This window comes from Rhizobium sp. NXC14 (assembly GCF_002117485.1).
GTDB lineage: Bacteria > Pseudomonadota > Alphaproteobacteria > Rhizobiales > Rhizobiaceae > Rhizobium.
This window is the reverse complement of the sequence record NZ_CP021030.1, coordinates 3,818,304-3,874,797: the sequence shown is the minus strand read 5'-3', so window position 1 is coordinate 3,874,797 and position 56,494 is coordinate 3,818,304. Positions and strand designations below refer to the sequence as shown.

At 58.7% G+C, this 56,494-nt stretch carries 48 protein-coding genes, 1 tRNA gene and 5 pseudogenes (2 of these 54 only partly in view); 23 read left to right on the top strand and 31 right to left on the bottom strand.

Features of this window, described 5'->3' with window-relative positions:
- Positions 1 to 237, top strand: the 3' portion of a protein-coding gene (locus tag NXC14_RS18985) for a hypothetical protein (protein ID WP_085779450.1). The gene continues 105 nt to the left of window position 1, outside the view; the window shows 237 of its 342 coding nt (coding positions 106-342); its start codon lies beyond the left edge, outside the window; the stop codon is at positions 235 to 237.
- Positions 234 to 1,370, top strand: coding sequence for a hypothetical protein (locus NXC14_RS18980; protein WP_085779449.1), 1,137 nt, complete (start codon positions 234 to 236; stop codon positions 1,368 to 1,370). The genes NXC14_RS18985 and NXC14_RS18980 overlap by 4 nt, the downstream gene beginning before the upstream one ends.
- Positions 1,371 to 1,430: 60 nt before the next feature.
- On the opposite strand, the gene NXC14_RS18975 is transcribed toward NXC14_RS18980, so the two are convergent.
- The 3 genes and pseudogenes from NXC14_RS18975 to NXC14_RS18965 form a co-directional block, all read right to left on the bottom strand.
- A complete protein-coding gene (locus NXC14_RS18975; protein WP_157131431.1) occupies positions 1,431 to 2,090 on the bottom strand; it encodes a hypothetical protein in 660 nt (219 codons plus the stop codon).
- A gap of 103 nt (positions 2,091 to 2,193) precedes the next feature.
- A pseudogene (locus tag NXC14_RS33960) lies at positions 2,194 to 2,490 on the bottom strand (CopG family transcriptional regulator).
- A gap of 26 nt (positions 2,491 to 2,516) precedes the next feature.
- Entirely contained in the window at positions 2,517 to 2,996 is a 480-nt protein-coding gene (locus tag NXC14_RS18965) for a hypothetical protein (RefSeq protein WP_085779447.1), read from the bottom strand.
- A 754-nt stretch (positions 2,997 to 3,750) separates the two neighbouring features.
- Here NXC14_RS18965 and NXC14_RS18955 point away from each other — a divergent pair.
- A pseudogene (locus NXC14_RS18955) lies at positions 3,751 to 3,945 on the top strand (ATP-dependent DNA ligase); the annotation flags it as partial.
- 980 nt (positions 3,946 to 4,925) lie between these two features.
- Here NXC14_RS18955 and NXC14_RS18945 read toward each other — a convergent pair.
- The 7 genes from NXC14_RS18945 to NXC14_RS18905 all read right to left on the bottom strand — a co-directional run bounded on the left by NXC14_RS18945 (position 4,926) and on the right by NXC14_RS18905 (position 9,652).
- Complete coding sequence (locus NXC14_RS18945; RefSeq protein WP_157131430.1) at positions 4,926 to 5,123, bottom strand: hypothetical protein; 198 nt, start codon at positions 5,121 to 5,123, stop codon at positions 4,926 to 4,928.
- Positions 5,124 to 6,391: 1,268 nt separating this feature from the next.
- Positions 6,392 to 6,694 carry a CopG family transcriptional regulator gene (locus NXC14_RS18930; protein WP_085779442.1) on the bottom strand — a complete coding sequence of 101 codons (303 nt, stop codon included), beginning with the start codon at positions 6,692 to 6,694 and terminating at the stop codon, positions 6,392 to 6,394.
- Positions 6,691 to 7,740, bottom strand: a complete 1,050-nt coding sequence (locus NXC14_RS18925; protein WP_085779441.1) for an SOS response-associated peptidase family protein — start codon at positions 7,738 to 7,740, stop codon at positions 6,691 to 6,693. Before NXC14_RS18925 ends, NXC14_RS18930 begins: the two co-directional genes overlap by 4 nt.
- A gap of 1 nt (position 7,741) precedes the next feature.
- Entirely contained in the window at positions 7,742 to 8,062 is a 321-nt protein-coding gene (locus NXC14_RS18920; RefSeq protein WP_085779440.1) for a hypothetical protein, read from the bottom strand.
- 2 nt (positions 8,063 to 8,064) lie between these two features.
- Positions 8,065 to 8,262: a hypothetical protein gene (locus tag NXC14_RS18915; RefSeq protein ID WP_085779439.1), complete on the bottom strand. Its 198-nt coding sequence runs from the start codon at positions 8,260 to 8,262 to the stop codon at positions 8,065 to 8,067.
- 8 nt (positions 8,263 to 8,270) lie between these two features.
- Positions 8,271 to 8,666 (bottom strand): hypothetical protein, encoded by a 396-nt coding sequence (locus NXC14_RS18910; protein ID WP_085779438.1) that lies wholly within the window; start codon positions 8,664 to 8,666, stop codon positions 8,271 to 8,273.
- 40 nt (positions 8,667 to 8,706) lie between these two features.
- Positions 8,707 to 9,652 (bottom strand): IS630 family transposase gene (locus tag NXC14_RS18905; protein ID WP_198175470.1). Its coding sequence is split into 2 segments (ribosomal slippage): positions 8,707 to 9,312 and positions 9,314 to 9,652, totalling 945 coding nucleotides; the frame shifts between segments, so codons are not numbered across the junction.
- A gap of 199 nt (positions 9,653 to 9,851) precedes the next feature.
- Here NXC14_RS18905 and ligD point away from each other — a divergent pair.
- A complete protein-coding gene (gene ligD, locus NXC14_RS18900) occupies positions 9,852 to 10,901 on the top strand; it encodes a non-homologous end-joining DNA ligase (protein ID WP_085779437.1) in 1,050 nt (349 codons plus the stop codon).
- A gap of 64 nt (positions 10,902 to 10,965) precedes the next feature.
- Complete coding sequence (locus NXC14_RS18895) at positions 10,966 to 11,436, top strand: hypothetical protein (RefSeq protein WP_198175469.1); 471 nt, start codon at positions 10,966 to 10,968, stop codon at positions 11,434 to 11,436.
- A gap of 158 nt (positions 11,437 to 11,594) precedes the next feature.
- On the opposite strand, the gene NXC14_RS18890 is transcribed toward NXC14_RS18895, so the two are convergent.
- On the bottom strand, positions 11,595 to 12,149 hold the full coding sequence (locus NXC14_RS18890; protein ID WP_085779436.1) for a hypothetical protein: 555 nt from the start codon (positions 12,147 to 12,149) through the stop codon (positions 11,595 to 11,597).
- Positions 12,150 to 12,258: 109 nt separating this feature from the next.
- Positions 12,259 to 12,549, bottom strand: coding sequence for a CopG family transcriptional regulator (locus NXC14_RS18885; protein WP_085779435.1), 291 nt, complete (start codon positions 12,547 to 12,549; stop codon positions 12,259 to 12,261).
- 207 nt (positions 12,550 to 12,756) lie between these two features.
- Here NXC14_RS18885 and NXC14_RS33445 point away from each other — a divergent pair.
- A pseudogene (locus tag NXC14_RS33445) lies at positions 12,757 to 12,846 on the top strand (ATP-dependent DNA ligase); the annotation flags it as partial.
- Between the two features lie 570 nt (positions 12,847 to 13,416).
- Here the strand turns inward: NXC14_RS33445 and NXC14_RS18870 are convergent.
- Both NXC14_RS18870 and NXC14_RS18865 read right to left on the bottom strand, forming a co-directional pair.
- Positions 13,417 to 13,708, bottom strand: a pseudogene (locus NXC14_RS18870) (CopG family transcriptional regulator).
- A gap of 18 nt (positions 13,709 to 13,726) precedes the next feature.
- The gene (locus tag NXC14_RS18865; RefSeq protein WP_157131429.1) at positions 13,727 to 14,374 is read right to left on the bottom strand and encodes a hypothetical protein; all 648 of its coding nucleotides are present in this window, start codon (positions 14,372 to 14,374) and stop codon (positions 13,727 to 13,729) included.
- Positions 14,375 to 15,187: 813 nt separating this feature from the next.
- Between NXC14_RS18865 and NXC14_RS18860 the strand changes: the two genes are divergently transcribed.
- On the top strand, positions 15,188 to 15,739 hold the full coding sequence (locus tag NXC14_RS18860; RefSeq protein WP_085779431.1) for a recombinase family protein: 552 nt from the start codon (positions 15,188 to 15,190) through the stop codon (positions 15,737 to 15,739).
- 328 nt (positions 15,740 to 16,067) lie between these two features.
- Here the strand turns inward: NXC14_RS18860 and NXC14_RS32510 are convergent, their stop codons facing one another.
- The gene (locus NXC14_RS32510) at positions 16,068 to 16,820 is read right to left on the bottom strand and encodes a hypothetical protein (protein ID WP_157131428.1); all 753 of its coding nucleotides are present in this window, start codon (positions 16,818 to 16,820) and stop codon (positions 16,068 to 16,070) included.
- A 389-nt stretch (positions 16,821 to 17,209) separates the two neighbouring features.
- On the opposite strand from NXC14_RS32510, the pseudogene NXC14_RS33435 reads away from it, so the two are divergent.
- Positions 17,210 to 17,359: pseudogene (locus NXC14_RS33435) on the top strand (recombinase family protein); the annotation flags it as partial.
- 364 nt (positions 17,360 to 17,723) lie between these two features.
- Positions 17,724 to 18,656: a DUF4238 domain-containing protein gene (locus tag NXC14_RS18840; protein ID WP_085779427.1), complete on the top strand. Its 933-nt coding sequence runs from the start codon at positions 17,724 to 17,726 to the stop codon at positions 18,654 to 18,656.
- Between the two features lie 424 nt (positions 18,657 to 19,080).
- On the opposite strand, the gene NXC14_RS18835 is transcribed toward NXC14_RS18840, so the two are convergent.
- Genes NXC14_RS18835 through NXC14_RS18820 form a run of 4 tightly spaced genes read right to left on the bottom strand, consistent with a single transcriptional unit; the run spans position 19,081 to position 25,552 of the window.
- Positions 19,081 to 21,033 carry a hypothetical protein gene (locus NXC14_RS18835; RefSeq protein WP_085779426.1) on the bottom strand — a complete coding sequence of 651 codons (1,953 nt, stop codon included), beginning with the start codon at positions 21,031 to 21,033 and terminating at the stop codon, positions 19,081 to 19,083.
- Positions 21,030 to 21,638 (bottom strand): hypothetical protein, encoded by a 609-nt coding sequence (locus NXC14_RS18830; RefSeq protein ID WP_085779425.1) that lies wholly within the window; start codon positions 21,636 to 21,638, stop codon positions 21,030 to 21,032. Before NXC14_RS18830 ends, NXC14_RS18835 begins: the two co-directional genes overlap by 4 nt.
- Positions 21,635 to 22,912 (bottom strand): dsDNA nuclease domain-containing protein, encoded by a 1,278-nt coding sequence (locus tag NXC14_RS18825; protein WP_085779424.1) that lies wholly within the window; start codon positions 22,910 to 22,912, stop codon positions 21,635 to 21,637. The genes NXC14_RS18830 and NXC14_RS18825 overlap by 4 nt, the downstream gene beginning before the upstream one ends.
- A 60-nt stretch (positions 22,913 to 22,972) precedes the next feature.
- Positions 22,973 to 25,552, bottom strand: a complete 2,580-nt coding sequence (locus NXC14_RS18820) for a DEAD/DEAH box helicase (RefSeq protein ID WP_085779423.1) — start codon at positions 25,550 to 25,552, stop codon at positions 22,973 to 22,975.
- A gap of 722 nt (positions 25,553 to 26,274) precedes the next feature.
- On the opposite strand from NXC14_RS18820, the gene NXC14_RS33065 reads away from it, so the two are divergent.
- The 5 genes from NXC14_RS33065 (at position 26,275) to NXC14_RS18795 (ending at position 30,364) form a co-directional block, all read left to right on the top strand.
- A complete protein-coding gene (locus NXC14_RS33065; RefSeq protein WP_198175468.1) occupies positions 26,275 to 26,436 on the top strand; it encodes a hypothetical protein in 162 nt (53 codons plus the stop codon).
- A gap of 138 nt (positions 26,437 to 26,574) precedes the next feature.
- Complete coding sequence (locus NXC14_RS18810) at positions 26,575 to 27,363, top strand: hypothetical protein (RefSeq protein WP_085779421.1); 789 nt, start codon at positions 26,575 to 26,577, stop codon at positions 27,361 to 27,363.
- Positions 27,353 to 27,697, top strand: coding sequence for a helix-turn-helix domain-containing protein (locus tag NXC14_RS18805; protein ID WP_085779420.1), 345 nt, complete (start codon positions 27,353 to 27,355; stop codon positions 27,695 to 27,697). Before NXC14_RS18810 ends, NXC14_RS18805 begins: the two co-directional genes overlap by 11 nt.
- Positions 27,690 to 28,592 carry a hypothetical protein gene (locus NXC14_RS18800; RefSeq protein ID WP_085779419.1) on the top strand — a complete coding sequence of 301 codons (903 nt, stop codon included), beginning with the start codon at positions 27,690 to 27,692 and terminating at the stop codon, positions 28,590 to 28,592. The genes NXC14_RS18805 and NXC14_RS18800 overlap by 8 nt, the downstream gene beginning before the upstream one ends.
- Before the next feature lie 116 nt (positions 28,593 to 28,708).
- On the top strand, positions 28,709 to 30,364 hold the full coding sequence (locus NXC14_RS18795; protein WP_085779418.1) for a DUF927 domain-containing protein: 1,656 nt from the start codon (positions 28,709 to 28,711) through the stop codon (positions 30,362 to 30,364).
- 81 nt (positions 30,365 to 30,445) lie between these two features.
- On the opposite strand, the gene NXC14_RS18790 is transcribed toward NXC14_RS18795, so the two are convergent.
- Positions 30,446 to 30,520, bottom strand: a tRNA-Val gene (locus NXC14_RS18790).
- A gap of 84 nt (positions 30,521 to 30,604) precedes the next feature.
- Positions 30,605 to 30,967, bottom strand: a complete 363-nt coding sequence (gene cpdR1 / locus NXC14_RS18785) for a response regulator CpdR1 (RefSeq protein WP_003542883.1) — start codon at positions 30,965 to 30,967, stop codon at positions 30,605 to 30,607.
- Positions 30,968 to 31,155: 188 nt separating this feature from the next.
- Here cpdR1 and NXC14_RS18780 point away from each other — a divergent pair, with 188 nt between their 5' ends.
- Both NXC14_RS18780 and hisN read left to right on the top strand, forming a co-directional pair.
- Complete coding sequence (locus NXC14_RS18780; RefSeq protein WP_085779417.1) at positions 31,156 to 32,037, top strand: N-formylglutamate amidohydrolase; 882 nt, start codon at positions 31,156 to 31,158, stop codon at positions 32,035 to 32,037.
- 267 nt (positions 32,038 to 32,304) lie between these two features.
- Positions 32,305 to 33,078 carry a histidinol-phosphatase gene (gene hisN, locus NXC14_RS18775; RefSeq protein ID WP_085780191.1) on the top strand — a complete coding sequence of 258 codons (774 nt, stop codon included), beginning with the start codon at positions 32,305 to 32,307 and terminating at the stop codon, positions 33,076 to 33,078.
- 68 nt (positions 33,079 to 33,146) lie between these two features.
- Here the strand turns inward: hisN and NXC14_RS18770 are convergent, their stop codons facing one another.
- On the bottom strand, positions 33,147 to 34,121 hold the full coding sequence (locus NXC14_RS18770) for an alpha/beta hydrolase (protein ID WP_085779416.1): 975 nt from the start codon (positions 34,119 to 34,121) through the stop codon (positions 33,147 to 33,149).
- A gap of 398 nt (positions 34,122 to 34,519) precedes the next feature.
- On the opposite strand from NXC14_RS18770, the gene NXC14_RS18765 reads away from it, so the two are divergent.
- Positions 34,520 to 34,990, top strand: a complete 471-nt coding sequence (locus tag NXC14_RS18765) for an Hsp20 family protein (RefSeq protein WP_085779415.1) — start codon at positions 34,520 to 34,522, stop codon at positions 34,988 to 34,990.
- 74 nt (positions 34,991 to 35,064) lie between these two features.
- Here the strand turns inward: NXC14_RS18765 and NXC14_RS18760 are convergent, their stop codons facing one another.
- Positions 35,065 to 36,069, bottom strand: a complete 1,005-nt coding sequence (locus NXC14_RS18760) for a bile acid:sodium symporter family protein (protein WP_085779414.1) — start codon at positions 36,067 to 36,069, stop codon at positions 35,065 to 35,067.
- A 92-nt stretch (positions 36,070 to 36,161) separates the two neighbouring features.
- Here NXC14_RS18760 and NXC14_RS18755 point away from each other — a divergent pair, with 92 nt between their 5' ends.
- Positions 36,162 to 37,016, top strand: coding sequence for a LysR substrate-binding domain-containing protein (locus tag NXC14_RS18755; protein ID WP_085779413.1), 855 nt, complete (start codon positions 36,162 to 36,164; stop codon positions 37,014 to 37,016).
- A 49-nt stretch (positions 37,017 to 37,065) separates the two neighbouring features.
- Here NXC14_RS18755 and NXC14_RS18750 read toward each other — a convergent pair whose 3' ends face one another.
- Positions 37,066 to 38,118, bottom strand: a complete 1,053-nt coding sequence (locus NXC14_RS18750; protein WP_085779412.1) for a low specificity L-threonine aldolase — start codon at positions 38,116 to 38,118, stop codon at positions 37,066 to 37,068.
- Between the two features lie 541 nt (positions 38,119 to 38,659).
- On the opposite strand from NXC14_RS18750, the gene gltB reads away from it, so the two are divergent.
- The 3 genes from gltB to NXC14_RS18735 all read left to right on the top strand — a co-directional run bounded on the left by gltB (position 38,660) and on the right by NXC14_RS18735 (position 45,897).
- Positions 38,660 to 43,381 (top strand): glutamate synthase large subunit, encoded by a 4,722-nt coding sequence (gltB, locus tag NXC14_RS18745; RefSeq protein WP_085779411.1) that lies wholly within the window; start codon positions 38,660 to 38,662, stop codon positions 43,379 to 43,381.
- Positions 43,382 to 43,601: 220 nt separating this feature from the next.
- Complete coding sequence (locus tag NXC14_RS18740; RefSeq protein WP_085779410.1) at positions 43,602 to 45,056, top strand: glutamate synthase subunit beta; 1,455 nt, start codon at positions 43,602 to 43,604, stop codon at positions 45,054 to 45,056.
- 214 nt (positions 45,057 to 45,270) lie between these two features.
- Positions 45,271 to 45,897: a hypothetical protein gene (locus NXC14_RS18735; protein ID WP_085779409.1), complete on the top strand. Its 627-nt coding sequence runs from the start codon at positions 45,271 to 45,273 to the stop codon at positions 45,895 to 45,897.
- A 21-nt stretch (positions 45,898 to 45,918) separates the two neighbouring features.
- On the opposite strand, the gene NXC14_RS18730 is transcribed toward NXC14_RS18735, so the two are convergent.
- Positions 45,919 to 47,136, bottom strand: a complete 1,218-nt coding sequence (locus NXC14_RS18730; RefSeq protein ID WP_085779408.1) for a DUF459 domain-containing protein — start codon at positions 47,134 to 47,136, stop codon at positions 45,919 to 45,921.
- A gap of 64 nt (positions 47,137 to 47,200) precedes the next feature.
- The gene (locus tag NXC14_RS18725; RefSeq protein ID WP_085779407.1) at positions 47,201 to 48,424 is read right to left on the bottom strand and encodes a lytic murein transglycosylase; all 1,224 of its coding nucleotides are present in this window, start codon (positions 48,422 to 48,424) and stop codon (positions 47,201 to 47,203) included.
- 204 nt (positions 48,425 to 48,628) lie between these two features.
- On the opposite strand from NXC14_RS18725, the gene galU reads away from it, so the two are divergent.
- Positions 48,629 to 49,516, top strand: a complete 888-nt coding sequence (galU, locus tag NXC14_RS18720) for a UTP--glucose-1-phosphate uridylyltransferase GalU (RefSeq protein ID WP_085779406.1) — start codon at positions 48,629 to 48,631, stop codon at positions 49,514 to 49,516.
- Positions 49,517 to 49,572: 56 nt separating this feature from the next.
- On the opposite strand, the gene NXC14_RS18715 is transcribed toward galU, so the two are convergent.
- Positions 49,573 to 51,105 carry an outer membrane beta-barrel protein gene (locus tag NXC14_RS18715; RefSeq protein ID WP_085779405.1) on the bottom strand — a complete coding sequence of 511 codons (1,533 nt, stop codon included), beginning with the start codon at positions 51,103 to 51,105 and terminating at the stop codon, positions 49,573 to 49,575.
- A gap of 140 nt (positions 51,106 to 51,245) precedes the next feature.
- Between NXC14_RS18715 and NXC14_RS18710 the strand changes: the two genes are divergently transcribed.
- Positions 51,246 to 52,241 (top strand): KpsF/GutQ family sugar-phosphate isomerase, encoded by a 996-nt coding sequence (locus NXC14_RS18710; RefSeq protein ID WP_085779404.1) that lies wholly within the window; start codon positions 51,246 to 51,248, stop codon positions 52,239 to 52,241.
- Here NXC14_RS18710 and NXC14_RS18705 read toward each other — a convergent pair whose 3' ends face one another.
- The 4 genes from NXC14_RS18705 to NXC14_RS18690 all read right to left on the bottom strand — a co-directional run.
- Positions 52,242 to 52,697, bottom strand: a complete 456-nt coding sequence (locus tag NXC14_RS18705; RefSeq protein WP_085779403.1) for an NfeD family protein — start codon at positions 52,695 to 52,697, stop codon at positions 52,242 to 52,244. It abuts the gene before it with no gap.
- 3 nt (positions 52,698 to 52,700) lie between these two features.
- Positions 52,701 to 53,732 carry an SPFH domain-containing protein gene (locus NXC14_RS18700; RefSeq protein WP_085779402.1) on the bottom strand — a complete coding sequence of 344 codons (1,032 nt, stop codon included), beginning with the start codon at positions 53,730 to 53,732 and terminating at the stop codon, positions 52,701 to 52,703.
- Positions 53,733 to 53,916: 184 nt separating this feature from the next.
- On the bottom strand, positions 53,917 to 54,951 hold the full coding sequence (gene hemH, locus NXC14_RS18695) for a ferrochelatase (RefSeq protein WP_085779401.1): 1,035 nt from the start codon (positions 54,949 to 54,951) through the stop codon (positions 53,917 to 53,919).
- Positions 54,952 to 55,074: 123 nt separating this feature from the next.
- Positions 55,075 to 56,494, bottom strand: the 3' portion of a protein-coding gene (locus tag NXC14_RS18690; protein ID WP_085779400.1) for a 5'-nucleotidase C-terminal domain-containing protein. Its footprint extends 578 nt past the window's final position; the window shows 1,420 of its 1,998 coding nt (coding positions 579-1,998); its start codon lies beyond the right edge, outside the window; it ends in the stop codon at positions 55,075 to 55,077.

Below are 56,494 nucleotides of genomic sequence, written 5' to 3'. Positions count from 1 at the left end.
GGAGGTGCCGGCGCCATCGGCATGCTGGTCGGCCTGCTGTTCTTCATCGCGGGCGCATTCTCATTCGCCCTGCCGCTGGTCGGCACGATCATGTTCGGGCTGGCGGCAGCGTTCGCATTCATCGCATCAACATCGGGCAGCTTCACCGACATTACGATCTGGGGCTTCATAGCCGTAGTGCTGGCCGTGATGTCGTTCTTCACGTGGCGCTCTGGCAAGAAGAAGCAGATCGCATGACCAAGTTCGGAACAGCCGCGAAAGCGGGCTGGCTGGTGCTGGGCGCCTGCTTCATCAGCGGCCCGGCATTTGCTCAAGTGAAGAGATACTATCAGGGAACGTCGTGGGCGATCCAAATGGTGCAACCGGACGCGGGCGGCGGGTCTGATGGCCGTCCCTATTGTGAACTGAAAACCACATCATTCGAGCCCAGATCCGTCGCGCTGCAACTTGCCGCATCCACGCAAGAAGCGGGCACGTATCGGACGGTCATCAAGCTTCGAAAGTCGGGATGGCAACTCCCAATCGGCGCCGCTGTTAAGGTCAAGGTGGGCAATCCAGTTAAGATCGGTAGCGGCAATCAGGTGATCGAAGGTCCTCCTATGGTGTTCAAGGTGGAAACCACGGACACGATGGCGGCGCTTGTCGCCGACTATGACTCGAATTGGCTGCCAGAAATGACCAACGAGCTGCTGAATGGGGTATTTGGCCGAACGAAGTATGGCTCAACTTTATGGTTTCAGTTCATCGATGGCGATGAACCGCCGTGGTTTCCGGCATCGTTTGAGCGGTTCGAAAAGAAGATAGCTTTCAACGAATATCAACAGTGCCTATCCGATCTGAGCCAGATGGCAGCGGATCCTGCGCAAGGGGGCTTCCCGCCACTCAGCGGCACGTCACCACTGAAGCCGAAAGCTTCGACCGGCGCCGGTTCCTCCTTGCAGCCGCCGATCGCCAACCAACAGCGGACTGTTCAGGCGGAAGCGGCTGCTCCCTCAGAGGTATGGCGTTTCAGCACCAATGAGGAAGATTGGGGCGAGACTTGCTTCGTTGAAACGCACAAGGGCGACATCAAGATCGGGTTCATGGCCTCGCCCGGCGAGCAGCTCTTCGGTTTCGTTGATGGTCTCTTCAAGGGCGATACCAGAGCGACGTGGCATGTAGACGGCCAACCCGCTTACGTGTCAGACGGTGGCCAGAACGACTATTTCGGTTGGTATGAATTCGATCAGCTGCCGGTGGACTTACTCGCCCAACTGACGCAGAGCCACGAAATGGCTATCACCGGTGCAAAGGGTGAACGCGTTGTTGTCGGCCTCAATGGGGCCGCTGAAGCAGTTCCCAAATTCAAGGCATGCCTCGCGAAACACTGACGGCTTCCGCAGGCGGCGCGACCTACGTTAATATGAGATACGAAGACCAAGCCTAAAACGTTAGAAAAACAGCATCACAAGCTCAACCTCCGCTGTCAGGACGCGCGGAGCAAGCTTTTCCCCATGGAGCTGCCCATGACAAAACACTCTCGTATGGTATCGGGCGAGTCCATTCTCATCGACTGAATTGGGATCTCCTTCCGGCTCAAAAAAGCAAGTGATGACAGCCGTCGATGCGCCTTTTCCGTCTTCCTTCCCGGGCAAAAGACAGTTGGTTACCAGTCCCTCATGGCCGAAAGCATCGTGGTATCGATCGCTTTCGTCTACCTTCACGGAATGCGGAAAGAGCTTTACCCGATCGGGAGTGTACGCATCGAGGAAGTGGACGCTGAATGGACGCCTGTTTCGGTTGATGATCGTGATCTGCGCGACCGGTGAATGATCTTCGCCAACTGTGCAGCGCACGTACATATCGGGCTCAACGTTACCCAGTTGGTGGTCAATCTGCTTCTCCTGAGCCGTAATCTGCCGCCTAAGCGCGAACAGGGTAACGAACGCTGCAAAAGCGGCCACCCATCCGCTGGTGGCGGACAGCCATTCGCGTAAGCAAACTTCATCTGCCTCGCAGACGAGAGCTCGCGTCGGCTCGAAACCGGAGATCACGATTAACAGAATGACGATCATGACTGCGCCAGCAACCGCAGCGCCCCAGTCTTCCAAGAGTTTCACCTTTGCAGCCCCTCTTCCCGGTTCCTCACCTCTGAAGCCGTGCAAAATCTTGCAGGACTTTGCGCACCGTGTCCCTCAAGCTCAGCGGTCGTTATCAAGCCGTTCCATCAACATCGCCGTCTTCATCCAATTCGTGGACTGGCAGATAGGCGTTTTTCTCTATCGACTCCCGAACAATGAATCTGATCGTATCATTGCGCGTCAAGCCGAACTCCCCGGACAAGTCGCGCCTCGACATCATCTGCCATCGTGATTGCCGCAGAGTTTCGCTGCCGGAGTGCTGCCCTCGGAGCATGGTCTGGAGATCCGGTAGCGAGATATCCGCGACTCGGTTGGCGGCGTCTTCCAGAGTGGTGGCCGCGTACCTCCGGGCAGTGAAAAACGGCTGCAACGAGCGTTCAGCCGCCAGCGCAAAAATTAGACTGTCAGGCTAGGGATGAACGACCACTCCTCGGCCATGAACTCAAGCGTCTCGTCGCGAAAATAATAGAGGAAATGCCGAGAGTTGGCGGTGTCTTCCTGGATTGTTTCCCATGGCACGGCATCGCGGATCGGGTCGTGGCCAACTAACTCATAGAACTCGCCCCATCGCGGAGCTATGCCACTATAGCGACCATGGCCATCTACCTTATGCCATTCATGATCGTTGGTGTCGTCCCAGCGCCACCGGCTGCAGCCAATGAAGCTTAGAGTGCCCCATGCCTCATCGAACTTCGGACCGGCCTTCGAGAATCGGTTAAAGGCTCTGAGAATACCCGACGGTTTTTTATGTTGCACGCGCCTATATGAGCGGAAACAGACGTTTACCTTGGAGCCCGCGACTGAAACTTCAGGCTCCGGCGCATTTGGCTCGGCAACCCAACCTTGGCCGAGCTGTAGTTCTACAAACTTAAGCATGTACTACGACTAGCTGAATTCAATGACGGTTTCCACTGAACGCTGTCTTCAAGCACACATGGGTTGACGGGCAGTTCCGCTTTTTTGTTTCTTCTGGCATTGCTAGAACTCAGTGCGTGAGAATAATCACGCGAATAAGATTGCATCATTGACTACGCGGATCGGTTGACCGTCCAATTGCCGGAACGGCTTATCTCAAGTACGAGAATTACATTGCGAAACGGATACTGAAATTGATTCTTTCACAATGGCATTTCCCACCAGTGCCGGTACTTTTCATCGTTGCAAGCCTATGGGTGCTGTTCTGCAAGCCGAGAACACCGTTCACGGGGTTGGCGGTTCTTCCAAGCTTAGCCTTCGCTTACGCGAACGTTGTCCCAATTTACTTTGAGCGATCAGGGGCCTCCATCTTCTCGACGGTCGCTGCGACAAGCCTACCTTGCGTATGTTTGTTCATCGCATTCCAAAGACTGTTAGGTGTCAAGTTGGCAGACAGAGAGCAGTACTCGAATGCAAAAGCTCTTAAAGATGGACTTATTACAGCCGCTGTGACGGCACTCATCACCGTTATTGGAGCCTATGTTCCCCATAACTGCGTTACCGCGAAATGCAGGCTCGGTAAGAGTTTATTTGGACCTAGCCCATTCTCCGATTTCTGGTTCGCCGGATTTGTCGGCGGGTTTACGGCGTTAGGCCCCCTCCTCGCGTTCTACATTGTTTTCAGCCGGCTCCGGGAATTCGGCACCGATAGATAGAGCAGATCGACAAGCTGATGATCAACAAGCCCGCGGTCGATACCGGACGAAAGCGAAATGCGGTCTTCGCTGATCAGAAACTCGTCGCCGAGATCGAATACCGGGCCTGGACGCATGACGGGAAGCTGCGCCATCCCTCATATAAGGGGCTGAGGGAGGAGCAGGATCATGCCGCGGTTTACGAACTGGAATAAACTGCCAGTTACCGACCGCGATCCGCAGGCGGCTTCTCGCTCACTAAGCGCGCCAAAAGTAAGAACCCCACCCGGCGCCGACAACGAAGTCGACTACAATCGTCAGAGCGGGTGGAGTCGCTAGATAGGTCTGCCGTGCAACGGCGCTGGCTTAGTGCACTTGGCCGCTGCCGGCTGGAGTGCCGGCTGGACCTCCCGCACCGTTACCGGCTGGTCCCGAGCCGCTCGGCGGGCTTGTGTGGGTCGCCGAGCTAGGTTGGCTCGGTGCGTTTCCAGCACTGCTCGACGAGCCGCCTTTGTGCGAAAGAAACTTGTCGCTCGGCGCAAGGGTTTGGGTGTTCCGTGTGTCATCGCATCCCTGAAGGATGCTCGCGGCGCCTAGAATAGCCGCCGAAATTACAAAAAAATATCGAATTTGTCTTACTTGGGTTGGCATGCGAGTGTTGTCCCCGGCTAGATCGCGCGACTTGAGTCAATGCGGCATAGAAATTCACAACCAGCTGTTGCGATTTCTCGTTACCAAATGGAATCCCGGGAGTCTAGGGCGAGTCTCGCCATGGCTTGGTTGGACGTCCGAGCAATAAGGCCAAGGACTTACACCGTCGCCGCACAAATCACGCCCGCGATCCTATAGACGAGGGTAGCTGCTTCTACGCTCTAGGAAACGCGAATTACCTCGTTGGATAAGAGGAGCAGGAAACTGCCATCTTCCAGGCGCTCCGCGATTTCTCCGTCGTCAGTGACGTAGTCGATCCTTGGGCTTACCGACTGCTGAGACGTCCGTATTTGTTCGATGACAGTGTAATTTCGACCTGCAGCGTTTGAACAGTGGAAACGCTTTGTTTCTACATAGTTCGTCATGTTCATTAGCCTCGGGAAAGGACTGCACCTTAGATATTTGGCGACCAAGGCGGAGAGTCAAGAACATCGATCGCCGCCTTCTGCCGGTTATTATTTCCCGAGCAGCTGAGGGTCGCCTTTCAAGTATCGTCGTCTTCCATGTCGGCGATGTCTTCGGCCAACGCCACTGCGTGCTCGGACAAAATGGCAGCGACATTGTCGAGAAGCGTCGCCAGGTCAGGGTCGCTTTCGAAAAGCTGCTCCTGCTTGGCTTTCAACTTTTCGATATAGAAATTGTGGATGTGCAGCGAACCGGTCATCTGCGCCAAGCTAGGCATGGTGATGCTCCATTTCGTTTCGAGAGCGAGCGGCCACAAAGAGTAGTGCGGCTCAGGCACGGTGGGAATAGTGCGGCAACGGTTATGATCCGTTAGTTTTGTTGAACAGAAAGGTGTTGGGAATGGGAGAGGGGTTTCGACTTCGTCTGCTTACCATATTTGGCATGGTGGTCGGTGTGTTCTCAACCGTAACAGTCGCTGTTTTGACTCGGCCATTCGGACTAGCTCCGATCTTCCAATGGCTGTTTACGCTGGTCGCCGCCCCAGCGCTCGCGCTTCTAATCCATATGGTCGTCGGGAAGTTGTACTTCTCGGCGAAAGGCGAAGGGCCCTATGGTCCGCCGCCGCCCAGATCGCGAATTCCTAAATACCATGAGCCAAAGCGCATTTTTCCTTGGGTTCCTTACATTAACCTACTTACCGTCTTCATGACTTTTTGCATCTTGCTCATGTCGGGCATGCGGTTGCGAGTCTGAGCAAACACCCAGCTACCGACCGCAATCCGCACAATGTTTGACGATTCCTAGCAAACCCAAAGTGAGCGCCAACGTCAAAAAGGAGCTTATTGCTACCGTGAAAGGCATAATCACGTAAAACTTCGCTTTCGGCGGCGCCAAGAAGCCCCCTACGCGGACTTCTGGCCCGAAATCTTTGCTGAAATCGAATCCATTCCTGCGGTAGAAAACGATCGATCTGATGCACCAATACCAACTGCAAGCGCAAAGGCTGGCCAAGAAAAGGAAACCCATAAATTAAATTGCTTTTCACTCAATCAAGCTTCCCCATCAACATCTCCATCTTCGTCGAGCACGTGCACCTGCAGATAGGTGTTCTTCTCCAAGCACCCACAGCCGTGGCTGGGGCATGAGTTAGTGGTGCATACCTATTCGATACCAGACGGCATGGCCATTTCGTACGACTGCGATACCCCTATTCCCTACGAGGGCTGTTGGCTCAAAGCGCCGCGACCTCGCAAGCCAGAGTTCATCTCCTGGCAACATCCGCGCGAGTAGAGTCTTCAGTTCCTCCTCAGGGGCAGGCATGCGGTCCCGAAATTCGGCGGGCAGAGTCTCAATGCCACCCGTGAGGGCAATGAGCCACTCGCGATATCTTTGCGGCGTGGTTCGCTCTAACAGTACAACTTCATCTCCAGCAACTGGGCGGTCAATCTCGACTGGCATTCATTGATCCAATCGTCTGTGCGCAGGTTGGCATGCTGATGCTCCATTTCGGGTTCGCACGTAGGTGCCCACCAAGAATAGCGCGGCTCAGGCAACTCCATCAACATCACCGTCTTCGCCCAGCTCGTGCACCGGCAGATAAGTGTTCTTCTCCATCCATTCCCGGACGATGAACCTGACGATATCTTTGCGCGCCTTGCCGAACTCGCCGGACAAATCCCGGAGCGCTTCTTCAATGTCGTCGTCGAATGCGATCGATCCGGAGTTTCGTAACAGGAGCGCCGCGCGGCGAAGCATGACCTGCAAATCAGCTCGCGAAATATCTGCGATCCGGCTGGCGGCGTCTTCCAGAATGGCCGCGGTGTCTGTTGAATGGCTCGTGTTGCTCATGCCGGCACCTGCTCCGGCGCCAGAAGGACTAGCTCATCATCTGGCAATGGCCGTTGCAGTTTGCGGGCCTCCTCCCACGGAGCGGTCAACCACATCTCAACCTCATCGGTGCTCGTCAGAATAACGGGCATCGCCTTCTGGTGGACCGGCTCGACGACGCTGTTCGGCTCAGTGGTCAGGAACCCATAGAGGTCATTGACGGTCAGTCCTTCTTTGACCTTTCTGACACTCTCCCATTGCGGCACCCAAATTCCAGCGAAAAACATCAGCGGGCAGCTTGGGTCCGCGGCAAACCACGCGTTGGGCGTTCTGCCGCCTTCGGGCTTGTTCGCGGGGTCCGGCTCAGCAAAGGAGGTGAACGGCACCACGCACCGAAACTCGACCCCATGCCAGCGCTTCCAGTGTTTGCTCTCAACATTGCGGACGTTCGTGGTGCCGCCATCCGGCTCCATCTTTAGGAGCTGTTGGAAATCCACCTCCTTGCCCTTCTTCCGGATTCCGTCTGCTCGCTTCGTAGCGGCCTGATAAATCGCCTGAGACGAACTCGGCAGACCCCACCGCACATAGGCAAGCTCTCGGCCGGCTGCCGTGTTGCGGACGATCGGCGCCCGGTAGTCTGGCCAGAATTCAGTAATGGGCTCCATATTGCCGGTGCTGTCGATCATCGCCCGCGTAATCGAGCGGATGGCATCCTGGTTGCTCTGCATCCGGTAGAGATTGCACACATTTCCCTCCCTCGGCGTCCATGCGCCCTTTCGATCTACTTCGTCCGTGTCGATGAACTGGCCGTTCCAGCGATCCCTAAATTGCTTCGCAGCATCGCGGCTTCCGAAGCAAAAAACAACGTATTGGTCCCACTCCTCGGAAGCAAAGTAGGATCTTGAAGCTCGATCACAGTCCAGCGCGGAAGTGATGATTTCGCCTCTCAAACGAAAGTCATGGGCATGTTCGCCCGAATTATAGTTGCCCCAATAGATGATCACGTGATGGGGAAGATAGGTATTGAGGCGCCAGCGGGCGTTAGGATTGTCTCGCCGGGAGGCCATCTCAAAGCACACCGTCTTCCCAAATCGGCTTCCTGACCGGCGTCACTTTGACCAGACGGCGCACCGAAAGCTTGCCATGTTCCGAGCCCCAAATCTGCACGACCTTCAGGTTGATGTATTCCCGCCGGTCGCAGACCTGACATCGGAACCGGCCGGCCAAGCGATCGAGACTCACGTCCTTTGTCAGCTTCAGCAGGTCTCGCGGAAAAAACCGGTAAGTCCTTCGACAGAGCTGGCACGTCATCTCCAGCAATTGGCCCACGTCGGCAGCGTCGCTCAGGCTCCAACCGCGCAACTTCTTGTTATAGTTCATCTCAGGCATTGTCAGTCTCGGTCGTAGGACGGCCGCCAGCCCCGCGTCATGCCGCTGCTCATAGCGCCCTCGGCCAACACAAGTTGGTGGCGCAGATGCCGGATATCCTCAAGCAGAGTGACTATAGCGGCCCGCATGTCGCCATTGTGAAAGGCAACGACCTCGTCAAGTTCGCTGGCGCACGGGCATGAAAGAGCTTCAGTTTCCATGGCTGCGCTCAAGGAATTATGCCTGCTAATCGCATGTTCTCGCAAAGGATGGATATAGCTTCGTCGAAGCCGCCGCTGCAGGGAAATTTGAAAGGCCTTGTGGCCTCGTCTACCAGAACTGGATCTCCGGTTGCTGCATCCACATCCGCAACATGCGTGGTCAGGTAAATGCCGCAAGCCTCGCCTGCGGTTTCATCGATCGCCATCTGAACTGCTCCCAAGGTGGCATCACTCGGAACGTCGATAAGTTTGGTCGTGAAAAATCTTACGCCCCGACTGCCCGCCACGGCCTTGGCGAGGCTCGCGTGCACGTCAGAGACTTCGATCTCTGTCTCCGGTGGCCACATCACGCCGGTTAGATCCCCGTCATCATCCACGGCTTCGCCGATCGGCTGCTCTCGCATACCCGTTCTCCAAATCTTCAATTTTTAGAGTCTGTCAGGTTTATGTTGAAACATATCCTGCATGCCTGAGATAGGCGGCGCATTCGCGCGGGCTGAATGCTTTGAGGACTTCACCGACGCGCCGCCATGTCGCTTCGACGCTACGCTCGTCGGCCTTGCGCAGCAAAGTCTTGAGTTTGGCGAACATCATCTCGATCGGATTGAGATCAGGGCTGTAGGGCGGCAAGAAGAACAGGTGGGCGCCGGCATTGCGGATGGCGTTGCGCGCCGGCTTGCCCTTGTGGCTGCCGAGATTGTCGAGGATGACGATATCGCCGCGATTGAGGGTTGGTGCCAGGCATTGCTCGACCCAGGCGGTGAAAGCGGTGCCGTTGATCGGGCCATCGAGCACGAAAGGCGCGACGATGCGGTCGTGGCGCAGCCCGGCGAGGAAGGTCAGCGTTTTCCAATGGCCATGCGGTATTCCGGCGATCAGCGGCTGCCCACGCTGACACCAGCCGCGGGTGCGCGTCATGTTGGTTTTGACCCAGGTTTCGTCAACGAACACCAGGCGGTCCGGATCAAGTCGATGTTGATGGGTCTTCCAGCGGCTCCGGAACCGCGCCACCTTCGGCCTGTCCTGCTCGCTGGCGATCAGCGTTTTTTTTAAATGTCTTGCCTTCACGGCGCAAGAAACGCCAAACCGTGTCATGAGAGACATGGATGCCTGCCACCTTCAGATCGACGGCAAGCGCCCGCACCGTCCAATCGGCTTTGGCCGCCAGGCGGCGGTGAACCTCATCGGCCGCCGCGCCACACAGCATGGGTTTGACATGCCCACCCATCTTGGCCGGCGCCAAACCACGCCCGGATCGGTCAAGCTGACCGATCCGCACTGCCGTCGCCGCCGATACCCCAAAGCGCAAGGCGGCCGCCCGCACCGTCATGCCCTCGGCAAGTGCGTCGGCAATGCGCTTGCGTAAATCCACGGAAAGAGGTCGCGCCATCGTTGCTGGCCTCCCCACCAGCAATGATGTTGAATCACAACCGAAGCAAAAAGGGAATCCCGTTGCGATTCAGCTTAAAGCTGACCGACTCTAGATTGGCGGCCGCTCGCCGATGTTCTTATTATGTTCTCATTGGCGGACGAGTCAATAATCAATCTAGGCCAATTGCGTTTTAAGTCGTGGCTGATGAACTGTCCGCATGACAAAGCCGCCACGCAAGCCTTCCCGTCCACTGCTCGGAGACGCCGAAGCACCTCTCCGCGGCCGGCCGCGCCGGCGGCGTGATCCCGCCCAATCTCAACTGCTTCTCAACCCGATGCCGGTGCGAATCGACCCGTGTCTTGCCCTGTTGAAGCCGCGCCCACCGAAAGGCCGGCAATGGGCGTTCGAGGTGAAATGGGACGGTTACCGGCTTGCGATTCACATTGAGCCGAAGAGTGTTAGGATCCTGACCAGCGGCGGTCATGACTGGACCGACCGTTTTCCTGCCATTGCCGCCGCGGCAAAACGCCTTCCTGTTTCAACAGCGATATTGGACGGCGAGGCCGTCGTGTTTGACGAGCTGGGCCGGTCGGATTTCGGCAGGCTTCAGCAGTCGCTCGGCGGCCGCGGCGGAAAGCGAACATCATGGGAATCGGTCCTGATGGTCTTTGACCTCCTCTACCTCGATGGTCATGACCTTACCGGGGCGGAGTTCACGGCTCGGCGCCATCTCCTCGAGGGGATCGTGCCGGCCGGCGGTGAGGAGGCTATTCGTCTCTCCGAAGAGATCGAAGCGGATGGCGAAACGCTTCTGCGCATCGCCTGCGAGCATGGGCTTGAGGGCATCATTGCGAAAGACCGGAACGGCACCTATCGCAGCGGCCGGCTTGGCGACTGGATTAAGATCAAGTGCGTTCAGAGCGACGGCTTTATGATCGTTGGATATGAGAAGTCCACCTCGTCCTTCGGGGGCATCGGGCGGCTTCTGCTCGCCGCTCGGAAGGGAGGAGAGCTCGTCTATGTCGGGGGTGTGGGAACCGGCTTCAATGAGCGTTCCGCGGCCGAGCTTCGCACGCAGATGGATAAGCTCATTATCGGCAAGTCCCCGGTCGATACCGGTAGGAAGCGGAATGCGGTCTTCGTCCGACCGGAGCTTATTGCCGAAATCGAATATCGAGCCTGGACGCGTGACGGGAAGCTGCGCCACCCCTCATACAAGGGGTTGCGTGAGGTGCAGGATAACGCCGCGGTTTATCAGTTGGAATGAGGAACCGCGTTCAGCCCCACACAATCGAGGCGACATAGGCATCGCTGTGCGAAAGGATACAACGATGCGACGAGCGATTCTGAACACAGTTATGCACCTCTGCTTCAAGGCAATTTGGCTCCTGGCAGTTATTGGCGTCGAGCCGGCGGCCGCTACGCCTAAATGTCCTCCCCAGAACGAATTGCTGGCTAAGGCGAAGGTCGTGGTTGAGGCTCGTGTGAAGTCGCTGTCGATCGGAGAATCGGGTTTGCTACCGGCGGATACCAACATTCCGACACGGATGATACGGGTCGATTTGGAAATCACGAGGGTTATCAAAGGCAAATACCCACGCAAGGAAGCAACCGTGTACGGCGTCGCCTTTCCCCCAGTCCCCTTCATGGAACTGGCCAAGATGGCGTTGATTACCGGCCTTGATAGTGGCGACACGTTCGAATGGGAACTTTCACGGAACGAATTAGGTCCTGGTTTGGAGCTCTATTCGATGAACAACTGCAGCTATTACAAGTTCCGGGATGATTTATTTTCCCGCTAATCGTCGGGTTCGTCACTTCGATATTTATGCTGTCCCATCAACATCGCCATCCTCGTCCAGCTCGTGCACCGGCAAATAGGTGTTCTTCTCCATCCACTCCCGGACGATTAACTAATGGCGTCCTCGCGCGTCAGCACAAGCTCGCTGCATCTCCACCATCACTTCGAAAAGTGGTCGCGCCCAATTTTTCGAAATGCGTAATATAGAATAGAAAATATCCCCATAAGCAGCATAACTCCCCACAATGTCTCCAGGTACAGCCTTGAAAAAATATGATCTTTTCTACCCAGAGCCCATTCGTAAACAGAGCATTTCGCAATCGTGCATCTGTCGGAGCCGGGAAACAGCCAGAAAAGTAAATTAGAGACAATGTATGAAGTCAGCAAAATCACGAAAGATTTAACAGCCCTTTGCAACGTTTCCTTTGACGTGAGATCCGGTGTTGCGCGCATGCCACTCGCATGCATGACAATAAAAAAGAATGCGCTGGAGACGAATTGATTGCCGATTAACAGAGCAGTGAAGTTCCGCTGTGAAAGAAATAACTGACATGCGATCGAGGTAAGGCCGCCCGGAAGAAGAAATGCGGCTAAAAATGCCTCCCCAGTGGTTGGCCTTTGCTTTACCACAGCGATGCCGCAAGCGTACGCAGCCCAGACTGTCAGAATAATTGGAACTGGGCCAATGACCCAAGGCGCGGCCGGAAACGGCATCTATCCCCCAAAGCTATGCAGGTCCATTTTCAAACGGGACGTGCAACTTTCGCATTCGTCCACCAGTGCTAGGGAGCCGCACCGGTGTCAATAAGGTTCCGTAGCTCCCTTAGGCACTCCCATCAACATCGCCATCTTCGTCCAGCTCGTGCACTGGCAGGCAAGTATTCTTCTCCATCCACTCTCGGACGATGAACCTGATGGTGTCATTGCGCGTCTTGCCGAACTCGCCGGATAGATCCCGGAGAGCTTCTTCAATGTCGTCGTCGAACACGATTGATCCGGAGTTCCGCAGCAGCAGCGCCGCACGGCGAAGCATGATCTGAAGATCCGCTCGGAAGATATCGGCGATCCGATCGGCGGCGTCTTCGAGGAGGGCGGCGGTATCAGACTTGGTCATGGTGTCATTCCCAGAGCTGGTTCCTTAGCGGGCTCCGCGCACCTGAATGTGTCACCGATCGAGACCGTTCTTTCAGTCGGGCAATCATCCAAATTGCGTTGGAGTGGAAAAGCGCAGCCGCCGAGGAGCCCACTTGCGAGAAATATGCAAATAAGGCGGATCATCATTTCATTGTGTACAACCGCCGTCGCGATTTGCCAATGCTGGGCCTGGACGCATGACGGGAAGCTCCGGCACCCGTCATATAAGGGACTGAGGGAGCAGCAGGACAACGCGGAGATCTATGAGCTGGAGTAGTGCGGCAACTGTTACGATCCGCAACCGACACTAAAGCCTGAGAAGAGCCAAGAGCAGCGCAGAATTCACAGCCACAACAACGGGCCACCCGATCAGAAACTTTTCTCTCGGCTTGGCTCGATCGAGGTCGTCATGGAACTCGGACCAGAACATACTAGGGCCGAAGTCCACGCTGAAATCGAAGCCATTTTTAAGGTAAAAGATGACCGACCTGATGTACCAATACCAACTGTAGGCGCAACTGGCCCCCACAAAAATGACGAGCACTACCCACAGCGCAATTTGATCTCCACTCAATCAAGCTTCCCCATCAATTCTGTTCGGCCTTTTGATTCTCTTGGCCAGCAAAACGGTCGCCGAGATCCCACCGCTCAGCATCTTTAGAAAAAGTATATTCAAAATCGTGAGAGAATACGCATTTGTGGTTCGCCCTAACAGTACAACTTCATCTCCAGCAACTGGGCGGTCAATCTCGACTGGCATTCATTGATCCAATCGTCTGTGCGCAGGTTGGCATGCTGATGCTCCATTTCGGGTTCGCACGTAGGTGCCAACCAAGAATAGCGCGGCTCAGGCACTCCCATCAACATCGCCGTCTTCGTCCAGCTCGTGCACCGGCAGACAGGTGTTCTTCTCCATGCACGCCCGGACGATCAGCCTGACGGTATCGTTGCGCGTCTTGCCAAGTTCGCCCGACAAATCCCGAACGGCTTCTTCCATGTCGTGCTCGAAGGCGATCGATCTTGCATTGCGCAGCACGAGCGCTGCACGGCGAAAGCATGATCTGCAGGCCCGGTCGGGAGATGTCCGCTATCCGACTGGCGGCATCTTCGTGGAGATGCGCGACGGCAGCAATATTCAGCAGCTCGTCCCAAGCCGGTCAATGGACGGTGATTGGACTCGGAGAGGTGAGATCGATGCAGATGGCCGGCGGGGTCTCCAGATCAAGGGCCCAACAGGGTGGGATTATTGGTTTCATTGCGTGGACTCTGTCATAATCCATAATTTCGAGAGCCACTGGAAATGGCAGATCTCCTGTACCCTGATCGTAGCGCCTGATTGTCTTGATGAATTTTCCGGAGGTCTTCGATATCCAGATTTCTATCGCCGCGCTCGATCCGTAGCGGTGCCAGTACGCGGAATAGTGAAAAGCAAGACCCCCCTCGGTCTGCGCGTTGTCGAGCTCTTTACAAGACGTGAACACTGGCTGTCCCGAATTTGCGTCGAGTGGGGTAAGAATAGGCCGCCTCCCTTCACCCCAGCCGCCATTTTCGATTCGGTAATAGATGAGATTGTCTATCGCTCGCGTCTCCATGTAAGGCCTGAGATGACCATCTTCTTGCAACTCCGATAAAGTATAGCTATAGCGCCCGCTGTTACGCGTATTTTCGTATGCGCGGTTGACGGCATAGCAGGATTTATCCTCCCCATTGAACGCCAGATGAGAAGAGCGACTATCTTCCGCGCCGTAAACAGTTGCGATATTGGTCAGAGTTAAACAAAAAGCGGCTGCCGCAATAACACGCATGGGAACCTGCGAACGAAACAATGAAACGACGGATAGAGAAGATTTATTCGTGGCATTGGTCTGTGCAATTTCTTGCTCAGCGATTTCAATGAGATCTTGTGAGCTGACAGGGTTGTCAAGAAGGTTTTGAGGCGTCGGTTAATACGCCTGCGCTGTCTCGTAGTTTTGTTGAACAGAAAGGTGTCAGAGATGGGTGAGGGATTTCGACTGCGTCTCCTTACGATATTTGGCATGGTGGTCGGGTTGTCCTCAACCGTGGCAAGCTATGTTTTGACTCGGCCCTTCGGACTCGCTCCGATCGTTCAATGGCTGCTCATACTGGTCGGCGCCCCGGTGCTCGCGCTTCTCATCCATATGGACGTTGGGAAGTTGTACTTCTCGGCGAGAGGCGAAGGGCCGTATGGTCCGCCACCACCCAAATCGCGAGCTTACAAGTATCACGAACCAAAGCGCATTTCCCTTGGGTTCCTTACACAAACCTATTCACCGTCTTTATGACGTTTTGCATCTTGCTCATGTGTGGCATCCGCTAGGGACTGGGACAAGATATCCTTCCTCCGCGCCCCCTTCAGTAACCCCACTGCACACTCGCATGCTGATCGTGAGCGAGGTTCCGGCTAGGCCCGTTGTTTGCCCTCCTTTCTAACCTCGTCAGCCGTGGATGCAGAGGCTTTTATCGGCCGACGATAGCTTCGTAACATGCGAGTATAACCTGAAGGTGCGTGTCGCCTAAAACGCAATCCTGCGTAACATCGATCTTGACTTCGCCTATTCGTGACAGGGTAGCCTCAGGCCTAAAGCTTGAGGTGACACATGACAAAAATCGGCTACGCACGCGTCAGTACAATCGACCAGGACTTCGAGATTCAGCAGCAACGCCTGAAAGCTGAGGGTTGCGTTATCGTTCGCGCCGAAAAGGTTTCTGGCGCCAGCCGCGAGGGACGAACAGAACTCGCAACCATCATCGAGTTTTTGCGTGAAGGTGACGAGTTAATCGTCACCCGACTTGATCGCTTAGGCCGTGATACTCGAGATGTTCTCAATATCGTACACGATTGCGAGCAACGCGGCGCATTTGTCACGGTTCTCGATCCTCACGTCTCCACTCGGGGAGACATGGGGCACGTCATCCTGACGGTGTTAGGAATGGTTGCTCAGATGGAGCGTCGCTTCATAAGAGAGCGTCAGCACGAAGGCATCTTACGAGCAAAGGCAGCAGGCATCTACAAAGGTGGCAAGGCGCGAATTGACCACTCCCTCATTCGCCGCCTTCACCGTGAGGGCCTGGGCGTCTCGGCAATTGCGACGGCCGCAAATTGTTCGAGAATGCAAGTTTATAGAATCCTAGGCAAATTGTCGCCTTAATCCCCTTTGCTCACGCGCGACACTATCGACCTCGGCCACGCGGCTGGCGAAGTTAATTCGCCGCCGCTCAGGCAACCGCTTTCAAGAAAATCACTGACTCTCCGCTAGCTCGTGAATCGCTCTCGAACAAGTCGCCGCCGAATCAAAAGAATATATTGATGTCGTCTACTATGACGCCGGTCACGTTGCCCTTGTCTCCTTCAATGCCGGCGTTGCCATTCCCCAAATGAGCGGGGTTTGGCACGTCGCCGGTTGCACCAGGGCTGCCCGCCTGACACCAACCGTTGCTTGGGCCGCCCCGACCGCCGCGACCTGCGTTGCCTGGTTGTCAGCCCATCCCGTAGGCGCCCGCAAGTCCACCGCGATCGTTGACCCGTGCATAGCTGAGAACCTGCATTCCATCTGCCAAGGTAACGTAAACTATATTGGCGCCGTTACCTCCGTTGCCGGCGTCGCCTCCACGTCCCCCTCGTCCACCGTCGCCACCACGACCGCCCCGACCCGGGCCCTCCTTGCAGTCAAAGAGACTAGAAGCACCTTCCTTGCCGCGAGCACCTGGGCCCCCAGCTCCACCGGTTCCACCTCGCGCCCCGTCGCCACCATTAATTCCGGCGACCGATATTCCAAAATTGAGGAACCCAGGTATGGCTCCGCCGGGATCTAAAATTTCTCCCGCTATGATGTATATCGTGGGCAATTGCTGCGTCGCCCCTGGCTCTCCAGCGGTTCCATCTTGCCCGGCTAACCCAGGGTTGCCTTGCCTGTTGACTTCACCGGTGCCGTCCAGGCCCTTCGATCCTGTCGTTCCCGCATTTCCGTCTGCCGCGGATACGACAGCAGGATCCCGCATGATAAAAGAAAATTGTGAGGGATCGGAAAAGCGCAATTGCTTCGTCACCACTGCAATCCATGGATAGTTCAATCCTTTCAGAACCATCCGCGAGCCAGGTGCAAATACAATTTGATCCGCTTTGATCACTTGTTGGCCGAACGACTCTTCACTGTTGATTGGTATAACTGAAATGACGGACGCGTTTTTGATTGCGTCGAGCACCTCACCAGGTATGTCAACGGCAAGCATCCCTGCGTGAGGGCCTTTGCTGGCACCAGCTCGGCTATCAACGATCCTTACATCTGGAATATTCGACGCAGCGAACGTCTGGACCGGGCCTGCCAAAACTAAGCACGTGCAAGCAGCAAGTATCGATCTTCGTCATATCACCCTCCCTCAGATACAGGTTGAGTGTAATTCCTGAATGAACGCGAGTACAGGTTGCTTTTTGGATTAGCAAGAACGATGTATAATTAAGTGGGCCGAAGGGCGATATTGAGAGAGAATAAACCAGACGGTACTGCGAGAGGTACTCAAGAAGGGTCACGACAGTCGCATATTGATCGAAGCGGTCTTTGTGGATCGCGCTCACCGGGTGCCCTGGCGCGATCTACCGGATGTGCTTGGCGGATGGAACCCTGAGGGTTGAGGGTCACCAGCTTGTCCGCGCAGCCACGGTTTCAGGAGCACGGGAGGGGCGGTCGGAACTCGCAACGATCGAGTTCTTGCGTGAAGGTGACGAGTTAGTCGTGACGCGGTTGGATCGTCATGGCCGCGACACGCTGGACCGGAGGACGGCTCGGATTTACATGTAGTCAATCCGAGAACTGTCCGCGTAGCGCGTAGGCGTAACCGCAATCGAGGAAATTGGTTGCTCGCGAATGCAGGTTTACCGGGTTCTTAAAGCGGCTAGCTCGTGACTGCCTTGTGCTTTCATATCGGCCGTACGGTTATTCCTGCGCCTCTGCCGAAAGCGGACGCGATGCGGATTGGGTGTGCGGATAGTCCTCTGTGGAGAGCACGACTGGTGCAATCGCTAGCCTCCTTAGGCGGTGATGGCCAGCGTCATGGTGCCGAACGATGCTATTTGTCCCGCTGCGGGAATAGTTACGCATCTAGCGATTTTGGTCGGCACGGTTCAACAATATCGGGATGATGACAAAGCCTGATTCGCAAAAGCAAAACCCGTCGCACAAGCACCACTACATACCGCAGTTCTACATGAAGCGTTGGACTGGCGGCGATGGCCAGCTGGAAATCTATGAGAAGCATCCTCGTGGAGTGAACAACCGGCGAGGCGCGCCTAAATCCACAGGATACCAGCGCAAACTCTACGCGATGGACGGCTTCCCTAACGAGGAGGCTTCCGCCTTCGAAAAGGTCTTCTTCGAACCTGCCGACACGAAGGCGTCCCTAGCCCTTGCAGCAATGGAGCGCGGAAAGTTCATTTCGTCCACAGAGCTACGCAGCGGCTGGTCCCGTTTTCTAATGGGGCTTCTCCTTCGCTGCCCGGAAGACGTCGCCATATTCCGCGACAACTGGGATGATTACCTCTCAGATACGTCAGTAGAAATCGAGGAGCGATATGCCGCACAACGCAAGAAGGGAGATCCGGAAACGCTGGTTGCGATGATCAAGTCTAGGCCGCTCAAAGATCGTCAGCTGACAATGTTTCGGATATTTAAGACGTTGTTGGATCACAAGAACGTCGGCAATCATATCAACCAGATGGAGTGGCAGGTTTTGGATCTAAGCGACGCGCGTTTCCAGCTTCTAACCTCAGACCGGCCAATTGTCCGTACCAATGGGCTTAAGGGTGAGGGCGGCCATCTCGGGCTAGCAGTCTCTCCCACGGCCCTTTTCGTCGCTACCAACACAAAGGAGTTCATGAAGCAGATCCTGCGAGCAGACCCCAATGAGCTTGTTCGGGCGAACAATGAACGGGTTGTGGAGGGCGCGGCGAAATATGTGTACGCAGCAGATAGGACCCAAGCGCGTTTCATCCAAAACCACATCGGCAGGATCCCTGAGCCTCGGCTAATCGAAGGGATATTCCGCCGCCGCCAAACCCTAAGTGTTGGTTGATGGTAGGCGCAGTTTGACTGGAATGTGCAGATGCAAGGGCAAGTGGCAATTTAGCCGGTCAATATGTGCCCCGTACAGCGGCTTTTGACCGGTCCGTTGGGCTGCCGCGGATGCCGCTGCAGCGGATACCGGTGACCGGGTTGTCCTAAGTTGTGCCATACGTGCACTTGCATTCTCGCTCTGGTTTCGTAGCTGAGGTTGCCTTGGATAGTTCTTTAAGCCCGTCCTTCCCCGGCGGCCAGGACTGACAGCCATCGTAGACCACAGACATATTCGAGCGGAGCCCCGACGATTCCACTACCCATCAGGTTGTGGACCTTGCTTCGCAAGCCTCTTTGGGAAGACAGTGCGCCAGTGATCAGACCATGTCGCGGGCGCTCTCCGATCCGATAGCGACTAATCGAACAACAGTGCAGCTCCTGTGCTATTTCCCTCGGTAGTATCGGATCAGTGGCTGATGCTCGTCACTATCCGGCTGCATATGCCGGTTCGTGACGCCGTCCGCGAGGTTGTCAGGTGGCGCGAAGAACTCCTTGTCGATCAAGACAAACTGGGTCTGGCGAAGTTCTCCAGCGTTGAGCTGATAGAGCATGCGATAGAACCCTTCAAATTGCGCCCTGTTCTCCCGCTCGCTGATGTTCTTCATCGGGGAGTCGACTATGAGGAGCTCGGGCAGTGGCGCGTGAAGCTGTGCCGCGATGCGGTGCAAGGCGATCGCGAAGCAGCATTTGAAGAGGGTCTTCTTTCCACCGCTGCTGAGCGAGGTGAAGGTCGAGCGCGTAAGATCGCTGGGGTCGGCACTAAGGATTGCCGGGTAGAAGTCGGGCGGTTCCAACTCCACATGGTCGTTGCGCTGAATGCCAGGCACTCCGGACAGGGCCAGGCAGTCCAGAAAATAGCCGGCGAAACGATCAAGACTTGTCCGGTCCGCCTCCGCTTTGGTGCGCGCCTCTTTGAGCGCCTCGCGCTTCGCCTGTTCAAGCGCGACGATTTGGGCGAGAGCCTCGCGTTGCTGCTGCAACAAGAGGGGCAGGCGTAGCAGCCAGGCGATGCTCGCCAACTCGGCCTCCAGCGCCGCGCGCTCTCGCTCCTTCAGCAGGCTCATCGAAAGGAAGGCGGAGTCCTGCTCGGCGATGGCGCGATTGATGTCAGCTTCGGCCTTGTCCTTGGTCTGCAGCAAGCCCGACCGCTGCGCCCGCATCTTGGCCAGATTGGTGTCGATCGCGGCGATGGCTTCCTTCAGTTCGGCCCGTCGGTTAGCGATGTCGGCCTCAAGCGCCGCGACCTCGGCGGGATCGGCTAGGTCGACCACATCCTCCTGGCCACACACGTCACAGCATTGCGCCGGCCGGGCCGGCAGGGCTTGAGTGCATCGCGGGCAGGCGCTGAAGGCCACGTCTCCGAGGATTTCGCGGGCCTCCGCGGAGCGCCTGAATTTCAGGCCCAGCATGTCGATTTCGTTACGATGCCGCACGTGCCGGTCCCGCATGGCGCGGAGTTCCTCAGCGTCGAGGTCGAGCTTGGCGATTTCAGATCCCAGGCTCCGGGCCGTTCTCGCCAGTTCATCGATGGCATGCGTGGTCAGCTCCTCGCGACGCCCCTTGCGCAGCACCTCGAGCTGCGCGTTCACCATGGCGATCGAGGCACGAAGTCCCGACTCGCGCTCTGCCACTTGCGCCTCAGACTCGATGCCGACCTCTGCTAACGCCTTGGAGAGGCTATCGATTGACGCAAGGCGCGCGGTTCTGTTCGCCCGGAGCTGGTCGAGCTCCGCTTCCAGATCGGCGACCCGCTCGTCGTGGTAGCCGATGACATAGCGGATCACGTCGCGACTCTTGAGCCGCATATAGAACTCAGCGGATTCTTCGAGGTAGAAGAACGAGCTGTCGATGTGGTCTTGATCGAGGTAGCAGTACCAAAGCAGGTCGCGCAGTGATAAGCGGACGATCTTGCTGTCCGCCTTGGCCTTGCTCTTGCGAACCCGCGGCGGGTTGATCTCCGAGAGCCAGAAGAGCAAGTCCGACAACGTTTCAACGCCCGTCTCCGGGATAACCTCGCCCGCAGCCACACGGGCGGGGATGACGATCGAATAGCGACCCTGATCGTCCTCCCACGAGGCGAAGACGTCGGCGGCGTCCCGGGCCCGCTCGATGCTGACCGTGGCCCGTTCGAGCTCAACGGTCAGAGTCGCCGAGACAAACTCAGCCTGCAACGCGGGAGACAGCTGGATCGTACCGCCAAGACAATAGTCGACCATCCGGGCGATGCTTGACTTGCCCGCGCCCATCTGACCCCAGAAGTAGCTGAGCTTTGAGAACAAGATCTGCTCGTCCGCACGGCGCAACGCCAGATTCAGGGACACCAAATTGAATTTCATCGAGGCTCTCCGCTGGTGGCAAACGTCTCCGCCTCGGGGTTGCTGGCGCCGATCTCAGTTCCCCATTTCATGCCCGTGATTTCGGGGACGATTTCGTAGACAAAGTCTTTAAGTTTCGTGGCAGACATGGCGCCGACCGCTTTCATCACGACGGCGCCTCTTGTCGCGAAGTCATGGAAGGCCGGTCGGGTGGCTAGCTCGTCCGCCAAGGTGCGACCGCTATCAGTCAACCCGATTTCGATTTTGCGGCCGCTGAGCGACAAGGTGATGAGGCCGCGAGAGGACAAAAGGCTGAGCCAGCGCCGATAGCGGCCGTCCCACGGGCCGTAGCGGAACCGGATCATCTTGGTCTCGACGGTCGTGCGCTCCCGCGGCAGGACCGCTGCGTCGGCTGGCGACTTGTTAAGCGCCGCCAACGCCCGTTCCAGAAAAACCGGGTAGCGAAGCAGGAAGTCCAGCTTCGCAAGTTTAGTTATGCCTTCGACTGGCTTCGGGGCGGTCTTGCCGCGCTTGTCGGCGCTTCGCAGCAGCACCAGCAGGCGGGCGAGGTGTAGGCCGTCTGCGTTTTCAGCGTCGGCCGCGGCCTTGAGGACGGAGAGGCTCATCCTTCGCCCTCATCGATCTGAAAGCGGTCACTCCACCACACGCGGCAATCGTTGGTCAGCAGAGCTGCGGTACCCATCAGCAGTTCATAGGGCGCTCCTCCAAGCAGATCCTTCCGCTGGGTTTCCAAGCTCCGTAGACGCGTCGACACGTCGTTGAACATAGCCTGCCCGAACGGCGTTCCGGGGTTTTGATGCGCTATATACGATTCTAGGCATTCGCCGTGGACCGCCTCCTCGACTTGTCGAAGCTGGCGAGCCGCCCATGCGGGGTCCTTTGCCTGCTCCTCCAGAAAATGGTACTCAGCCGCCTGCTCACGCGCCTTCATATAGTCGACCAAGGCACCGACGCCGCCGCGCTCCAGCTTCTGCTCCAAGATGCGCTTGGGCCGAGGTTGACCGAGGCTGATGGTCGGCGGGCCTCGGTAGCGGAACGTGTCGTTGGCCTTCGACACTGGGACCAGGTCCACATCAGCAATCACAATACGCTTGGCCGTGATCGCTGGATCGTCAGTCGTTCCTGAAGGAATTTTCGCTAGGTGACGATCTGGGTCGACCACAAATAGCGATGCGGCGCGGTGGAACCTGGCGACGAGATCGTTGCAGAGTTCGCGGAGGGGGCCCGGCGGGAGGTGCGCACATTCGGGCAAGCCTCCGATATGTTCTTGAGCTAGGGTCGCGTCAAAGTCTTCGCGCGAGGGCCCTTTGACGGTTTCGAGCCTTCGTAACACTTCGAAGAGCTGCGCTTTATCGGCACCAAGTTCCGCTGCCAGGGCGTCGAACGCGTTTCGAAACGGTGGCTGTATGGCTTCAGCGTCGCTGCAGGATTTTACGTGGTCTAGCATCAGACCGGGGCAGCGGCCGCGACGTTTGTCGTCGGTATTGGCTGGTGTGACCGAATCCACGTCGGAGTTGGACACGAACACGAACCTCCCGACTTGGTCGGGAAATGCCATCATGAGATCTACGAAGCGACCGATCGACTTGGTGAGCGCAGCGGACGTGAGAGTCCAAGCCCCGTTCTCAGGTCTAGATGTCTTGATCTGATAGCCGTCGAAGCGGCCATCGGGCCGCTCGGCGAGGAAGTCTTCATGGTGTTCACAGTAGAGGGCGACGTAGTCCAGCGTGCCGCGCCGCACGGCGGCAAGTAGCACCACGCCATATTGATGTTGGTAACGGAAGTTGCGTTCGGTCTCGTCGCCAGGATCCCCACTAGCAGTCTCTTTAAGCCGAGGAGGGACTTTGCCTTCCTGTAATTGAATATCTCCGCTACGCAAGCGAAGCGATCCGTTTTTTCTGAATCAAATCCGGTTCCCCCGTGGACGATTCTAGTCCGGTTACCCTATGATCTCCATAGCTTCTGACGCGATCGGTAGCCTCCGCAGGATAGCCGCGAGGGTTAGACCTTCCGCCTCGAGCCGCTCCGCAGCTTCCGCCCGCCAAAGCAAATCTCCTTCTCCGGGAAAGGTGTCTTTCAAGCTTCTAATCGTGGCCACTGCGGCACTGGCCCACTTTCGGAAATCGCTTAGCTCCCAATATTTAACGTCATCAAGTTGCGGATCGGCGCCGGATGTCGCCTTTACCGAGGGAGTTAGAAGGACAGGGCAGATGTCCATGTCTCCCGCTCCGGGAACATTCTTGCGAATCCATTTAGGATGGGAGGAAGCCTGACGAGCTTTCACGGCACCAAACACGGTGCCGGCGCTCCCATCCGCATGATCCTCGAAGACAAGGCCGAACTTGTCCCCAAGCCACCAAGGGTCAGGCGCCGCGTCGCTTTCATCATTGCCACAGGAGAAGCCAAGCAACTTTCCAAGATCGACCTGAGCCTGCTCAAAACCATCTGCGGCATTCAGCCCCGTGAGAATCGCAGCTGCGCGCTTCTCGAATTTGTGGTGAGTAGTCATGCCCATAGCAAGAAACTGCCGCTCGAGGGATTCCACCTGCTTCAGCAGCTCGACATTTGAGTGCGGTGCTTCGGTAGCGGGCAGCGGGCCGACGATCCGCGCAAGGGTGTTGAGCCATGACACCGCTGGGGCGGCCGTTTTGGCCTTGCCGAACTGTTCGCGAGCGGCGGCGGCCTGCGCGTCCTCGGGCGCCGCCGAGAGGCGACGTGCCGCCGCACCAGCAAGGTAATGCCAGAGAGCACGATATCCACGCAGATCTTCGTGATTTAGTCCTGCCAGCACGCTCCTTGCGGCGCCAAGGGCACCTGCCCAATCCTTGCTCCACATTGCTTCCTGATACTGCACCTCGTGTGCGACCACCGCTGCAAGCTCACCCATAGCCGGATAAGGCTGTTGCACGTAGGTCTTCACGCTGGTGCGGATAGTCGCATCGGCACCGGCCCAGCCAGCGTCATTTCGGAGAAACATGTCAAAGTTGTCCAACATATCATTGGCAGCGACGGAGGTCGATTGATCAACACCGAAGGCCAACTCAGCCTGAAGCTCAGGACTGAAATACCGCCACTTCCGATTGTCCGCGAGGAAGTCAACCAGCTCAGTGCCTGTGACAAACACACTTGACCGATCTTGAAGGGCGCGGGTGCACCGCCCCACCGCCTGCAACACGCGGGTCTGAATTCGGTCGTTGTAAAGTGCGCCAGCGCCCATCTTCGACATGATGAATCGCTCTTGCGCATTCATGGCTCTCGGAAGCCCATCCACAGAAAGTAGCCGGCACTCGTCGCCTGGAAAATCGATGCCGTCGTAGCGGTTGGCCAACACCGCTACCGCATTGTCTGATGACACAAACGGCGTTTTGTCCGCCTCAATATCTTCAGCGGTGAAGACCTCGAAGCCTACGAGGTCTTTATCGATACGTGCAACGTGTTCGTCAGCTTGCGGAGACGAGGGGGTTAAGACCACCGAGCGGCCGGCGCGCTTCTGCATCGCAACACGGAGGATCTCAGTCTCATCGCCCGTCAAGGAAAGGCTAGGAAATACGAAGAAGCGCCGACCAACGCCCGCGCTCTGGAAGCCCTCGGGGGCTGGCAGCCTTTCGATCTTGCGCCGACCCGAGAGCCGTTCCAGATCGCCTCCGGCACCTAGAGTAGCCGACATGAAGATGCGCTGTTTCGCCCGATGGAAGGGCCCGTGCGACATTGTAGGCGGAATCAGCGGTCTGATCAGAATTTCTCGTGAGCCTAGATAAACATGGCAAGCGTCGAGGTGAGAACGCAGAAGCGTCCACTTAAAATACAGGTCGCCGTCCCGAGCGTAGGCGTCGATAATCGAGATCATCTCCGCCGATAGTTCGTCCACCTGCGGCGACGGAAGCTTCTCAACCCAAGTGGCATCGGCCGATCCGCTCCAGTCCCCGATGAGCCGAGAGTAATCCTGAGGCTCTAAGTGCGGCTTCAAATATTCGGCCAACGCCGCGTGCAGAGGCGTTCCCGCGTCGATAGTCATTGACCACATGCCAGCAATGTAGTTCTCCGCCGCGTGGGCATCGTCGATCAAGATAAGGTCCGGGTCGTCGAAAAATGGGTGAGTGTTGAAGAGGCCGGAGTATGTTGTCACTGCTACCGCCGAGCCGGTCCTGTAGGCGGTCGTGTCAGCAGGGGGAAAACGGTCCTTAGCTCCGGCAAGCGCGACGGCATCGATTCCGTATCGATCTTTAGCTTGCTGGACGGTCTGCGCGACAAGCTGCTTGGTGGGGCAAAGGTAGACGACACGCTCTCTGAACTTTGCGCGACGCCAGTCGGCGATCAGCAAACCTACTAGAGTCTTGCCGCTACCGGTTGGAAGTTGCAGTGCGAGGTCTGCGCTGGTTTGATGTCTGGCGGCATATGCCTCGAGAATTTCCTTCTGGTGTGGCATCACATCGGGATATTGACGCTTTGTAAGCGTCTTGAAATGCCCGGCAGGGTTGTCAGCAAGATTCTGCGCGAACGTGCCCGTTTTGAATGCCATTTATTTCCCCCTTCAACGGTTGAAGCACACGCGTATCTTGCGCTCGCAAGCTGTGTCATCCGACAAGCATTCGTTATAAGAGAAATGGGTCGCAAGCAAGTTTACCGCAGATTCTGGATGTCCTGGTCCGATGAAGTCCCGATTAGTGTGGTCGTCGGTAATGACAGGCTGTCCCTTCTACTTGGCAACGCCAAACCTGCCGGCTCGCTTCCGGCTCCGATAGCAATCGTGCCACATCGGGTTTAGCTGAAGCTAGCTGCGATGCCTTTGCGGTTTTTGGCGTCTGCGAATGGTATTGAATATTTGAGACCAAGATGATATCTACAACCAAGGTTCACAAGATTGTGGATCATCTAACAGGACACTGACCGCCGATTCAACGGCGGCTGCTCGACGGATGATGCAACCTGGGCAGGTTCATCCGTTGATGGCGAAAATCATTCGCCCCACGCCCTAGGTGGAAGTCCGATCAACCGCAACGAACAGCGAATAAGCTGGGCGGTGTTTGGTCGGAATCTGACTTAGGCGTTCTATCACCCACCCTAAGTACGGCGATCAACTCACCGCTTTTCGAACAGAAAGGCCGGATGCTGCTGACTTTGCTCGCGCCAAGGGAGTCTCGACTCCAGCGCACCACAATTCAGGACAGTTCACGAAAAGGGTGAAGATGAAACCCGTAAAGAGAGGGCGCTGCTATGAGCCAAATAAAAAGACAATACGAAATGAACGACCATGCATACGACACGGCCGACTTTAGCCTGAGGAACAACCCGACTGTCGAGGCGGCCAGACAAAAGTTTATTGAACTGGTATCGGCTGAGCCTTGGGCGATAGAGCAATTTGACGCCGCGCGAATAGACTTTCAGGCTGAGAGCCTGATCTAATCAGCTACGGCGCCATCCGCCCGGGTCAGCTGACCCGGGCGGATGGCGTCGTGCTCCCCGTAAATTATTGGCGATGAATGTGCTTCGCACTCGCGTGCGAGGCCTGCACCTCTTCGACTCTTTCTTGGAGAAATGAACATGGACTATGATATTGCCGCAGGCCAGCGCCGCCGGCTTAACCAAGCATTGAAGCGTCACCTGCCCGCAAGCACCAAACTGCGTATTCCGACTTGCGATGACGGGAAGCCGTGCTTTGACGGCCGTTGCCCCATGTGCGGCTCGGACCTAGATGCTCTGTTGAAAACGTTTCTACGGGGCAGCGAAGCGTCAGCACGCAGATGGTCTCGTGCTGCTTTCATCCTCGATGATGAAACCCTTTCGATCGGCGATACTTCCCCGTTCCCTTTTGCCAGAACACGGGCCGCGCTGGCCGAAATTAGCTCGACCCTGCAGGCGCCGAATTCCGCTTTCATCGGAACCTTCGGCCTGATCGTTGACGCGGCAGAAAAGGGCAATCGCAAAGTTGCAGCGATTGAATTCTGCTGCACCGAAATCCTGGATATCGAAAAGATCACCCTTGATCTGGCAAGCCGCTTCAATGGCAGCGTGAAGCCGCTCGCTCTGCACCCCGGTCATATGCCCCTGCGTTGGGGCGATGTTGTCTTGCTCGCGGAAGGACTCCTCTATGGATACCTCAACCGTGACACTTGCAAGCCGGCTCTCAGCGAAGGAATTTGGAAAAAGAAGCTGCTGGCTGAGCTTGCGCAGAACTACGGAAAACATCTCATTGCCGATCGACTGATCACACATGGCCTCGCGCTCAAGAACCACAAAATCTGTTTCGCGCCCGGCTCATCCTGGCCGATTGCAATAAACTCCTTCAGGGGGCTGAGTGCTGCTGCCGACGGAGGCGCGCATGTCGAGTAAGTCTCGCCCCAAGCAGTACTCGCACAAGGACATCCATCGCGCCTTGCTGACATTCAATAAGGTGTTCAATGAGAGATTCGGCATTCCCCTTCCGCATGGACTGAGGACAGTAAGCGGCGAGGTTCGTGAGACGCTCTTGTCGGCATCGCATGCAGCCGAATATCTCGGCGTCAGTCAGAAAACATTGGCGAACTGGCGCTGCAGCGGCACACGCGGCCTACCCTACGTTCAAGTTGGCGGCCGCGTACTCTACCGGCAAAGCGATCTCGACGATTTCATCATGAACAGTCGGAAGTTGTCGACATCTGAGAGGGATTGGGGGCGTCATGGCTAGACCGCAACAACGTCTCAGTGGCCTCCCAAGGTTTGTCCGCGACAACGAGCTTCACATTCGGGCAAGCCTGAAGTCAGTCTATAAAGGCAATACATTCTCGTACTACCGAAGCCTTGAACGACAGGAAGCGGCGAAGGCTGGCGCAGTCCGCCGAAATCCTAGATTGGTTAAGGCCTTTCATGACGACTGGGCGAACATTGACGATGTGCGGGCCAGCGTGGCATGTGTCCTAGAGCAGTTCCGGGCACGCGTATGGGCACTCGGGGAGGTTTTTCACAACCTCCCCGGAAACTTCGATGACCTCTATCACCTGACGTTCGCTAACACGAGAGACCGTCGATCCGGCGGGGCGCTGTCGTCGTTCAATCCTCAAACATACATGCGCCGGCTGCGGACGGCTCTTAAAGAACTCTTGGCGGCCTATCCCGATATGTGGGCGCTGGGGATCGTTGAAATTTCAGCTGTTGAACCAGAACCTGACAGGTTCGTCTTCGAACCTCACTTCCACGTCATAGTCGGTGGCGTCCCGGAGATCGAACTCCGCAGAACGTTCAACAATCTGCTGTCCACCGCAACTAAAGGTTCCCACGGGCTGATGCTTAAGTCGATCCGTGACACGAAACATCTTGGGCGGACTGTCAGCTATCTCTTCAAGTTCGAACCTGAACTCCGAACGAAATTTCTCACGGCCGAAGGCCGGGTTGGAAAGGGCCGTTCGAACCGTCTTACGGGCAAAGCAAAGAACGAATGGCTCTCATGGGCAGCTGCGTACCGCATCGACGAATTACTCATCGCGGTGGGCCTTAGGCCCAATCTAATACGCGAATTCAAATCATGCGGGCTGCAGCACCTTATCTTGAAACTGCTTCGCGGAAGCCAAAGGAATGCGGGGTAGAGCCCTCAACTACGTGTTTTGTCGTTCGTATGTCGAAACTGCAGTTAGGGGCGTCTGTGGCCGCACGAGGCGTACATTCAGTGTGCTGAGTGAGTAAAATACCCGGAAGGAAAAATATGTCGAAAGATCTTGAAATTCGAATAACCGACGGTGTCGAGGTCGAGGGTGAGAAGATCCCTTATGCTCTTGTTGCTGTGCGACAGCGAGGTCAGTGTGACATCGAAATACCGATTCCCGCTCACGAGCTTATCGATCAGGGTAGGTGCATTGAGACGCTGATCAAACATGGCCTTAACTACACTTACGATAGAAAATTGCTGGCGGCGGCTTTTGAGGAAGCCGTCAGGTCGAAAACAACCCACAAGATTAACATTGCCACAAGGCCGGGGTTCCATGGCGACGAGTTTCTCTTCAATCATGAAATGATTTCAAGAAAGAATTCCGAAAGTTCCTGGATTGCCGATCCAAGATTAAGATCTCGTGGAGCACGAACAGAGATTGAAACGGACGAACAATTAGAAGTACTGTTGGCAAAATGGATGCCAAAGAGCCCATTCTTGCAGTTCATTATAATGGCGACATTTGCTGCACCGGTATTTGCGCTTCTCAATGAACCTGAGATGCCTATAATACACATATACGGCGAACGCAAAACAGGCAAAACAACGCTTCTGCACGTCGCCAACGCTTTTCAGAGAGACGCACATAACCGAAAGCTCCACCCATTCAATTTTTCGACGACAGGCATCGAGGAGAAGCTGGTTGAGGCAAATCACTCCTTATTATGTCTAGACGAGACGGGAAACGTCAGCCGATCTGATCTTGCCAAAATAGTCGAGACCTATCTCTACTACATAACGGGAGGTGAAAGCCGCCTGCGCCCGTCGAGGCTCTTCTCTGACGTGAGTTGGCGATCATCTGTGGCATTTACCGGCGAGTTCAGCCTGACCGAAATTGAAACCCGACGTACGGGTAGTGGTCAGGACGCTCGATTGATTTCTATCGCGGTGCCAAAAAATGGCATCCTGTGTTCGTCGGCAGCCGGCGCCGAAACCAATTTGGCGTTGGCGGAGATTGCGAAGGCTTGTGAGACCTATTCCGGCCGTCTTTACCGCAGGTGGATAGCGAAAATAGTAAACTATGGTGCGGGTGAAGCTAAAATCCAATTTCAAGAACTTTCTTCGAAATATCAGAAGAAGCTCATCGACGATCGCGAGGCAGACGGGCTTGTCGGAACGCTCGCCCGCAAATTTGCAGTAATCGCAGCCGTCGGGAGTTGCTTGGAGAACATAAAGGCATTTCCCGAAGGAAGTTTATCATCTTTTGCGACGGTGCTTGCGTTTCTTGAGGCAGATTTGGCCGAAAAGAGGGCCAACACTACTGCACCGTACGGCGGTGCGCTGGCTTCTTGCGCACTCGAAATCTTGGCCAACATCGCCGCCAAGGACATTCCAAGACTGCATTTGAACGGGAAAGGTCAGCTCCAGACCTCTACTTGCGCCTTCATTGATGAGAAAAAGGGTCGAGAATACCTTTACATCTACAAGGATAGCGTACCGCAGTTTATGAGCCGCTCCGCAGCAGATGTATTTGAGCTGCTTAAATCCGAGCAGGGGCTGCTTCAAGGAAGCAGAGGACCGAACACCTATGGGCAATTCAAGCCTCCAGGTGGAGGTCGAAGGTCAGTGATGCAGATAGATTTCGAGATGTTGAAAAAAATAGCGCTGCCAAATTACATCAATCTGACACCGAACGCCGGGCCATCCCGGTAGTTCCCGCTCGCGTGCTTACTGGCTGCTTACTGAAAAGGCTTAGCGGCGTTTCTGTTTTGCCGCTAAGCCTTTGAATTCGAATGGTGGGCGTGACAGGGATTGAACCTGTGACCCCTACGATGTCAACGTAGTGCTCTCCCGCTGAGCTACACGCCCATCCGATGGCGGCGCATAGATCACAAAACCTTTGGAGCCGTCAATAGGCTTTTTTCAGTTTTGTGACGCGCCGCCCGACAAGCCCTATGCGGCAAGCATTTTGTTGACCTCATCGACGAGGTCGCGCAGGTGGAAAGGCTTGGAAAGGACCTTGGCATCCTTCGGCGCCTTCGAATCGGGGTTCAGCGCCACGGCGGCAAATCCGGTGATGAACATCACCTTCAGGTCGGGGTCGAGTTCGGTGGCGCGGCGAGCCAGCTCGATGCCATCCATTTCGGGCATGACGATATCGGTCAGGAGCAGAGAGAACGGCTCCTCGCGCAGGCGGTCATAGGCGCTGGCGCCGTTGTCGTAAGAAAGGACCTTGTAGCCGGCCTTTTCCAGCGCTTTCACCAGGAAACGGCGCATGTCATTGTCGTCTTCGGCGAGAAGTATCTTCTGAGTCATCAATCCAGACCGCTAATCAATAGGTTTTGGGTGGGCTGCCAGCCGTTTACACTAGTCTTTGTCCGGTAAACAACCGGTGAATTGCCTATGCGCGACCGCCATCCCTCCTACATAGTATGGACTTGCGGCCGGGCAACTGGCAACATGGGCGAAGCAGTCAGTTCATGACATGGTAAAGAGGGCCAGAAGTGCCGGAAATCCGCGAATACGAGCTTTTTGAGGTTCATGAGCCCGTGTCGCAGACCATCCCTTTCGTCTACAACTCCCCCCATAGCGGCCGCGTTTATCCACCGGAATTCATCGCGCAGTCGAGGCTGGAAGGCATAGCGATCCGCCGTTCCGAGGACCATTACGTCGACGAGCTGTTCGGCTCGGCCGTCGAACTCGGCGCGCCACTGCTCGCCGCCAATTTTCCGCGGGCCTATCTCGACGTCAATCGTGAGCCCTACGAGCTTGATCCAAGGATGTTCGACGGGCTGCTGCCGCCCTATGCCAATGTCAATTCGCTGAGGGTCGCCGGCGGGCTTGGAACCATTCCGCGCATCGTTGCCGAGAATATGGAGATTTATGCACGGCGGCTGCCGGTGCAGGAGGGGCTCGATCGGGTCGAGGCAGTCTACAAGCCTTACCACGCGGCGCTGCGACGGCTGATCGCCCGCACCCATGTGCAGTTCGGCTTCGGCGTTTTGATCGACTGTCACTCGATGCCCGGCAATGTTCGGGTCGCGGGCTGCACCGGACGGCCCGATTTCATCATCGGCGATCGCTACGGCACCAGCGCTTCGGCCGAACTTTCGCGCGCCGCTATCGCCATCCTCGAGGAAATGGGCTTTGCTGCGATCCGTAACAAGCCTTACGCCGGCGGCTTCATCACCGAACATTACGGCCGTCCCTCGCGCGGTCTGCACGCGCTGCAGATCGAAGTGAACCGAGCGATCTATGTCGACGAGGTGACGCTGGAGAAGCGCGAGGATTTCGCCGCGGTTGCCGACGCCGTCGCGGCCTTCATGCGGCAGATGGCGGATCATGTCGAAAAATTCGCCGGCGATCGGGCGCTGGCCGCCGAGTAAACCTGCGATTTCCTGATCTCGGCTTGCCTCCCCAGGCCAAAAAAAACCGCGCTTGTCAGCGCGGCTAAGTCTAGGGAGGAAACACCCAAGGAGGGTATTTACAGTCAGAAGACTGTAATGACGACGCTACTATTGCGTTGCACAAATGTCAAGCAATATATTGCGCTGCGATATCTTTGGGCAATTCGCCCGAAGTTGCCCTCGTCGTTTGCATTCCCGCTCGTTTTCGCTATGAAAGCGCATTCCCGCCAGCCAAACGGTGTCACCATGCTTCCTGACCGTTCATTCTTCAATCGTCTGGCGGAGGTCGCCCGCGCCGAGACGCTGCCGCGCTTCCGCTCCGGCCTCGATGTCACGAACAAGCTTTCTTCCGGCTTCGATCCGGTGACGGAAGGCGATCGGGCGGCCGAGCTCGCCATCCGGGCGCTGATCGAGGAGAATTTCCCCGACCACGGCATTCTCGGCGAGGAGCATGGCGACGTCGGGCTCGACCGGGACTATGTCTGGGTGATCGATCCGATCGACGGCACGCGCGCCTTCATATCGGGCGTGCCGGTCTGGGGAACGCTGATCGGTCTGCAGAGGCAAGGCCGGGCGATCATGGGCATGATCGAGCAGCCCTTTACCGGCGAACGTTATTTTGCCGACGAGAACGGCTCGATCTATATCGGGCCGGAGGGTGAGCGACGGCTGGTGACCCGCCAGTGCGAGGCACTTTCGAGCGCCATCCTGTTCACGACCTCGCCACATCTCTTCACCGGCGGCGAGATGGAGAAATACCGGGAGATCGAGGCGCAGGTGCGGCTCTTCCGCTATGGATGCGACTGTTATGCCTATGCGCTGCTTGCCGCCGGTCATATCGATCTCGTCATCGAAAACGGGCTGAAGCCCTATGACGTCGGCGGCATTATTCCGGTCATCGAGGGGGCGGGCGGCATCATCACCACCTGGGACGGCGGACGGCCGGAAAATGGCGGCTCGATCATCGCCGCGGGCAGCCGCGCGGTCTATGAGCAGGCAATCGCCATCCTGCAGCGCTGAAGCCGGGCTCGGCAAAGCCGATGCCCCGGGTCGGAAACGCCGATGCCAGTCAGCTCGGTTGCTCCGACTTATGTGCCGAGGGCGGCGACATCACGGTTTTCTTCGGCATCGCTGCCGGGAATGAAGGCGTGGAAGGCGGCCAGCGCCGCGGCGCGATAGATATCCCGTTCCTGGAAGATCTCATGGCGGGCGCCGTTGATCGGCACCAGCTGGCCGGCGCGGAAATAACGCGAGAGCCGCTCCTGCGCCGTGTAGGGCACGACGCCGTCTCGTGTCGGGGCGATGACGATGGTCGGGATGGTGATCGAGAAGAGATGGTTGGGCGAGGTGACCCGGTCCATGGTCCGGAAGGCTTCGGTCAGCCAGCGGGCCGTCGGCGGCCCGAGCGTCAGTTCCGGATGAGCCTTCATCATCGCAACATTGCGCTCGAAGCGTGTTTCGTCCGAGGTCAGCGGATTGTCGCGGAAATCCGGCTCCTTCAGCTTCGAGTTCAGCGGCATGAAGCCGAGGCCGCTGGCGGTCAGCGCGCCGGCGAGGGCGCGGATGACGCGGGGCGAGGCCGACTGGCCGGTCAGGCCGATGAAGGGAGCCGATAGCACCATGCGATCAATGCGGGTAGTGAGATAGGGAGCGGCCGACAGCGCGATCAGCCCGCCGGTGGAATGGCCGAGCAGGTAGAAGGGCAGGCGGGTATCCGGCAGCACTATCTTTTCGAGGAAGGTGTCGAGGTCGCGCTCGTAATCGGAAAAGCGGCGGATATGACCGTGATTGCGGCGCTTCAGGAGCCGCGACGAACCGCCTTGGCCACGCAGGTCGAAGGTCGCGACCCAGAGGCCCTTGCCCGTCAAGTCACGGATCGTCTCGAAATATTTTTCGATATATTCGTTGCGGCCATGGATGATGACGACCGTGCCCTTGGCGATCTGGCCACCGGAGCGGAAAACGGCGTAACGCAGCCGGTGGCCGTCATGGGTTTCAAAGAACCCTTCGGTGCGGTTTTCCGGGGCGGGATTATCGGGCGTCGAATAGAGAACCTGATCCATGACTTACCAATGCGCCGCTGCTGAATGCTTCCCTCAGGGATAGCGCATGGCGACCAGCTTGGAAAGCCGGGGAAAAAGGGCCGGCGGGAGCGTGAGGGCGCTCGCGGCCGGCCCAAGTTTAGACTGAAGAAGAAGGGACGATGCACTTCAGCCATCGGGGCCAGTGTCACCCGACATCGTCATTTCTACACAGGCATGTCTGAACGCGTTCCGAACCGGCCGTTCACGCGGGGTTCACGGCCGGCGGAGGTGATTTCGAAAAGGTCTTGAACTCCTCGAACCGCATCACCATCTCCATCCAGCGGGTGCCAAAAGGGCCCGCGCAACCGTCCTGAGACTGCCAAGATGGGGTTTCAGGGGCATTTTACCGCAACACGTCGCTTCCCTAGGAGGACATCATGCGTCACGTAGACTTCTCTCCCCTCTATCGTTCGACAGTCGGTTTCGACCGGCTCTTCACCATGCTCGACAGCCTTGCTCAGCCGGAGCAGGCGCAGACCTATCCGCCCTATAATATCGAGCGCACCGGTGAAAACACCTATCGCATCACCATGGCGGTCGCCGGTTTCGACGAGACCGAGCTTTCGATCGAAGCTCGTGCGCATGTGCTGTCCGTGAAGGGTGAAAAGAATGAGGAGACCGCCGAAGGCGGTGAATTCCTCTATCGCGGCATTGCCAAGCGCGCCTTCGAGCGCCGCTTCCAGCTCGCCGATCATGTCGAGGTGGCAGCCGCTTCGCTGAAGAACGGCCTGCTTCACATCGACCTTCTGCGCAACATTCCCGAGGCCATGAAGCCCCGCAAGATCGGGATTGCCGCCGAGCCGGTCGAGGCTCCGAAGGCAATCGAGGCGCAGGTCATTAACGGTTAACAGCTGTCCCTCTGGGACACCGGACGGCGCCCCGATCGGGGCGCCGTTTTTTTTGTTGCCGTTCATCTTATTGTTCAGGCCGGGCTTGCGGCATCCTTCATCTGCTGTTCCGTTACTCGCCGGGCTGCTGCTGCGGCATATTTCTGGGCGATGACGGCGCAGACCATCAGCTGGATCTGGTGGAAGAGCATCAGGGGAAGCACGATCGCGCCAATCGACTGGCCGGCGAAGATGACGTTTGCCATCGGCACGCCGCTTGCCAGGCTCTTCTTTGAGCCGCAGAAGGTGATGGTGATCTCGTCGGCCTTGTCGAAGCCCAGCCAGCGGCTACCGAACATCGTCAAAACAAGGACAAAGGCCAGAAGCACGACGTCGGCGACGACGACGACGGCGATGTCGGCAATCGAGAAAGTGTTCCACAGTCCTTCGACGACCGCCGTCGAGAAGGCAAGATAGACCACCATCAGGATCGAGCCGCGGTCGACCGGCATCAGGATCTTCTTCTTGGCGCGAATCCAATCGCCGATCCAGGGCTGCAGGATCTGGCCAACGACAAAGGGGGCAAGCAACTGCAGCAGGATCTGCTGAAGCGCATCGAAGGAGAAGCCGCCATGGCCGCCGACGGAAAAGAGCAGGCCGACCAGCAGCGGCGTCAGGAACATGCCAAAAATGTTCGAGGCCGAGGCCGAGCAGATCGCGGCGGGCACGTTGCCGCCCGCCATCGAGGTGAAGGCGATCGACGACTGCACCGTCGACGGCAGCACGCAGAGGAAGAGAATGCCGAGATAAAGCGGCCGTGGCAGGATCGTGTCGGGGATGAAGCCGAGCCCAAGCCCGAGCAGTGGGAAGATGCCGAAGGTCGTCAGCAGGATGATCAGATGCAGCCTCCAGTGCAGCAGACCAGCAATGACGACGTCCCGGGAAAGGCGCGCTCCGTGCAGGAAAAACAGCGCCGCGATGGCAAGATCGGTGGCGATGCCGAAATAATCCGCAAAACTGCCGCTCGCCGGAAAAAGGGAGGCGAGGATGACGGCGCAGACGAGCAGGATCGTGAATGTATCGGGCAGAAAGCGGCGCATCGCGGTCTCGCAGCAATAAAGTAACCATTGTTCTGTCCTCCATTATGATCCAGGATGCAAGAAATAACAGTTATTGAGATTCTGGATTTCCTATGCTCGACCTCTCGCAGTTGCGCAGTTTCGTCGCCGTCGAACAGATGGGCAGCTTCACCCTTGCCGCGGAAAGGCTGGGCCTCGGGCAATCGACGGTCAGCCAGCATATCCAGCGGCTGGAGGCGGCACTCGGACGCAAGCTGCTCGCGCGCGACACGCACAAGGTGATGCTCACCGGTGATGGCGAGGCGCTGCTTTCGCGTGCGCGCGCCATGCTTTCGATCGAGGGGCAAGTGCAGGCGCTGTTCAAGAGCACCAGCCTGCGCGGCAGCCTCCGGCTCGGCGTGTCGGAGGATTTCGTCACCAGCCAGCTACCGGCGGTGCTGGAGGATTTCGTTCGGTTGCATCCGTCTGTGGACCTGGAGCTGACCGTGGCGCTCTCCGGCGTTCTTTACGAAATGCAGGACAATGGCGAAATCGATCTGGTGCTTGCCAAGCGCCGACTTGGCGATGGGCGCGGAAAGCTGGTCTATCGCGAGCCGCTCGTCTGGCTGGCGCGCGATCCTGAACGAGTACTCGCCTCCGGCCCATTGCCGCTGATCGCTTTTCCGCCGCCGAGCGTGACGCGGGCGATCGCTCTGGAAGCACTTGGGCGCAATGGCGTGCCATGGCGAATCGTCTGCACTTGCGGCAGTCTGAGCGGACTGACGGCAGCAGCGCGGGCGGGAATGGGCGTGCTGGTGCAGCCGCGCAGTATGGCTCCGCCCGGACTGAAAGAAATTGCTGCGGGAAAACTGCCGGTGCTCGAGGATGTGGAATTCGTATTGGTGCCGCGCAAGGGCGCGGATCAGGCGCTGGTCTCGGCACTCTCCGACGACATTCTGCAAAAGGTGAGAGGGCTGAGATCGGCATGAACCATCGCCGGCGCGGAGGAGCCCGGCTGGGCGACCCTCCGGTCGGCGTTCAGGCGGTCAGGCACCTCAGGAAACCATCCACGTCGGCCACTGTCGTCGCGAAGCTGGTGACCAGGCGGATCAGGGTTTCGCTTTCGGAAACGAGTTCCGACGTTGCCGCAGGCACCGGCCATTCGTAGAATTTCGCGCCTTTTTCCCCTGCGGTTCTTGCAGCACTCTTGCTGATGACGGCAAAGACCTCGTTGGAAGCGGTCGGCCAGGCGAGGCGCCCGGCGCTGCTGGCGGCAATACCGGCACGCAGCCGATCGGCCATGGCGTTCGAATGGCGGGCGAGATCGAGCCACAGACCGTTTTCGAAATAGGCGTCGAACTGGGCAGCGATGAAACGCGACTTGGAGAAAAGCTGGGCGGCGCGCTTGCGGATGAAGGGCATTTCCCGAGCCCGCTCCGGATCGAAAAAGATCATCGCCTCCGCGCACCAGCAACCGTTCTTGGTGCCGCCGAAAGACAGCATGTCGACGCCTCGCTTCCAGGTCATCTCCGCCGGGGTGGCATCGAGTGCGACCAGCGCATTGGTGAAGCGGGCGCCATCCATGTGGAGCGGCAGGTTGCGCTTCCTCGAGATGGCGGCGATCTCGCCGATCTCCGGCAGCGAATAGACGGTGCCGATCTCGGTCGATTGTGTGATGGTCACAGCGCTGGCGCGGCCATGACGGAGGGCATCTTCGGGGAAGTGGGCGATCTTTGCCGAAAGCTTGGCCGGATCGATCTTGCCGGCTTCGCCGTCGACGGCCATCAGGCGGGCGGAGCCGGAGAAGAATTCCGGCGCGCCGCATTCATCTTCGATCACATGGGCTTCCGAATGGCAGAAGGTAATCCCGCCGGGGCGCTGGACGCTCGCCAGCGCCAGGGAGTTGGCCGCCGTGCCGGTGGCCACGAAGAAAACGGAAACCTCACGCTCGAAGATCTCTGAGAAGCGGGCCTCGACCTTTTTGTCGAGATCGCCGGCACCATAAGCCGGAGCAAAACCGGCCGATTCCCTCAGCAGGCGTTCGGCAATGGATCGATGGGCGCCGGCCCAATTATCGGAAGCAAAGAACATGGCGGAGACCGTGGGGAGTGGAAGGGAGCTGGGAGGTTTCGCAGCGGACCTTACGCCAAAGCTTCACCGGATCAAGGTTGTCGCCACTGACGCATCACCAAAATTGAATTACGCAATCAATAAAAAGAATGCGGCTCCAAGGCGTAATTTTATTTCGCCATTGGGGTTTATCTGGCAATCTTCCGTCGCAAAATCACGATTTTTAACGGGGCGCTCTTGCGGACCGGGATCGTTTCTGGCATAGAACTGATGAATTAGGACAGTGTTGCTGTCCTATTTTGGTCCTTGCGGCCGAAGAGGCGCCGAAAACCCTGGCAGCGACGGGCTTTCACGCTATAGTTCTTCCAAGCGTCAAGCCCCAGGCGGCGCGCGGAGGCGAATGGCAGGCGCGGAACGCGGCGGTTTGCTTTCCCTTAAAGCAGATGTCTGCGGCCGATCTTCACAATGCAACAGCGCTGTCATGCGACGGACCTATTTTCGGGTTGCGGCGCAAGACGAAAAGCCGCCCGCGGCTCCGCGGGCTTCGACAGGAGGAAAGACGATGACGAAGACGCGATCCATGGAATTTGACCGGTTTGCCGCTGCAGAGGCGCGCGCGACGGCGAAGACGTCCAAATCCGCTTCCGGCCTGCCGAAGAAGCAGGGGCTTTACGATCCCGCCAACGAACATGATGCCTGCGGCGTCGGCTTCGTCGCGCATCTGAAGGGTGAGAAGTCGCACCAGATCGTCAAGGACGGCCTCTTCATTCTCGAGAACCTGACGCATCGCGGCGCCGTCGGCGCCGATCCGCTGATGGGCGACGGCGCCGGCATCCTGGTGCAGATTCCCGATCGCTTCTTCCGCGAGGAGATGGCGGCGCAGGGCATCACCCTGCCGCCGGTTGGCGAATATGGCGTCGGCCATATCTTCATGCCGCGCGACGAAAAGCAGATCGAGCACTTCAAGAAGGTGATCAGGGACGTCATCGTCGAGGAAGGCCAGGTCTTCATCGGCTTCCGCGACGTGCCAGTCGACAATTCGTCGCTTTCCAAGGCGCCTGATATCGCCGCGACCGAGCCGCATCACGTGCAGGTCTTCATCGGCGCCGGTGAAGACGCCGAAAACAACGACGAGTTCGAGCGTCGGCTGTTCACCCTTCGCAAGGTCATCTCAAACCGCATCTACGACGAGTTCGACGGCGAGGAGAGCAACTTCTATCCAGTGTCGCTGTCATCGGCGACGGTGGTCTACAAGGGCATGTTCCTGGCCTATCAGGTCGGCGCCTATTATAAGGACCTGTCGGACCCGCGTTTCGAAAGCGCGGTCGCCCTCGTGCACCAGCGTTTCTCGACCAACACCTTCCCGTCGTGGAAACTCGCGCATCCCTACCGCATGGTCGCCCATAACGGCGAGATCAACACGCTGCGCGGCAACGTCAACTGGATGGCGGCGCGCCAGGCGTCGGTCTCCTCACCGCTGTTCGGCGAGGACATCTCCAAGCTTTGGCCGATTTCCTACGAGGGGCAGTCAGACACGGCTTGTTTCGACAATGCACTGGAATTCCTGGTCCGCGGCGGTTACTCGCTGGCTCATGCGGTGATGATGCTGATCCCGGAAGCCTGGGCCGGCAACCAGTCGATGGCGGCCGAACGCAAGGCCTTCTACGAATATCACGCCGCGCTGATGGAGCCGTGGGACGGACCGGCTGCCGTCGCCTTCACCGACGGCAAGCAGATCGGCGCCACGCTCGACCGCAACGGCCTCAGGCCGGCGCGTTATCTCGTTACCGATGACGACCGCGTCATCATGGCATCCGAAGCCGGCGTTCTGCCGGTTCCTGAGGAGAAGATCATCCAGAAGTGGCGCCTGCAGCCGGGCAAGATGCTGCTGATCGACATGGAAGAAGGCCGCATCATCTCGGACGACGAGGTGAAATCGAAGCTTGCAACGGCGCATCCCTATCGCAACTGGCTCGACCGCACCCAGCTCATCCTCGAAGACCTGAAGCCGGTGGAGCCGAGGGCGCTGCGCCGCGACGTGTCGCTGCTCGACCGCCAGCAGGCCTTCGGCTACACGACCGAGGATACCAAGATCCTGATGTCGCCGATGGCGACGACGGGTCAGGAAGCGATCGGCTCGATGGGCACGGACACGCCGATCTCGGCAATGTCGGAAAAGCCGAAGCTGCTTTATACCTATTTCAAGCAGAACTTCGCGCAGGTGACGAACCCGCCGATCGATCCGATCCGGGAGGAGCTCGTCATGAGCCTCGTCTCCTTCATCGGCCCGCGCCCGAACATTCTCGACCACGAGGGCATGGCGAACGCCAAGCGCCTCGAAGTGCGCCAGCCGATCCTGACCAATGGCGATCTCGAAAAGATCCGCTCGATCGGCCATACGGAAGACCGCTTCGACACCAAGACGCTCGATTTCACCTATGATATCGAGCGCGGCGCGGCTGGCATGCCTGAAATGCTCGACCGGCTCTGCGAGCGCGCGGAGGCGGCCGTCAAGGGCGGCTACAACATCATCGTGCTCTCCGACCGCCAGATCGGTCCCGACAGAATCGCCATTCCGGCGCTGCTGGCGACGGCTGCCGTGCACCATCACCTGATCCGCAAGGGGCTTCGCACCTCTGTCGGCCTCGTCGTCGAGACGGGGGAGCCGCGCGAAGTGCATCACTTCTGCCTGCTCGCCGGCTACGGCGCCGAGGCGATCAACCCTTATCTCGCCTTCGACACGCTGCTCGACATGCATGCCAAGGGCGAGTTTCCGAAGGAAGTCGATGCATCCGAAATCGTCTACCGCTACATAAAGGCGGTCGGCAAAGGCATCCTCAAGGTGATGTCGAAGATGGGCATTTCGACCTACCAGTCCTATTGCGGCGCGCAGATCTTCGATGCGATCGGCCTGTCGTCGGAACTGGTCGATAAGTATTTCTTCGGAACCGCGACGATGATCGAAGGCATCGGCCTCGAAGCGATCGCTGAAGAGACCGTTGCCCGCCACACCGCAGCCTTCGGCAAGGATCCGCTGCTGGCGACAACGCTCGATATCGGCGGCGAATATGCCTACCGCATGCGCGGCGAAAGCCATGCCTGGACCCCGGACGCGGTTGCAGCCCTTCAGCATGCCGTGCGTGGCAATGCCGAGGATCGTTACCGCGAATTCTCCGAAATGGTGAACAACTCGGCGCTGCGGATGAACACGATCCGCGGGCTCTTCAACATCAAGAGCGCCGAGGCGCTCGGACGTAAGCCGGTATCGATCGACGAGGTCGAGCCGGCCGCCGATATCGTCAAACGTTTCTCGACCGGGGCGATGTCCTTCGGCTCGATCTCCAGAGAGGCGCATACGACGCTGGCGATCGCCATGAACCGGATCGGCGGGAAGTCGAACACCGGCGAAGGCGGCGAGGAATCCGACCGCTACATGCCGCTCTCCGATGGTTCGATGAACCCGGAACGCTCGGCGATCAAGCAGATCGCATCGGGCCGCTTCGGCGTCACCACCGAATATCTGGTCAATGCCGACGTGCTGCAGATCAAGGTGGCGCAGGGCGCCAAGCCCGGCGAAGGCGGCCAGCTTCCGGGTCATAAAGTCGACGCGACCGTTGCCAAGACCCGCCACTCGACGCCGGGTGTCGGCCTGATCTCGCCGCCGCCGCACCACGACATCTATTCGATCGAGGATCTGGCACAGCTGATCTACGATCTGAAGAACGTCAACCCGACCTCCGACGTCTCTGTCAAACTCGTCTCCGAAGTCGGTGTCGGCACCGTCGCCGCGGGTGTCGCCAAGGCGCGCGCCGACCATATCACGGTCGCCGGCTTCGACGGCGGCACGGGTGCCTCGCCGCTGACCTCGCTCAAGCATGCCGGTAGCCCCTGGGAGATCGGCCTTGCCGAAACCCAGCAGACGCTGGTGCTGAACGGCCTGCGTTCGCGAGTCGCGCTGCAGGTGGACGGCGGCCTCAAGACTGGCCGCGATGTCATCATCGGGGCGCTGCTGGGCGCCGACGAGTTTGGCTTTGCCACCGCGCCGCTGATCGCGGCCGGCTGCATCATGATGCGGAAGTGCCATCTCAACACCTGTCCGGTGGGAGTGGCGACGCAGGACCCGGTGCTGCGCAAGCGCTTCAAGGGCACGCCGGAGCACGTCATCAACTACTTCTTCTTCGTCGCCAACGAAGTGCGCGAGATCCTCGCCTCGCTCGGGTTCACCCGGCTCGACGACATTATCGGCGCTTCGGAGCTCCTGGAGAAGGACGAGATGCTGGCGCACTGGAAGGCGAAAGGCCTCGATTTCAGCCGCATCTTCCACAAGGTCGAGGCTGCCAAGGAGGAGACTTTCTGGACGAGCCGGCAGCAGCACCCGATCGATGATATTCTCGATCGCAAGCTGATCGAGCTTGCGCAGCCGGCGCTGACCGACAAGACGCCCGTCGCCTTCGAGGTCGGCATCAAGAACGTCGATCGTTCGGCGGGCGCAATGCTTTCCGGCGAAGTCGCTAAGCGCTTCCGCCATCGTGGGCTGAAGGAAGACACCATCAACGTGACGCTTCGCGGCACTGCGGGGCAGAGCTTCGGCGCATTCCTGGCGCGCGGCGTTACCTTCAACCTGATCGGCGACGGCAACGACTATGTCGGCAAGGGGCTTTCGGGAGGCAAGATCATCATCCGGCCGCCGGAGAATTCGCGGATCGTCGCCGAAAACTCGATCATCGTCGGCAACACCGTGCTTTACGGTGCGACCGAGGGCGAATGCTATTTCCGCGGCGTTGCGGGCGAACGTTTCGCCGTGCGCAATTCGGGTGCGATCGCCGTCGTCGAAGGTGTCGGCGACCATGGTTGCGAATACATGACCGGCGGCGTCGTCGTCGTGCTCGGCGGCACTGGCCGCAACTTCGCGGCCGGCATGTCCGGCGGCGTCGCTTACGTGCTCGATGAAACAGGCGATTTCGCCAGCCGCTGCAACATGGCGATGGTGGAGCTCGAGCCGGTGCCGGAGGAGGACGACATGCTGGAGAAGCTGCATCATCACGGCGGCGATCTCATGCACAAGGGACGTGTCGACGTCTCGGGCGACATGACGCGTCATGACGAGGAGCGTCTCTACCAGCTGATCTCCAACCATCTGCACTATACGGGCTCCGCCCGCGCCAAGCAGATCCTCGACAATTGGGCCGACTACCGTCCGAAGTTCCGCAAGGTCATGCCTGTGGAATACCGCCGTGCGCTCGAGGAAATGGAGCGTAGCCGGATGGGTATCGCCGCGGAGTGATTTGCGCCGGATATCGGCCGCCTGCCGAGCGCAGATGGGCGATGTCGGAAACGTCTCGATGACCCGTAACGATCATGCCGGTGAAGGCCGCCTGGATCGCGCGGATGGTTCAGGGGATATGTTCCAATGACGGTCAAGAGAAGCAACCCGCCCGGGATACCGGGACTGACGACAGAAACTGGCCGCGGGTGAGGCGGTCATGAGGGTAAGGGACGAAGAAATGGGTAAGGTAACAGGATTTCTGGAAATCGACCGGCAGGTGGCGAAGTACCAGCCGGCGTCGGATCGCATCCGTCATTTCCGCGAGTTCACGATCCCGATGTCGGACCCTGAAGTGCAGAAACAGGCGGCGCGCTGCATGGACTGTGGCATCCCCTATTGCCACGGCCCCACAGGCTGCCCGGTTCACAACCAGATTCCCGACTGGAACGACCTCGTTTACAACAACAACTGGGAAGCGGCGATCCAGAACCTGCATTCCACCAACAACTTCCCGGAGTTCACCGGCCGCGTTTGCCCCGCCCCCTGCGAGGAAGCCTGCACTTTGAATCTCGAGGATGCGCCGGTCGCCATCAAGACAGTCGAGCAGGCGATTGCCGACAAGGCTTATGAACTCGGTTTCATCCGGCCGCAGCCGGCGACGGTCCATACCGGCAAGAAGGTCGCCGTCATCGGTTCCGGCCCCGCCGGTATGGCTGCCGCCCAGCAGCTCGGTCGCGCCGGCCACGACGTGCATGTCTATGAGCGTGAGACCAAGCCGGGCGGTTTGCTGCGCTACGGCATTCCCGACTTCAAGATGGAGAAGAACTTCATCGACCGTCGCGTCGAGCAGATGAAGGGCGAGGGCGTGACCTTCCATTGCGGCGTCAATGTCGGCGTCGACGTCAAGGTCGAACAATTGCTGGCCGAACACGACGCCGTCCTTTACTGCGGCGGCTCCGAGACGCCGCGCGAGGCGGGCATTCCGGGCACCGACCTTGCCGGGGTGCATGATGCGATGCCCTATCTGGTGCAGCAAAACCGCCGCGTCGGGCGCGAGAACATCGACAGTGTCGGCTGGCCGTCGGATCCGATTCTTGCCGGCGCCAAACATGTGGTCGTCGTCGGCGGCGGCGATACGGCTTCGGACTGCGTCGGCACGGCCTTCCGCCAAGGCGCCGTCAAGGTCACCCAGCTCGATATCCGGCCGCAGCCGCCTGAGAAGGAAGACAAGCTTGCTGTCTGGCCCTTCTGGGCGACGAAGATGCGCACGTCCTCCTCGCAGGCTGAGGGCGCAGTGCGCGAATTCCAGGTTGCGACGCTCGAATTCATCGGCGAGGACGGCGTGCTGACCGGCGTCAAGTGCTGCGAGGTCGACGAGCGCCGGCGGCCGGTCGCCGGTACGGAATTCGTCATTCGCGCCGATCTCGCCTTCATCGCCATCGGTTTCCGCGGCCCGTTCACCACAAGCGTGCTGAAGGAGCTCGAAGGCAAGCTGACGCTCAACACCGACAAGCGCGGCTCAACCAACGTCGTCGCAAACGACCGCGACTACAAGACTTCGGTCGACAAGTTTTGGACGGCGGGCGATGTGCGCCGCGGCCAGTCGCTGGTGGTCTGGGCGATCCGCGAAGGCCGCCAAGCAGCGCGCGCCATCGACGAGGCGTTGATGGGCTCGACCGTCCTGCCGAACTGATCGCACCTCATATAGGCTGACGAAGACACGAACTCCGCCTTTCCGGCGGAGTTTTTTATTGTGCGCGGCGCATCCGGCGGGACCTCTTTTCGCCGGTGCGACCGCTTGACGCGCCAGGCTGGGGCGCAAGCTTGAAGCAATGCCGGAGGGTGAGGCTTATGCCTGACGCGGGCTCAGGAAGAGCCGCCGCGAATGATCGACAAGGATTATTCAAATGGTTTCTGCACTCGATAATACCAGGATGGTTTCGGCCCAATACGCATTGAAGAATCTTCGTAGCTCCGATGAAAGCTCAGAGGATACGCAGAGTTCGTCGGCGGCGAGCATTCTGAGCAGCTATGGACTCGATTCGAGTTCGGCGTCGCTTCTTTCCAATCAGGCGCTGTCGGGGCTGCTCGGCGCGCTTTCGTCCAAGGACGACACCTCAGATGAGACTGACACGACTGGCGACAGCGCCGATGTGACCAGCGCCTCCTTCATGTCGATGCTGAAGCAGCAGCTGCAGGAAGCAGCCGCGGCCGAAGGCGAAAGCGGCAAGGCTCACGATATGCTGGCTGCGCTCGAAGCAGGCACGCTCACCATCTCCGATCCGACGCAGGGCGTGTCGGTCCCTGCCTGGGACATCGATGATCCGGACGAGGCCGACACCGAAAGCAAGGCCGGCGAGGCGATCGATGTCAGCGGTTGGAGCGACTTCCTCGATGCGCATCTGGAGCGCGGCAGCGACGGGGCCTTCGTCAAGGAGAACGGCAGCTATGTCGACCAGACGAATGCCAGCCATGCCTTCTTCGGGCTGATCGGCTCGAATTACTATTATCTGAGCTGGCCGCAGGCAGCATAAGAAGGCCGCCTCGTCTAGTTTCTATTTCACCGAGACTTCGGCCGTCGTCTTGGCCGCCGGCATGCGATAGTCGTCGACGCGACCGACAGGTGCCGGCGTCATCTCGCCCTGCTCGACCAGGAGATCGCGCGGCGATTTCGTCAGCGTCACCGGTGGCGGCCTTGCTCCCAGGAGCTCGGCGCCGCCATCAAGATTGGGATCGGAGAGGCTGATCGGCACGGTATGCTCGACCGGATTGGTGGGAAGGCCGAGGCCCGGCAGGTTGCTTTCATCGAGGCGCACCAGATCGGGGCTTGCCTGGGTTCCGAGAATCCGGCGGGCGGGCTTTTCCACATAGAAGGCAAGCTTACGCCGGCCGGCCTGCGTAAGGTTGATGCCGTCGGAGGTGCGCAGGCGCACCTGCTGGCCGTTCACGTCGGAACCGGTGACGATGAAGGTGCCGTTTTCGTCGACGAAGCCATCCCAGATGTCGACGAATTCGCCGCCGATGCTCTCGACCTGGTTACGATAGAGCTGGTTCATCTGGACAGCATCGGCCGTCATCTGATCGGATTCGAAGGCAGGAAGACCGACCCAGAGCAGCGGTATCTTGCGGCTGGTGACTTCCTTTCCGAAAGAAAGGACACGACGGCGATATTCGGCAAACCAGCCGTCGGTGCGGAACTTCTCCTTCGCGCTGTCGGTCACCATCTGCTGGCGGTCATTGGCGCCGATCATGACGACGACCATTGCCGGCTTCAGCTCGTCGATCATCTTCGGTAACTGTTCCGGCCAGTCGTAATAGTCGTCGCGGACAAGGCCTGAGGAAATGTTGCCGCGGGCTTCGACGACGACGCCCGGTGAAGTCTCGAAGGCGGCGGTGAGCCCGTCGCCGAGGCCGCTGGCAAGGAAATCGCCGACGATCAGGATTTTCCGGGCGTCGCCAAGCTTCTGCACGACCGGCTCTTCCTGCACGGGCGGGCGCACAGGCGATGCGGTGCGGGTATTGATCACGGCTTTCTGGGCTGGCGGCGGGCGCTTGCGCTGCTGGCGTCTCGGCTGCGGCACATCAGGAGCCTGCGGGCTGTCGTCGAGATAGCGCCTGCCGAGGAAGAAATCCAAGATCGACCGGCGCTGATAGCGCTGCTCTTGGGCTTGCGCGACAGTCACCGGCGCAACAGCGCCGAGACAAAGCGAAGCCGCCATCAATGCGAGCATGAGCCAGCGGATTTTAGGGGTCCGGTCAGTTTTCTTCATCATGGGCAGTTCCGCAGAGGGCAAGCCAGCTTCTACCCCCGCTATGTAGGTCACGGTTGGGCCGCTTCTAGCGGCGAAGCGCGTTCAGAAGCGGCAACGAGGGCTCGCCGTCCGGCTGCATGCCGATTCGCTCCTGCACGGCCGATATCGCCGCTTTCGAACCTGAGCCGAAATTGCCGTCGACCTCGCCATTGTAATATCCGAGCGTCTTGAGACGAGTCTGCAGCTCGAATTTCTCGGTGATGTCGAGCGCGCCGTCGGGACGCGGCCAGCGCTGCTGCATGCCGCCATAGCCGGCGATCTGGTCGGCCAGCAGGCCGACGGCAAGCGCATAGCTGTCCGACGCATTATAGTTCTTGATGGTGAAGAAGTTTGCCGTCATCAGAAAGCCGGGGCCGCCGGCTCCGGCCGGCATTTTCAATACGGCTTTGGTGCCGCCGTCGCGGAAGGCCTTGCCATTCGGCCGTTTCAGGCCGAGCTCCGCCCATTGGGCGAGCGTATGGGTCTTGCCGATCTGCTTGGCGGCTGCCGCGGGGACGACGACCTCGTAGCCCCAGGTCTTGCCAGTATCCCAGCCGTTCTTCATCAGGAGATTGGCCGAGGTCGCCAGCGCGTCCGGCACCGAATTCCAGATATCGCGATGGCCGTTGCCGTCGGCATCGACAGCGTAGAGCAGATAGCTTGTCGGGATGAACTGAGTGTGGCCCATGGCGCCCGCCCAGGAGCCGGTCATCTGACGTGCCGGCACATCGCCGTTCTGGAGGATCTTCAGCGCGGCAACCAGCTGCTTCTTGGCGAATTTGGCGCGGCTCGGATCGGCATAGGCAAGGGTTGCCAGTGCGCGCGGCACATAGTGCAGCCGGTCGTCCTTGTCGAGAATCGCGCCGTAATTCGATTCCATCGACCAGATCGCGAGCAGAATGGTCTTGTCGACGCCGAAGCGCTGCTCGATCGCATTGAGCGTCCGCGCATGCTTGACGGCCATCTCGCGGCCGATCCTGACGGTGTAGGGGTTAACGCGGGAATCAATGTAATCCCAGATCTTCGAGGTGAATTCCGGTTGATAGGCCGCCTTTTCGAGCACGGTCGGGTCGGGTTCGCTCACCCCGGAAAAGGCCTTTTGATAAGTTGCCTTACTGATGCCACTCTCAGCGGCTGTTTGGTAAAAGTCCGCGATCCATTTCTGGAACCGGGAATCGGCTTTCGCGTTGTCGGGGGCGAGCCCCACCTGGGCGGCGACAACGAGGGCGAGAGCAAGGCCACGAAGGGAGTTTTTGTGATTCTGGATCATCGACAGTCGTATCCGTCATCTTCAGTTTTCGGTGCAGCAGGGGGCATCATGTCCGCCCAGACCCGAGACTACAGGAACGGAGTCAACAAATTCTTTACCATGGCGGCCCGCGGCGGTCACCATTGCAAAACAGTAGCAATTCTATACTAGTCAGACATGAACGGCTTTATTTAAAAGGCGATTTAGTCAAAGCAGGAGGCCTGTGTGGCGCATCACAATAAAGTTCGTAAGGCAGTTTTTCCGGTGGCAGGGTTGGGAACGCGGTTCCTGCCGGCAACGAAGGCTGTTCCGAAGGAAATGTTGACCGTTGTCGACAAGCCTATCATTCAATATGTCGTCGATGAGGCGCTCGAAGCCGGAATCGAGCATCTGGTCTTCGTTACCGGACGCAACAAGCACATTATCGAAGACTACTTCGACATCCATTTCGAGCTGGAACAGACGCTGCGCGAGCGAGCCAAGGAAGCGGAAATTACCCTTCTTGCCGAGCAACTGCCGAAGGCAGGAACGGTAAGCTTCACCCGTCAGCAGGAACCGCTCGGCCTCGGTCACGCCGTCTGGTGCGCCCGCGAAATCGTCGGCGACGAACCTTTTGCGCTGCTGCTGCCGGATATGATCATGAAGGGCGACAAGGGCTGCATGAAGGGGATGATCGACCTCTACAGCCAGAGCGGCGGCAATATCATCGCCGTCGAGGAATGTGCGCCCGATCAGGCTCATAAATACGGCATCGTCGGCGTCGGCGAAGCGATCGGCGAAGGCTTCCGCATCACCGGCATGGTGGAAAAGCCTGCCAAGGGAACGGCGCCGTCCAACTTCTTCATCAACGGCCGCTACATCCTGCAACCGGAGATCTTTAAGATCCTCGAAACTCAGGAACGTGGTGCCGGCAACGAGATCCAGCTCACCGACGGCATGCTGAAGCTACTGAAGGAACAGGATTTCGCCGGCTACCATTTCCGCGGCACGACCTACGATTGCGGCGCCAAGGACGGCTTCATCCTGGCAAACGTCGCCTACGCCCTCGAACGTGCTGATATCCGTCCGTCTGTCGAAGGCGGCTTCAAGGAACTGCTCGCAGGGCTGAAGTAAGGCTTCACTCAGACTTGTCATTGATAAACGCCGCGCCTTCCATCGAAGCGCGGCGTTTATCTTTTCAGCTTGAGGCCGACCCCCGCGCGCCATTGCCGCGAGTCGTCGGCGTCCTTGCGTGTCGTCAGTTCGTAGCCAAGCGTGCTGGTGAGATCGAGATAGCGGTTGATGTTCCAGGTCAGGCCGGTCGCCGCAGTATAGACGAGCTCGTCGCTAATTGTGCTGTCGGTGGGATAGTCGCGCCATATGACGCCGCCGATCATGGTTCCGACCAGATTGTCGCGCAGCTGGTGGGTGACCGTCGTCGTCAGCGCATGCGAGACGTAGCCGCTCTCGCCAGCGGTGGTCGAGGGCTGGATGCTCGTCTGCAGGTCGAGATTGACGTCGGTGCCGCGGATCGGTGACCAGAGCAGGCTCGCATCGAGCGTGGCCGTATCGATCGAGGTCAGCCGGCTGTCTTCGAAATCCGCCCTTTCGTAGCCGACGCCGACTTCACCCTTCAGCTTTTCGCCGAGGTCGACCTCGACGCCGGCTTTGGCGCCATAACTATGGCTTGAGCGCTCGTAACCGGCGGAATCGCGCGTCTCGTCGTAGATCGTACGGCCGATCGTGGCCTCGATGAATGGGATGAGCGCCGGCGACAGCTCGTAGCCGACGCGACCGCGCAGCGTACCGGTCGTCTGATTGCGATCGCTCAACGCCACGGTCGTGCCGTTCGCAAGCGTGGCGTCGGAATAGATCGAACGGTTCAGGGCGAGCGCCGTCGTGCCGCGCAAGATGCCGAAATCGCGCTGGACGGAGGCGCCGGCGGTGAACTCCTGCACGTCGGACTGCTGTGTGGCATCGGCGATGGCGTCGGGATCGTCCGTATCCTCGCGGTAGAAGTTATAGCCGGCCGTGAGATGCGCGACCGTGTCGTCGGGAAGGTCCAGCCGGAGATCGCCGTTGACCTTGAATGACGGCTGCTCCTCGCCTTCACCGCTGATATTCCTCTGCCAGGCGCCTTCCGAGGTCACGGTCAGCTGGTGCCGTCCCCAGTCGGAGGTGAGCGTCGCGGCTGCGTCCGTTTCGAGGAAAGCGCGCCGCTGCCTGGTATTGCCGTCCTTGGTGGTCTCGGTGTTGATGCTTTGGGTCACGCTCGGACGGAGCACGAAGGTGCCGATCGCAATGCCGGGTGTTTCTGCCGTCGAGGCATTTTCGCCAGCCCTGCGGATCGGCGGCGTCTCGTCGATCCGCGCTTCACGGGTGTTCAGTCGGCGCATGTCCTCATCGAGAATGGAGCCGGTAATGTCGTCACCGGCTTGCGCGTCCGGTATGGCGGGCCTCTGCTGGGTATCGTCCGGATCTCCCGCCGCACCCGTTGCCACAGGAGTGGCAGAAACGCTGATTTCGTCATCGAAGCTGGCTGCGGCATTGTTCGTAGTGCGATTGTCCGGGCTGGCGGAGCGGCTAGCGACAGGCTGCTGTGAGGCGGACTGTGCGAGTGCTGCAGTCTGGCCGAACAGCAGTGTGCCGAAGGCAGTAAAGTAGACGACACGCCTCATCGCGCGGAGCGGCGTCACACTGCTCGTCTGTTTTGGTTGGCCCATTCACTCGCCTGACATGCTTTCGGTTCTTACTCAAAGGTAAAGCCTTGTGGTTAATCATTCGTTGTCGCCGGCGGGCGCTGTTCACAATTCGGAAATGGTGCGGGGTGGACTTGGAAAGTGAAAAGGTCTAACGCATCTCCATGAACAGAAGAGCGATCAAACTCGTTGAAAACAGCGTGCTCGAATCGGCAAAACGCACGATAGAGACCGAGAAACGCGGTCTTGAAGCGCTCGAACGGGCCTTTGACAACGGACTGGCCGGCCCTTTCACCCGCGCCGTCGAAATCATCGGCGACATCTCCGGCCGGGTCATCGTTACCGGCGTCGGCAAGAGCGGCCATATCGGTACCAAGCTCGCGGCGACATTCGCCTCGACCGGCACCCCCGCCTTTTTCGTGCATGCGGCCGAAGCCAATCATGGCGATCTCGGCATGATCGCGCGCGATGACGTCGTCTTGGCGATTTCCAAAGGCGGCGAGAGCGCCGAGCTCAAGAGTATCATTTCCTTCACGCGGCGCTTCTCGATCCCCTTGATCGCGATCACCTGCAGCGAAGCTTCCTCGCTTGCGACGGCCGCCGACATCGTGCTTCTGGTCCCGAATGAACAGGAAGCCTGCCCCAACGGGCTGGCGCCGACGACCTCGACGCTGATGCAGCTTGCACTCGGCGACGCCTTGGCGGTCGCACTCCTGGAGGCGCGGGGCTTTTCCGCCACCGATTTCCACGTTTTTCATCCCGGTGGCAAGCTGGGTGCGAGCCTGATGCATGTCGCCGATATCATGCATACCGGCGAGAAGGTGCCGCTCGTTGCCAAAGGCACGCCGATGCCGCAGGCGATCACGGTGCTGTCGCGCAAGCATTTCGGCTGCGTCGGCGTGCTCGACGAGGATGGGCGGCTCTGCGGCATCGTCACCGAAGGCGACATGGCTCGGAACCTGAGCCGCAATCTTGCTGAGCTTGCCGTCGACGACATCATGACGACGACGCCGAAGACGGTGAAACCGACGGTGCTGGCGACGGCGGCTCTGGCGCTGCTCAACCAGCACCACATCGGTGCCCTGATCGTTATCGACGAGGATATCAGGCCGATCGGGCTGGTGCACTTCCACGACCTGCTGCGGATCGGCGTCGCCTGATCAGACCGGTTCGACCCGCAGGTCGCGGCCATGACACGAGATGACCTTCACCTGTGTTCCTACGGGCAAATCGGGCCCCATTACCTGCCATAGCGTATCGTCGAGGCGGATGCGGCCGCGGCCCTCGCGGATCGGCTCCTGCAGCGTGGCAGTGCGTCCGACAAGACTTGCGCCGCGCTGATTGAGGAAGGGCTCGTCGGTCTCGGCGCTGCGCAGCGTCAGCCGGCGGCCAGCAAAGGTCGTGGCGACGGCCAGAACCGCAAAAAGGATCGCTTGCAGTTCCCAGACCCAGAAGGCGCTGTCCCAGAAGAGCAGCGACAGTGCGCCGACGATCAAGGCCGCGAGGCCGATCCAGACGAGGAAGAAACCGGGCACGATCATTTCGGCGGCGAGCAGCACGAGGCCCGCAACCCACCAGTTCCATGGACCGAGTTCGGCGATGATCTTCGCCAGCATGGCTTATCGCTCCTGATCCGGATTGAAGGGATTGGGGGCAGGCGGATTGATCGGCGGCGTAGAGCGGATCGGCGCGGGACGCGGACGCGGCGGGGAAGGCGGCGGCGGATTGCCGGCGTCCCCGAAGACTTCGCGGGCGATGGCGCCGATGCCGCCGAGCGAGCTCAGGATGGAAGAGGCTTCCATCGGCATCAGCACGATCTTGGAATTGGGCGCCGAGCCGACCGAGGCGAGCGCTTCGGTGTATTTCTGGGCGACGAAATAGTTGATCGCCTGAACATCACCGGCGGCAATCGCTTCGGAGACCATCTTCGTCGCCTTGGCTTCGGCCTCGGCCAGTCGCTCGCGGGCTTCGGCGTTGCGGAAGGCGGCTTCGCGCTGGCCTTCTGCCTGCAAAATGGCGGATTGCTTGGCGCCCTCGGCCCTGAGGATCTGCGCGTTGCGCGCTCCTTCGGCTTCCAGTACCTGGGCGCGCTTCTCGCGCTCGGCCTTCATCTGGCGGGCCATCGCATCGACGAGGTCGCGCGGCGGCTGGATGTCCTTGATTTCGACGCGGGTGACCTTAATGCCCCAGGGCTGCACCGCCTCATCGACGACGCGCAGTAGCCGGTCATTGATCGCGTCGCGGTTGGAAAGCAGTTCGTCGAGATCCATGGAGCCCATGACCGAGCGGATGTTGGTCATGGTGAGATTGAGGATGGCATTTTCGAGGTGGGAAACCTGGTAGGCGGCCTGGGCAGCATTCAGAACCTGAAAGAAGGCGACGGCATCGGCTGAAACCGAGGCATTGTCTTTGGTAATCACTTCCTGGGTCGGCACATTCAGTACCTGCTCCATCACGTTCATTCGCGCTCCGACGCGCTCGATGAAGGGAGTGATGAGGTTGAGGCCCGGCTCCAGCGTGCGGGTATAACGGCCGAAGCGCTCGATGGTGTAGCGATAGCCCTGCGGTACGGTCTTGATCCCGGCAAAGAGCACCAAAATGACGAAGATGACCAGCACGATCACGACGATGTCGAAGCCGCCGAACAGCATGAAAATTCCTCCCATCGGCGCATGCGCGCCTGCCCAACTGATGTGGTGAGTTAGCACGTTATTTGCGAGGAAGAAATGAGGGCGCAACCGCCCCGACTCCAACTGAGAAGGAGGTTCCGCCTCGGCTACGTCACCCGACTGTTACCGGCGACTTGTCCGGCCCCAGCTTTCTGTCGAGAGTCTCTCAGACCCAGCCCTGCAGCTCGCGGCGAACGACCTTTTCCAGCACCGTCATGCCGTCCTCGCTGTCGTTGAGGCAGGGGATATGCGCGAACTTCTCGCCACCATTCTCATGGAATGAGTGGGCGGCCTGTTCGGCGATCTCCTCGAGCGTTTCCAGACAGTCGGAGACGAAGCCGGGATTGATGACGGCGATGCGCTTGACGCCGTCCTGAGCGAGCTTCTCCACGGTCTTGTCGGTATAGGGCGGCAACCATTCCTCCGGCCCGAAGCGGGACTGGAAGGTGACCATGAAGTTTTCCTTGGTCAGCCCGAGGCGCTCGCGCAGCAGCCGGCCGGTCTTCTGGCATTGGCAGTAATAGGGATCGCCCTCTTTGAAATAGGACATCGGAATGCCGTGGAAGGAGGCGAGCAGCATTTCCGGCTTCCAGTCGAGCGTCGAAAGGTGCTTTTCGACGGATTGGGCGAGCGCCTCGATATAGGTCTCGTCGTCATGATAGTCGGGCACGGTGCGCAGCGCCGGCTGCCAGCGCATGGTGAGCAGCTTCTGGAAAGCCTTGTCGTTGACCGTCGCGGTCGTCGCCGCCGCATATTGCGGATAAAGCGGGAAAAGCACGATACGGTCGCAGCCTTCTTGCTTCAGCGCGTCGATGCGCGAAGCGATCGACGGCGTGCCGTAGCGCATCGCCCAGTCGACCTTGACATTTTCGAGATCCCGCAGGCGCTCGGTCATCAGTTCCGACTGGTTGCGCGTGTAGGTGCGGAGATAACTTTCGTTTTTCTCCTTGTTCCAGATCAACTGATAGGCCTTGCCGACTTTCTGTGGACGGGTGTTGAGCACGATGCCAAAGAGGATCGGATACCACTTCCAGCGAGACCATTCGATGACGCGGCGATCGGTCAGGAACTCCTTGAGATAGCGGCGCATTGAGGTGTAGTCGGTGCCGTCGGGCGTGCCGAGATTGACCAGCAGGACGCCGATCTTGCCTGATTTGATGGCTGGATGATCTGCCGGACGGAGTGAAATATCTGCTGTCATTCTGGCCCCAACGGTCGTTGTCTCGTCGGCTGATACGCAGCCTCGAGAACATGGTTCACCCTATAGAAAGAAAAGCCGACCCGGGAAACCCCGGGCCGGCCGATGGTGTCGAGACAAATCGTCTTACTTTGCGGGAACCTGGATCTCCTTGCCGACCGTCAGATGACGTGGGTTGGGCTTGCCATTGGCGTCCGAAAGCTTCCGCCACAGCGTACCATCGCCATAGAAGGTCTCGGCGAGATCCCAGAAGGTGTCGCCCTCGGCGATGACGTGGGTGGACGGCGTGGCGGATGCGGGAGCGGCGGCCGGGGGAGGCTCCGTAGCTGGAGCAGGGGCGCTCGGGGCCGGTGCGGGCTCTGCAGCGGGAGCCTGTGCAGAAGGTGCAGGCGCCGGTTCTGCGGGAGCGGGCGTTGCCGGAGCCGGGCTCGGTTCGGCAGATGGAGCGGGAGCTGCAGGCGCAGGGGCCGCGGGTGCCGGAGCGGCGGGCGCCGGTTCCGCGGAGGGTGCGGGCGCGGCCTGCGCCACCTCGTTGATACGGCCATCGGTATAGGGCTTATAGGGCGAATGCGCGGCCACGTAGTCGGCAGTCACGTCGGCGAGATCCGGACCGTAATCGTAAGCGTTCTTGCCTTCCTTGAAGATCGAATAGCCATCGCCGCCTGATCGCATGAAGTTGTTGGTGGCGATCTTGTAGGTCTTGGCCGGATCGATCGGCGCGAAATTGTCGCCCTCCTTCACCTGAACATCGCTGACGCGGCTGCCGACAGGCTTCGATTGGTCGAACGAGAACTTCAGGCCGGCGACCTGCGGGAAGCGGCCGGCGCCCTGATCGATTTGGCTGACGCCGTTCTCAAGCGCCTTGACGACTTCCGCGCCAGTGGCTTCAAAAGTGGCGAGGGTGTTCTGGAAAGGCAGAACGGTGATGACTTCGCCCTGCGTGACATCGCCGCCGTCGATAGACGCACGCAGGCCGCCACCATTCTGAACGGCGATGGTGACGCCCTGGCTCCTTGTACGGTCAAGCATGGCGTCGGCCACCAGATTGCCCATCGAGCATTCCTTGACGCGGCAGACCTTGCGATCGCCCTCGATAGGACCTTCGGAGGAGCCGATCACCTTTTTGCGCAGTTCTTCGATCGGTTTTGCCAGTTCGGCGACGCGGGTGACGACGGCCGGATCGGGTGTAAAGGACGAGTCAATCAGGATTGGATCGCCCTTGGCATCCTTGACGACGCCATTGTCGTCGAAGTTGACGACGATGTCGCCGAGATACTTGCTGTAAGAGGCGGCCTGGACGACCGGCACCTTATAGCCACCGGGGTTGTCGACCATCGTCGGATACGGGCCTTCAGCCTTCGGATCGGTATTGGAAAGCAGGCTGTGGGAGTGGCCGCCGACCACGACATCAACGTCCGGGATCTTGGCGATGAACGCCAGGTCGCGGGGATAGCCGACATGGGTCAGCGCGATGATCTTGTTGACCCCCTGGCTTTTCAGGTCCTGCACGGCTGATGTGATCGTCTGAACGTCATCTTCGATCGTG

Excerpts from the sequence above, each read along its gene's own strand:
- NXC14_RS18980 (WP_085779449.1), top strand. The coding sequence starts at position 234 with ATGACCAAGTTCGGAACAGCCGCGAAAGCGGGCTGGCTGGTGCTGGGC.
- NXC14_RS18965 (WP_085779447.1), bottom strand. The coding sequence starts at position 2,996 with ATGCTTAAGTTTGTAGAACTACAGCTCGGCCAAGGTTGGGTTGCCGAG.
- NXC14_RS18945 (WP_157131430.1), bottom strand. The coding sequence starts at position 5,123 with ATGCCTAGCTTGGCGCAGATGACCGGTTCGCTGCACATCCACAATTTC.
- NXC14_RS18930 (WP_085779442.1), bottom strand. The coding sequence starts at position 6,694 with ATGAGCAACACGAGCCATTCAACAGACACCGCGGCCATTCTGGAAGAC.
- NXC14_RS18925 (WP_085779441.1), bottom strand. The coding sequence starts at position 7,740 with ATGGCCTCCCGGCGAGACAATCCTAACGCCCGCTGGCGCCTCAATACC.
- NXC14_RS18920 (WP_085779440.1), bottom strand. The coding sequence starts at position 8,062 with ATGCCTGAGATGAACTATAACAAGAAGTTGCGCGGTTGGAGCCTGAGC.
- NXC14_RS18915 (WP_085779439.1), bottom strand. The coding sequence starts at position 8,262 with ATGGAAACTGAAGCTCTTTCATGCCCGTGCGCCAGCGAACTTGACGAG.
- NXC14_RS18910 (WP_085779438.1), bottom strand. The coding sequence starts at position 8,666 with ATGCGAGAGCAGCCGATCGGCGAAGCCGTGGATGATGACGGGGATCTA.
- ligD (WP_085779437.1), top strand. The coding sequence starts at position 9,852 with ATGACAAAGCCGCCACGCAAGCCTTCCCGTCCACTGCTCGGAGACGCC.
- NXC14_RS18895 (WP_198175469.1), top strand. The coding sequence starts at position 10,966 with ATGCGACGAGCGATTCTGAACACAGTTATGCACCTCTGCTTCAAGGCA.
- NXC14_RS18890 (WP_085779436.1), bottom strand. The coding sequence starts at position 12,149 with ATGCCGTTTCCGGCCGCGCCTTGGGTCATTGGCCCAGTTCCAATTATT.
- NXC14_RS18885 (WP_085779435.1), bottom strand. The coding sequence starts at position 12,549 with ATGACCAAGTCTGATACCGCCGCCCTCCTCGAAGACGCCGCCGATCGG.
- NXC14_RS18865 (WP_157131429.1), bottom strand. The coding sequence starts at position 14,374 with ATGCGTGTTATTGCGGCAGCCGCTTTTTGTTTAACTCTGACCAATATC.
- NXC14_RS18860 (WP_085779431.1), top strand. The coding sequence starts at position 15,188 with ATGACAAAAATCGGCTACGCACGCGTCAGTACAATCGACCAGGACTTC.
- NXC14_RS32510 (WP_157131428.1), bottom strand. The coding sequence starts at position 16,820 with ATGCTTGCCGTTGACATACCTGGTGAGGTGCTCGACGCAATCAAAAAC.
- NXC14_RS18840 (WP_085779427.1), top strand. The coding sequence starts at position 17,724 with ATGATGACAAAGCCTGATTCGCAAAAGCAAAACCCGTCGCACAAGCAC.
- NXC14_RS18835 (WP_085779426.1), bottom strand. The coding sequence starts at position 21,033 with ATGAAATTCAATTTGGTGTCCCTGAATCTGGCGTTGCGCCGTGCGGAC.
- NXC14_RS18830 (WP_085779425.1), bottom strand. The coding sequence starts at position 21,638 with ATGAGCCTCTCCGTCCTCAAGGCCGCGGCCGACGCTGAAAACGCAGAC.
- NXC14_RS18820 (WP_085779423.1), bottom strand. The coding sequence starts at position 25,552 with ATGGCATTCAAAACGGGCACGTTCGCGCAGAATCTTGCTGACAACCCT.
- NXC14_RS33065 (WP_198175468.1), top strand. The coding sequence starts at position 26,275 with ATGAACGACCATGCATACGACACGGCCGACTTTAGCCTGAGGAACAAC.
- NXC14_RS18810 (WP_085779421.1), top strand. The coding sequence starts at position 26,575 with ATGGACTATGATATTGCCGCAGGCCAGCGCCGCCGGCTTAACCAAGCA.
- NXC14_RS18805 (WP_085779420.1), top strand. The coding sequence starts at position 27,353 with ATGTCGAGTAAGTCTCGCCCCAAGCAGTACTCGCACAAGGACATCCAT.
- NXC14_RS18800 (WP_085779419.1), top strand. The coding sequence starts at position 27,690 with ATGGCTAGACCGCAACAACGTCTCAGTGGCCTCCCAAGGTTTGTCCGC.
- NXC14_RS18795 (WP_085779418.1), top strand. The coding sequence starts at position 28,709 with ATGTCGAAAGATCTTGAAATTCGAATAACCGACGGTGTCGAGGTCGAG.
- cpdR1 (WP_003542883.1), bottom strand. The coding sequence starts at position 30,967 with ATGACTCAGAAGATACTTCTCGCCGAAGACGACAATGACATGCGCCGT.
- hisN (WP_085780191.1), top strand. The coding sequence starts at position 32,305 with ATGCTTCCTGACCGTTCATTCTTCAATCGTCTGGCGGAGGTCGCCCGC.
- NXC14_RS18770 (WP_085779416.1), bottom strand. The coding sequence starts at position 34,121 with ATGGATCAGGTTCTCTATTCGACGCCCGATAATCCCGCCCCGGAAAAC.
- NXC14_RS18765 (WP_085779415.1), top strand. The coding sequence starts at position 34,520 with ATGCGTCACGTAGACTTCTCTCCCCTCTATCGTTCGACAGTCGGTTTC.
- NXC14_RS18760 (WP_085779414.1), bottom strand. The coding sequence starts at position 36,069 with ATGCGCCGCTTTCTGCCCGATACATTCACGATCCTGCTCGTCTGCGCC.
- NXC14_RS18755 (WP_085779413.1), top strand. The coding sequence starts at position 36,162 with ATGCTCGACCTCTCGCAGTTGCGCAGTTTCGTCGCCGTCGAACAGATG.
- NXC14_RS18750 (WP_085779412.1), bottom strand. The coding sequence starts at position 38,118 with ATGTTCTTTGCTTCCGATAATTGGGCCGGCGCCCATCGATCCATTGCC.
- gltB (WP_085779411.1), top strand. The coding sequence starts at position 38,660 with ATGACGAAGACGCGATCCATGGAATTTGACCGGTTTGCCGCTGCAGAG.
- NXC14_RS18740 (WP_085779410.1), top strand. The coding sequence starts at position 43,602 with ATGGGTAAGGTAACAGGATTTCTGGAAATCGACCGGCAGGTGGCGAAG.
- NXC14_RS18735 (WP_085779409.1), top strand. The coding sequence starts at position 45,271 with ATGGTTTCTGCACTCGATAATACCAGGATGGTTTCGGCCCAATACGCA.
- NXC14_RS18730 (WP_085779408.1), bottom strand. The coding sequence starts at position 47,136 with ATGATGAAGAAAACTGACCGGACCCCTAAAATCCGCTGGCTCATGCTC.
- NXC14_RS18725 (WP_085779407.1), bottom strand. The coding sequence starts at position 48,424 with ATGATCCAGAATCACAAAAACTCCCTTCGTGGCCTTGCTCTCGCCCTC.
- NXC14_RS18715 (WP_085779405.1), bottom strand. The coding sequence starts at position 51,105 with ATGGGCCAACCAAAACAGACGAGCAGTGTGACGCCGCTCCGCGCGATG.
- NXC14_RS18710 (WP_085779404.1), top strand. The coding sequence starts at position 51,246 with ATGAACAGAAGAGCGATCAAACTCGTTGAAAACAGCGTGCTCGAATCG.
- NXC14_RS18705 (WP_085779403.1), bottom strand. The coding sequence starts at position 52,697 with ATGCTGGCGAAGATCATCGCCGAACTCGGTCCATGGAACTGGTGGGTT.
- NXC14_RS18700 (WP_085779402.1), bottom strand. The coding sequence starts at position 53,732 with ATGCTGTTCGGCGGCTTCGACATCGTCGTGATCGTGCTGGTCATCTTC.
- hemH (WP_085779401.1), bottom strand. The coding sequence starts at position 54,951 with ATGACAGCAGATATTTCACTCCGTCCGGCAGATCATCCAGCCATCAAA.